We start from the raw sequence: 57,671 nt of genomic DNA on the forward strand, positions 1-57,671 counted from the left end.
CTCTCCAGCTCCAGAGTGCCCAGTGCACTTTCGACCGTTTGCGGGGTTACCACAGCGCCATCGGCACCTTGGGTGTCCGAGGTCAGAACGTTACCCTCGATCGTCAATAGTTCGGCATCCTCCGCGATGCTGGCACTGTCGGCCACGGCGGTCGGCACATCATCAACAATCTGGATGCTCAGATTGCTACTAGCGGTGTCGCCATCCCGATCGGTGACCAGAATGCTGGTGTTATCCAGCAACACATCGTTGCCAGCTTCGGGATGGGTTTCATTGCCCAGCAGGGTGTAGGTGTAGCTCACCACACCATCACTAAATCCAGTGATGGTCAGGCTATTGCCCAGCGCGCTACTCAGCGCCACCGGATTGGCCGCCGCATCCTGCAGTTGTGCCAGGGTGACCACGACGCCACCGATGGTAATGGATTGCAGACCATCCGGAGCCGAAACGCTGAAAGTGCCGTTCACGCTCAACGGCTCCTTGCTGGCATCCGAGCCGTTGGCCAAATCATCTTCGAATACCACTCCTTCACCGCCTTCGCCAGTTGGCGTCAGATCGGTGATGACAATGCCATCATCGCTGCCGGTGATAGTAATGGTCAGATTGGCGGTACTGGTGTCGCCATCGGCATCGGTCAGGGTATAGCTGTAGACCTGAGTTAGCGTCTCGCCCTCGGTCAACGCCTGTACGCTCGGGTTGCTGCTATTCAGGGTGAAAGAGTATTGACCATCAGTGCCCAAGACCAGAGTTCCCAGCTCATTGGTGACCGTTTGTGCCGTCACTACTGCTCCGTCCGCACCCACTTGGTCATTGACCAATACGTTCCCTGTAACGGTTGTCGTGTCATCTTCGCCAACACTCAGCGCATCGTCCTGCGCCAGAGGGGCATCATCGGCCACCGTCAGCACAATTTGTCCACTGGTGATGACACCGGCATCGTTTTGCGCCTGAATGCCGATCGCAATCGCCAGTGGGTCAGCACCATTGTCCAAAGCACCGTCCAGATCCACGGTATAGCTGCTGCCATCGGCGGCCAGGGTCACTGTCATAATCACAGTGCCATTCACGCTACCGGTCAGGGTGAGACCATCGTCGCTCACGGCCCAGACCAGAGGTTGGCCTCCAGAGGTCAACGCAGGCTGTGTCTCGACGGGAAGGAAACTGACCAAGCCGGTGGCGCCGCCAAAATCCACATTCAGATTACCCTGCACCGTCGTAGAGCCCTGACCGGCCTGGGTCCCATCGACCAGATCAGTATCCAGTTGATTGCTGGTACTCAAATTACTTTCTGAGACGCTACTGCCATCCGGAGTAATAACAGGAGCAGGAACATCGACTACCGTCGCAGCCACCGGATTGAGTACATCCGTGGTGGCTCCCGCCTGATAGGTGGTATCAAAGCCAGCTGTCGCCAGGGTGGAGTCTCCGGTCCGATCAATCGATACGAAGCCACCATTGCCGCTGCCTCCGGCCCCACCACCACCCGCTGCGGGAGCACCACCCGCGGCAGTAGCCTCAAGATTCAGCGTCGGGTCCACACCTTCGAGCAAGGCTTGTTGAATGGCCGCCACCTCAGCTCCCACGCCAGTGGGTGCAGGTGGTGGTACTGCATCTGCTGCTGGAGCTGCGTTGGCGGTGTCTGCCGGTGCGCTACCGTCGGGAGGCGCCAACTGCAAGGTGGCATCGTCTGCCAGCTGTAAAGTGGTACCGGCCGGTAGAACCTCACCGGGCAACAGAGGGCGCGTTGCGCCATTGGCCAGTACAACCAGCACATCGCCAGTCATCTGCACGACTTGCATCGGTGCTTGAAGAGTTTGAGTACGCATAGCAGCCTCCACCCGACATGGGTTCCTTGGTTCAAGCTTAGAGGGGGAAGCGAGGATGATCCGTATCAAACAATTCACAAACAACACACATAAGTCGAACAAATGAGTTCACAAATCGAACAAACGGCCCTTGACGTGAACCAAAAACTCGAAATGGATTCAGCTGCAACCTGAAATAAAAAATGCCAGCCGGTGCAAACCGGCTGGCATTCTCATGCATCCCAGGTGGCGTATTGGGTCTATCCCTCGTACACAGGTAAACCCATCTGTTTTTACATGATCCTCACCCGATCAGGGCTGTGCCGAACCCGTGGGGGTCGTAGTAGTTGCCGCTCCAGTGGGCGCAGAAACAGCAGTTGATGCAGCTTGCGGTTTAAACAGCGGATCGGCGGGAAACAGACGCATGCCCTCGGCACGCCAACGGGCGGCCTCTTCAGGTTGCTGCAAGGCATCCAGCGCCAACGCACCATTCCAGTATAGCTGGCTACGCGGCTGCACCGCATTGAACTCTTTGGCCCAGGCCACATAGGCTTGTAATTCCGCAGCATTGTGACTTGGCATAGCATTGATCAGACGAATCGACATGACGTCATACATAAAGCGACTGAACCAGGGCAGCGGATTTATCACCCGCTCCAGCAAGGTGAGATCCTTCATGCCGCCGCGCTCAAACTGAGTAACCAGATACGCCGTCTGGATCCCCATGGCCATAAAGGGCACCGTTACCAAGGGCACCAGCAAAGCCAGGGATTTGAGCAGAAAGCTGGCCTGACAGCTATATTCACGCTGCTGTTCAACCTCTTGGTCGATAAACCAAACCAACCATATTAACGCCAACCAATGAGCGACCGAATGATAGAAGGGATATTCCACCATGCTATGAAACAGCATGGGAAACGGCAGCGCTATCAGTGCCAAGCGTTGTATCCACGGCAATTGTCTGAGTAAACGAATACCTGCAAACAGCCATACCGCCAGCCCAGATAAGGCAATGGCTCCTCCTTCTACACCCCAGTACAAGATCTCGTTGTGTGGATGATCCAGATTCTGCTCGATGATAGGAACGCCACTGAGCGGTTGGGGTACTGCGTAATAATCATTCACAAAAGCCGCTTCAAAGTGACCGTAGCCAATCCCCAGCCAAGGATGCTTGCTGATCATCTCCAGACCATGTGCCCAGTAGATGGTGCGAACCTGGCGGCCCACCAAGGACTCCAACGAACGCTCAGAACCGCCGGCCCCCAGAGAATACAAGGCAACACAGACACCAGCGATGAGAGCCAGCAGAAGCAAATAGCGGTGCGGATTGGGCAATCGTAACGCTCGGGGAAGTAACAGCACGGTGGCCACAGCCGCGCCAGTCCAACCGGCACGGGATTGGATCACCACCACCAGCACGGTTGCCATCAATAACACGGCACAGATCAGCGCCAATCGCCAGCGTTGCCGCAACGCCTGAGGATCATAAACCGCTAGATATAGGCCTAAGCCAATACCGGTCGCCAAAAACGAAGCCAGTACATTCACTTGTTGGAAAATACCGTAGGGCCGATTGAGAAGGGTGTCGTAACCAATCCAGTTGCCGGGAATGAGCAAAAAATATTGCACCAAGCCGAAACCAGCCTCGATGGCGACTGCTCCCAGCAGCAGATAGAGCAGCAAAAGCCGCTGCTCTCGAACCAGCCTGAGTTGGCTCAAGGCAAATAACAGCAGCAGACCGGCAGCAATCCCCAGCATCTTGGGAATACCTGCCTCAATGGGAAGTTCGCTGTGGGCAAAGAGCGGGATCAACAGCAGCACGAAGCCGCCCCAAAGTCCGGCTTGCAAACTGGAGAAATAGAGACGCTGCGTGCTCCCGACCCGCCACAGCCCAATGCCAATCAACAGCGAGACAAAAGCCCAGCCCACCATATTGAACGGCAGATAGAAGCTGGATCCGCCGGGGTTATGCATAAAAAAATGCATACCCAGCAACCAATACAGTGCCGCCACGCCAAAAAACAGTGGCTGGCTTATGCTGCGTCCTTGCGTGTGAACATCCGTCATCAAGACTCCGAAGCTATCGTCAATGGGCGCTTACTCTGCAGGTAGGCGCAAAAAAGCCCCCCGTCGCCTGAGCATGCGGGGTCGATCATTCAATCACTACCAAACAGGTCGCGGGTATAGAGTTTGTCACCGACATCGGCCAGCTCCGGCGCCATACGGTTCGAGACAATCACATCGCTGATGCGCTTGAACTCGGCCAGATCCCGAATCACTCGCGAATTAAAGAAATGACTCTCCGTCAAAGTCGGCTCATAAACCACCACCTCGATGCCCTTGGCCTTGATGCGCTTCATCACGCCCTGGATTGAGGAGGCGCGGAAATTGTCCGAGCCACTCTTCATGATCAAGCGATACACACCCACCACCTTAGGCTGACGCCGGATAATGGAGTCGGCAATAAAATCTTTGCGCGTGGTGTTGGAATCCACAATCGCCCGGATCAGGGTATTGGGCACCTGATGGTAATTGGCCAGTAACTGCTTGGTATCCTTGGGCAGGCAGTAGCCGCCATAGCCAAACGAGGGGTTGTTATAGTGACTACCGATGCGAGGATCCAGCCCCACGCCCTCGATGATCTGCCGCGGATCCAGACCATGGGTTTCGGCATAGCTATCCAGTTCGTTGAAATAGGCCACTCGCATCGCCAGATAGGTATTGGCAAACAGTTTGATGGCTTCCGCCTCGGTGCTGCCGGTAAATAGCAGCGGAATATCCTGTTGGATTGCCCCTTCCGCCAGCAGATGGGCGAACTGCCGGGCGCGCTCCGAACGTTCGCCCACCACAATTCGCGAGGGGTGCAGATTGTCATATAAGGCGCGGCCTTCACGCAAAAATTCCGGCGAGAACATAATATTCGGGCAGGCAAACTGCTCCCGCATCCGGCGGGTGAAGCCCACAGGGACCGTGGATTTAATCACCATCACAGCGACTGGATTGATGGCCAAGACATCGGCGATCACCGCCTCCACCGAAGCGGTATTAAAGTAGTTGGTCAGCGGATCGTAATCGGTGGGGGTAGCGATGATGACAAAATCCGCTCCCGGATAAGCCAGGGTTTTATCCGTCGTGGCTTGCAGTTGCAGCGGCTGTTCTCGCAGGTAACGCTCAATCTCAGCATCAGCAATTGGCGACTGGCGGTTATTGATCAGTGCCACTTTCTCCGGAATCACATCCAGAGCCACCACCTGATGATGCTGGGCCAACAAGATGGCATTGGATAACCCCACGTAGCCGGTACCGGCGATGGCTATTTTCACCCCATGCTCCTTTCTTTTTTATTTAGAGGCTCTGACTCCGCACCTTGGAACTGGCATCTAACACAGGAGTCATTCGAACGGCCCACAGTGTAACGGCAACTCGCCCGTGAAAGAAGAAGAACACCATCCTCGACCATATCGATGGCAGCATGAAACCCCAAACTAGCGCAGATAACTATCTTGAAAAACGTCTACTACCGCTCATCGCAGGCGCAGCTGACGGCGATCTCAGCACCAAATTGTCGAAGCTGAGCCGCCAATGCCCGTTGAGCCTCGGGCTCGCCATGCACCAGCCGGATAGATCGGGGTAGCGATGCCATTCCTCGGACGAACGCCAGTAATTCCTGCTGATCGGCGTGGGCTGAATAGCCACTCAGGCTATGGATCTGTGCCTGCACCGCGACCTCGATGTCATCCAGCCATAACGATGAACAGCCCGATTGCAGCAAGCGCCCCGGAGTGCCGTGCGCCTGAAATCCAGCCAGCAACACATCGGTACGCGCATCGGGCAGCAGCGCCTTGAGATAGTTGACGATCCGCCCACCCTGACACATGCCGCCACCCGCCACTATGATGGCAGGCTCCCCGCTCTGCTGCAGCCGATGCACCAGGGTTTCATGAGCCCCGTGATCGGCGATGGTCACACATTGGGAAAAATCCAGCGGATGTCGGCCTGCCTGCACCCGCGCCTGAGCCTCTTTGCGCCACACGCGCCGAAAGCGACGATACAAGCGCGTCACATCTGCCCCCAGCGGCGAATCGATCACCACCGGCAGATCCCGCCAGCACCACTGCTCGTTGCGGCTGCACACCTCGCTCAGGATCTGCTCCAGATCGCACAGTAACTCCTGGGTTCGGCCAATGCTGAAGGCGGGTATCAAGATGGCACCACCGTCCCGCAGCGAGCGTTCGACAATGGCTTTGAGCTTCCGATGACGGAATTCTCCTTGCTGATTGCGGAGTTCTCCTTGGGCATGCAGACGGTCGCCATAGGTACTCTCCAGTACCAGCAGGTCGGCGCGCTCCGGTGATTGAGGGGCCGCTAACAGCGCCGAACGCCCAGATCCCAGATCGCCGGAAAATACTACTACTTTGCCATCCGGCAGGCGCAACTCCAGATACGCCGAACCCAGAATATGCCCGGCCGGTTGCAGACGCATATAGAGTGCCGAAGACTCGCGCAGTGGCAGTCGTTGCCATTGGGCGAAGGGCTGCGGGCGCAGCAGATGCGCTAGCCGCTGCAGCAGAGGATCGATAGCTGCGTTTTTCAAAATAGTAGAGCGCTGTCGGCCCGACGAATGCCGCTGCGCATCCGCCAGCATCACAGGAACCAACAAGGCGGTCGCCTCGGAGCAATAGATGGGTGCCGACAATCCGGCGCTGAGCAGCTCCGGCAGACGGCCGATATGATCGATATGGGCATGGGTCAGCACCACAGCACGCACCCGCGCCAGCGCAATCGCCAACGGCTTGGCAGCATCCTCGCCCTGAAACTGGCAGCAATCGATCAGCAAGCTATCGTGAAACTCATGCTCTTGCCCGCCACCGGCTGATCCAAGTCGTAGCTCATGACAGGAGCCGGTGACGCCCGAGGCAGCCCCATGGTGAATCAGTTGGAAAGTGTCGAGTGGATTAGTCAAAAGCGGAACGGGGATCAGCGGAGGCATATGGAGTTCCGGCAAACAGAGGAACCTTATGCTGCCGATATACGGCCACAACCACGACTGCCAGAGCCGACAGTGATGACATCACGCACACAGTGCAAACGCATTCGCCATAACATCAAAAGCTCTATAGCAAAAGCCAGCGATTACCTCTGCAATCCCTTATTTGACCAAACATTCTTGGCTTTTGATGATTGGTATCTTGCTGTTTTCATGATACTTTATTCACTCAGTAATTTATTGTAACCCGGTATATGCTCGTGCATAAAACCGAAAAATGATAGATTGTAAAACATATATAATCGTTCAATAACAAGTAGCACCGGTATCACCAAGTAATCCTTCTTGTTATCGATATCTGGATATTGGAACATAAAAATCATGCTAACTAGGAATGTCACAAGGCAGGAATCAGCCACAAGCCCAAAACAGTTTCGGCAAGACATTAATGGACTCCGCGCTTGGGCGGTAATATCCGTGGTACTCTATCACTTTGGTGTTCCAGGATTTTCTGGTGGATTTATTGGTGTTGATGTTTTTTTCGTGATCTCTGGATTTTTAATGACATCAATCATTATCAGTGGATTAGAGAAGGACAGTTTTTCGTTGTGGGGGTTCTATCTAGCGCGAGCACGACGAATTATTCCCGCCTTAATTGTTCTCTGCACCACCCTACTAGTATTAGGTTGGTTCTGGCTACCATCTGCCGATTACAAAACTCTCGGAAACCACGCCTCTGCCGCATTATCATTTTTTTCAAATTTTAAATTTTGGCGTGAAGCTGGATATTTTGACACAGCCTCTCACGAAAAATGGCTACTGCACACTTGGTCATTATCAGTGGAATGGCAGTTCTATATTATATTGCCAATCGGCTGCTTATTATTATGGCGTTGGCTTGGTCGAAATGGTGTCAAAATCGCACTATTTTTTATCGCAGCCATTTCATTAACGCTCTCAATTTATGTTAGTGCACATTGGCCGGGGGCTGCATTTTATCTATTACCAACCCGCGCTTGGGAAATGTTAGCCGGAGGCTTGATCTGGTGGATAACTAGCACAAAAACAATACCACTGCAGCTGGCTCGACTGTTCGAGGGTATTGGTTTTAGCTTAATCCTATTAGCGGTCATACTGTTTAATTCGAGTATGCAATGGCCAGGTTACTTTGCACTGGTTCCCGTAATTGGAGCAATGCTGGTGCTAACCGCAAAGCGCTCAAATTCATTTTTAACTGCAAACTCCCTAGCAAACCGCTTAGGTAAGAGCTCCTATTCGATCTACCTATGGCATTGGCCGCTAGTGGTACTCCTGACCTATATCGGTGAACAACGAAATCCTCTATGGATAGCTGCTGGAATTGGTTTTAGTATACTCATAGGTGAGCTTTCTTATCATTGTATCGAAAACACCACTCGCCCCAAGCTGGCCTCACTTAACAAAATAAAAGAGCTATTAGCTATTGCCATTCCAGCCAGCATTGTGATTTGTAGCGCATTGTTCATCAACCTATTAAATGGCTTGAATATCGATTCTCGCTATGGTGCATCTTTGCTTACATCTAAATACGTTGATAAATACTCAACCAGCAATTATTTGACGCCATACGTAAAAAATCAATACAAGGAAGACTGCAATTTTTTTGATGCAGAGACTTACACAGCCAAAGATAAACCCATACCAAGTTCATGTATAAAAAAAGAAACTGGAAAAGGCCATGGTGTGTTTTTATGGGGTGACTCACATGCACAGGCATTGTCGTTCGGCATTAGAAGTCTATTAAATAATGGTATAAATTTTTATCAGATTGCATCATCGGGTTGTCAGCCCCATATTGGCGGAGATACAGCAACCGAAGGTGAATTCAAAGTTTCTTGTGACAGGTCCAATAAAGCCGCGATTGATGCAATTGCAAAATTGAAGCCAGATGTGGTCATAATGGCGCAAAGATCTGAACACGACAAAAATAACTATGATCAGATATCTGCACATCTAATTGGGCTTGGAATAAAACATATTGTTCTTATTGGACCAGTACCTCAGTGGCAACCATCATTACCCAGAGCAATAGCACTTCGCCACTTTGACCAGAAAATTAAAAGCATCACTGATGACTCACTTGAGAGCCACCTATTTAATACTGACAAAATAATGAAGTCGCGTTATGAAAAAAAATCAATGATTTCGTATATTTCATTACTTGAACACTTGTGCAAAGGCGATGAATGCCTTGCAAAAATAGATAATGTTAATACCCCGCTGGTTTGGGACTACGGCCATTTATCATTAGAAGGCTCAAAATACATCGCTAAAAATATTTTAGCTAAAAATAAAATATTGGCGAATTACTTAAAATAATATTTGATTCATACAGGTAGCGATAGATAGCTACACATTAACTAAATTGAGACAGAATGAGGGTTACTTGCCACCCTCGCCCCTCCTCCTCAAATTGGCCGCAGCCGGTGGCAGACTATCTTGCCTGCTACCGGCTGGCACATTCGTAGTTGATTGTTGATACGGTGACGCCGAAAGCGGCCCATGACGGATCGGTTGCCAAGCATCTACAAATCCTGTCGGTATCCAGAATAACCATCGATTACTCCTTTTCGAACTCGGGGTGGGTAGCACACCAATCGCTCACAAATCGTTGCATCGCAGGCAACCATTCGGGAGCCTTCACGCCAAAGATCCGGAGTATCTTTCCATTATCTAAGCATGAGTTAAGCGGGCGTTTAGCTGCGGCTCCATAATCTTGTGAGCTAATCGGCAGCACAACAGGTGTCTTATACCCTCGCTCCTGCAACTCGGTAAAAATTGCCTGCGCAAACTGATACCAAGAAAGAGCGGGTTGTCCCGTGCAGTGGTATATCCCCCATTGATTGAAATCAGGAGACATCGCTTTTTCGAGCATCTGCAGCAAAATCCGGGCTAGAGCATCAACCGGAGTCGGACCGCCAACCTGATCGTCAACAACATGCAGATGAGTGCTGATTGATGCCAACTCAAGCATGCTGCGGACAAAATGACGGCCAGCGCCACCAAATAGCCAGGAGGAACGAACGATCAGATGACGAATACATTGTTCTGCCACTGCCTGCTCACCAGCAAGCTTGGCACGACCATACGCATTCAGTGGTACGGCAGTATCACTCTCTTTATAGGGGCGATCCATAGCCCCATCAAATATATAGTCCGTGGATAGATGCAGGAATAGAGCTCCAATACCTGCAGCGGCTTTAGCCAACCAACCCGGGGCATCCCCATTGATTCGCCAGTTGGCCTCACATTCTTGCTCGGCGAGATCCACCTGTGTATAGGCGGCGGCATTGATAATGGCATCGGGACAATACAGTTTGATCTGCTGCTCAAACACTGCAGGCTTGGTGATATCCAGCGCCTCTCGCTCAGGGGCCCAAACCTGCCAGCCTATTGACACTGCCAGATGATATAGGGTTTGGCCAAGCTGACCCGAGCGACCCAGCAGTAATAGACGTCGACTCATTGACCCACCCCTCACCGGAAAAATCAACCATAAAAAAGGCGACCGCCAATGGGTCGCCTCTTCTTGAACGCATACAACCATTACACGGTTACGAGTCTAACAGCCTCAGCAATAGATTGCGCACACCGTTCTATGGTCTCGGCACAACGCCCTTCGACCATCACGCGCAGCAAGGGCTCGGTGCCGGATTTGCGCAGCAACACCCGCCCCTGCCCTGCCAATTCACGCTCGACATCAGCAACTTTTGACAACACCAGGGACGAACTCAGAGGATCGGCCTGGCCACTGAAACGGATATTGACCAGAGTTTGTGGCAGCAACGTCATGCCCGCGCACAGTTCAGCCAAACTGAGCAGCTCACGTCTCATCACCGCCAACACCTGCAGCGCAGCAACAATCGCATCACCTGTGGTCACCTTGTCGCGACAGATGATATGGCCTGAGTTCTCACCACCCAACAGCCATTGCTGAGTCAGCAACTGCTCCATCACATAGCGATCGCCTACCTTGGCGCGCAAAAACGGAATACCCAGTGCTTCCAGCGCCAACTCCAAACCCAAGTTGCTCATCTGGGTACCCACCACGCCGCCTTGCAAAGTGCCTTCAGCCTGGGCTGCACGAGCCAGAATAAATAACAGCTCATCCCCATCCACAATGCGACCTGAGTGATCGACCATGATGATTCGATCCGCATCGCCATCCAGCGCAATCCCGGCATGGGCCTGCTCAACCATCACGCGGGCTGCCAAAGTCTGCGGAGCGGTGGCGCCACAACCTTCATTGATGTTCACCCCATCCGGGCTATTGCCGATGGCGATGACTTCAGCGCCCAGTTCACGAAATACCGCAGGAGCAATCTGATAGGCTGCACCATGGGCACAATCCACCACCAGTTTCAGCCCATCCAGACTCAGATAGCTGGGAAAGGTGCTCTTACAAAACTCGATATAACGGCCAGCGGCATCGGTCATCCGTGAAGCGCGTCCCAGCTTTTCGGAGACCACACAGGCGATATCATTTTCCAATTCGGTTTCAATCGCCAGCTCTACCTCATCAGGCAGCTTCTCACCGGTATGGGAGAAGAACTTGATGCCATTGTCCCAATAGGGATTATGAGAAGCACTGATGACCACACCAGCTTCAGCGCGAAAGGTCTTGGTCAGATAGGCAACTGCAGGCGTCGGCAAGGGGCCGGTCAAAACCGCATTCACCCCAGCAGCTGAAAATCCAGCCTCCAGAGCCGACTCCAGCATATAGCCAGAAACCCGAGTATCCTTGCCTATAATCACCTTACGAGTACCCAGCCGAGATAGAACCTTACCCGCGGCATAACCCAGCTTTAATGCAAAATCAGGAGTAATGGGGAATTCGCCCACCTTACCCCGCACCCCATCGGTGCCAAAATACTTTCTTTCCATACAACAAGCCCATAAATGTTATGCAAAATAGTGAGTCGAATACATCGATAATATATAACATCTGAAAAGACTAAACATTGAATCATCAGACAAATGCAATAACAGAACTATATATGTCGAAAAACAAAAAATTCATCACACATATATACTTTTATCCAAATCCAATCAAGGCACCATATAAAACAGCAAATGAGATGCCGCAGCATCAAAAACTACCGACACAAAGAAGTAAAGATATAATCAACTCTATTTCTGATTGATGTTGCTGTAACAACGAATATTACAAGAGAGACAAGTGCCAAATAAACACCAAATTCAAATGCCAAGCATGTAGCAGCACCTGCGATGGCCCAAGCAACACCATTTCTGCTCCATTGGATTCCTGTTTTTTTCCTTGCAAACCATTCTTGAAGCCAGAGAGCTGGCCATGCAAAAACTGCAGCTAGAGAACAAGCATTTATCCCCCCTAAATGGGATAAAATAAAAACTGCAAGTGTTAGCAAAGCAACTCCCACACAGCTAGATATTATTGAGGCCATAAAATACCCGCGAATATGGATCACGTTCAGCGACGTTGCGTGCGCTGAGGCAAGCAGAGCTCCGGCAGCGATACCCGGAAATAGATCCACTGTCGCCATCCATTGCGCACCCAAAAGATGTTTCACAGAGAAGGAATAAACCCCAACAGCTAATATGGTAATTGGAACACTGAATAATAGCTCTGTTTCTACCACAGACCGAACAGCATTACGCAGTGAATCGGGAATATGAGCAATTGGAACAAGAGCTGGAAGCCCCACGCGCCCAGCTGCCGCACGAAACGGAGCAATAAGACCTGCAGCCCTGAGTGTTAATCCAAAATAACCAACTGCCTCCGGTCCAAGTACTCGTCCAACAATCGACAGAAAAAACATATTTCGACTTTGACTAATACTAGATGCAGCAACATATCCCAGGCCAAATTTCACCATCCGAAAAGATTTACTCAAATCTAGTGAAACCTTGGGCCACAAACCGATAACAAACCAAGGAGCGAGGCCAGAGATTAACTCACGAATAACCCAGCCAGTAAGCGGGCCATTAATCCCATAGCCGTTTATTGCCATACTGATGCCCACAATCTGCCCAGAAACCTGAGCTGCAAGATCGATAATAATTAAAGGCTTGAACCGTAATCTACGCTCCAATCGTGTTATAGCAGGCAATGAGAGAACATGAAAAGGTAGAAGTAAAACAGTAATAGTCGCAGGCCAGAAAACATTCGATACCCGACTAAAATTTTCCAAATATGGCAATAGAACAATAACAACACATGCAACGACAACAGAAGATGTTAGCATAGTCGCCAGGGCGACATAATAATCATCATCTGAAGGCTCTTCGCGTTGAGTCAAAAGAGAGGCATTTACACCAAGACGGGCAATAATTCTTGTTACCGCACTGATTGATGAAGCAAGCGCATAGATTGCAAATACTTGTGGACCAAGAACACGAGACAATATCAAGGCTGAAGCGACAGTAATAAGAGCACTAACAACGTGGTTTGAAGCTACCAGACCAGCACCTTTAATCGCCCGTTTAGCCCGAGTCATAATATATCCTTATTTGTCGCAGCAGCGATTAAAGAAAAAAGACTAGCTGCACCTAGCTTGGCTTTTTCACGATACGTCCTGCAAGCCAATTTATATTCATCAAGAACACTAGCTTGTTTGGATAAAAAATCTAGATGAGCAACCGCCTCATCAAGTGCCTTCATGGGTTCAGGTCCAATATGCGTATCATTTAACAAAACCGCACAATCGCCTAATTTAGCATCTTTTAATAGCCCTTCAACCTTGTGAGTATTTGACGAAAGTGCAATAAATGGCCTTTCCGCCAGTATTGCCAAACACACGCCATGAAATCGCCCTGTAACAATAACACGAGCATCTTGAAGTAGTGATATGTCATCTAAAACAAATTGCCGACTAAATTTTCCAGCTCTAAATAGTGCAAACCATTTATATATGCCGCTTATGGATCTCAATGATGGACGAGAGGCCATTCTCAAAAATTTATAACCTCGAGAACGAGCATAGCGAGCCAAGAGCATAGCCGTATGCCAACAAACATCATCCATAACAACTATCGATTCAGGTGTGGAATTCTTATAGGGGAAAAGCACATCGGAATCACTACTCAACGTAAGATCGGGAATTACATCTGCAGTAAACCCTGCAGCATCAACGCACTCAGCACTAAGACTCTCTCGCATTACAATTTTATGCAGACATGGTAATAATTGATTGACTATATTATTACCCTCCCACACTGAGTTTATTAAAAACACGGGCTTACCACATTTATGAGCGAACAGACCCGCATCCTTTAGGATTAAGGCACCAGCACTATCATGATGCATTGTTCCTTCACCATTGATAATGATTACATCAACCTTTTTTATTTCACGTTTAAGTGCTGATTGAAAAAAACGACCCAATCGTAGAGTTTTAGTAACTTGAATTCCAGCAGCATCACACCCAGAAAGTAACTGGTGCATAACTAGCATACAACCAGGATGGTCGCCTTTTCTTGTGTCATTCAATACCAGAGCTCGCATTATTTACATTCCTTTAATTCATTTATTATCTTTTTGACTCTATTGGAAAGTGAATTACGATTAGAATGACACGATAGGGAAACAATGAAATCATTAATAATCCAAGATGTGAACTTACAAATCACAGAATGATCTGGAGTGTGACTTTTAGCATCAAGAATAATATCTCTAACATATTCATAGTCACTTAACGATACCGCGTGAGCCATCCCAGAACGGGCGTAGAATGCAGGGGCAAGCGTGAACACGGGCTTACCGGCAAGTAACGCCTCCATACCTACCGCAGAGTTCATAGTGATAACAGCGCGGCATTTATCGATTAGTGAAGCTAATTCAGGTCCAGAGCCGGGCCTCGAAATAGAAACATTTCTGTTCTGTAACATTTCATTTAAACATTCTGGCTCTTTCAGACTAGGTTCATTTGGGTGTGGTCGAATAACAATTGGGATATTTTCCGGAATGGCTTTCATAGAAAAATAAATCAACTCAAGCCAAGTAGGGATATCCCAAGAAGAAGGGATAGATGGTTGATTTAAAGCCACTAGGACAAAATCATTTTTATCTGAGCGCAGAGTGTCAATTTTTGGAAACCATTCTCTGTGATTAATCTTTGACTTTATGACATTTAGCAGGTAGGCCGAATCATCGAACGAAGGCCTTCTGAGTATAATCCGTAAAGCTCTTTCTAATATTCTCAACCACCAAGGCATCAAAAACCTAAACCGTTCAGAACTATTATCACGACGAGGGTTTTTTGCCGCCAACTTAATAGATGAAAGATAGCCATCTTCATTCACATCAGAAACATCTTGACACCTAAAGTGATCAATCCAATTATCGCCATGGGAATGAATAATCAAGTGATTGGCAATAAATGATGTTTGCATCCCAACACAAACAATATTTTCTTTTTTTGCTATTTTGCTTAAAACATAAGAGCCTGCATATTCCATTGCGCCACAAATAATAAGATCTGGTTTAAAATCAGCAACTTGAAATTCCACAAAATCGCTAAATGTATAGAATGATTTTCTTATCAAAGCTGGCATACGGTTTCGAGTAAATCCACGAACCGTGAACTCATGGAGCGCAGGTATATTCTGTACCTGACTAGAGCTAAAAGTAAACGGCATAAACGCGTATTCGAAGCCACATCCGCGTACATTATGGCCATCGCTCCAAGTATTACCCAAGAAACGGCTCGTTACATCAGGCATCGAAAGAGCTACGTCAATGAGAATTTTTTGAAAATAATCACTCCCAGGACAAAACAATACTTTCAACGCGCCTCCTCACCAAACACTGAAAAAAACAATAAATTTCTATTGTTAGTTTAAAGAATGCAATTACACTAACAACAATAGGATTATAATATTCTGCAACATATATTTAGAGCCATAAAAATCACAGCCACAACTCAAAATTTGCCCCGAAAATACGATCAGGGCCGAGTGAAATAAAATCATGCATGAGAATTGGCTGTTGATATCAGCAACAACTATTCACCACACGACTGTTGGATTGATTCCAGACTAGAAATTACACAAGATTGAGCAGCCGTAACCGAATTCCCTTCCGCATAACACCGTAATTCCGGCGCATTCCCCGAAGGGCGCAAGTGCACAATAGTGCCATCGCTGAGCGTCAGCCGTAGGCCATCCGTGGTGTCGACATGTGCCACCGTGACATCGGCAAAACCCAACTTGCGGATCAATTGCTGCGGATCGGCAATGCCTGCGGCGATAATCGCCTGACTGCGCGCAGTCGGGAAGTTCTGGATCCGGTCGGAATGGGTAAAACGCTGTGGCAAGGCAGCTACCAGTGGCGAAATAGCACCTTGGCCCGCAGCCGCCAGCAGCATCAGCGCCGGCAGTACCGCATCCCGGGTCGGCAGAGCAGCCAGCGGTTTGCCCGCCAATTCGATATCGCTGCCCAACAGGAAGCCACCATTGGCCTCGAAACCCGCAATCCGCTGATAGCTCTTGGCCAGCTCGGCGAACTCAGCAATAACATAGGGTGAGCCAATCCGGGTCAGCGCCACCTTGGCAAAACGCCCACAACTGGCCACCGCGGTATTGCAACTCACCGGTATTGCCACCGCCTCGATGCCTAGCGCATCGGCACACAGCAAACCCAAGATATCGCCACGCAGCCATTCACCCTGCTCATCGGCCACCAGTGGCCGATCGCCGTCGCCATCGGTGGAGAAGATGGCATCCAGCTGATACTCAGCGGACCAACGGCGCGCCTTGGCCTTGTCGGCTTCCCCCACGGCTTCGGTATCGATTGGCACGAACTCGTCACTGCGCTCCAGGGACACCACTTCAGCACCGAGTTGACGCAGCAAGGGCGCATAGAGATCGCGTCCAGCGCTGGAGTGCTCGTAGATACCAATACGCTTACCGGCCAGCAGATCGGCGCTGAACAGCGACAGGTAACGCGTGCAGTAGGCATCCGCCGCCCCAGGCAGCGTCTCCAGCTGTGGCAAGCTTGACAGAGGTGCAAAATCGACGTTCGCCGCCAGGATCGCCCCTTCATCCGCTTTGGTGATCTCGCCATCCGGGCGGTAGAACTTGAGGCCATTGCGGTCAAACGGAATATGGCTGCCGGTGATCATGATGCAGGGCATTTTATCCTGCATCGCCTTATAGGCCAGTGCCGGAGTCGGCACCACGCCGTAGTAGAGCGGCTCGATGCCAGCCTGCTGCAGTGCCGCCGCGCACGCTTGCGCCATTCCCAAGCTACTCGGCCGGTTATCAATGGCCAGAGCCATATGAGTGAACGCAAACTCCCGCTGCATCACAGCGACAAAGGCATGGGTGAAGGCGGCACACACCTCGGCGGTGAAATCCACCACCAGGCCTCGAGCCCCACTGGTGCCAAAGGCAATACCGCTGCCGGAGATTACCGCCGAGCTATTGAATCCAGAAGTCATCACACTCATCCTTCAAGGCGACCGTAACGGTCTTCAAAACGCACAATGTCATCCTCACCCAGATAGGAGCCCGATTGCACCTCGATCATCTCGAGCATGATCTTGCCCGGGTTCTCCAACGCATGGATCTGGCCGACCGGTATATAAACCGACTGGTTCTCGGTCACCAACTGCACGCTGTCACCATTGGTGACGCTCGCTGTGCCAGAAACCACGATCCAGTGTTCGGCCCTGTGATGATGCATCTGGATGGAGAGCTTCTCACCGGGCTTCACGGTAATGCGTTTGACCTGATAGCGCTCGCCGTTGTCGATAGAGTCGTACTTACCCCATGGCCGATACACTTCACGGTGGATATGGTGCTCGGTGCGACCGGCAGCCTTCAGGGATTCCACAATCTTTTTCACATCCTGCACCTGATGCTTATCCGCCACCAGAACCGCGTCCTTGGTCTGGACAATCACCAAGTCTTGCACCCCGACGGTGGTGACCAGACTGGTTTCGGCAAACACATAGTTGTTCTGGCTATTGTGCTGCAGCACATCGCCGTGGCTGACATTGCCGTTGATATCTTTTTCGGAGATCTCCCACAGCGATGACCAGGAGCCCACATCGGACCAACCGGCACTCATGGGTACCACCACGGCATCGGCTGTACGCTCCATCACCGCATAGTCGATCGAGTCGCTCGGGCAACTGAGGAAGGCGGCTTTGTTGACACGGACAAAATCCAGATCCGCATTCACGGTCCCCACCGCCTCGACACAGGCGGCATAAATGTCCGGTCGGAACTGCTCTAACTCTGCCAGATAGCGGCTGGCGCGGAACAGGAACATACCGCTGTTCCAGTAATAATCACCGCACTCCAGATAGTGCTCGGCCGTGCTTTGATCCGGTTTCTCGACAAACTGGGCGACAGTATAAGCGGCCTGAGTTGCACCCGTAGCGACGCCGCGTTTGATATAGCCATACCCGGTTTCCGCCTGGGTCGGCACAATGCCGAAGGTGACCAGCTTGCCGACTTCGGCATAGGCGCACGCAGATTGCACCGCCGCAGTAAACGCCGCTTCATCACGGATCACATGATCGGCCGCCAACACCAGCAGCAGCGGATCACTGCCCTCGGGAGCAGTTTGCAACGCCGTCAGCGCCGCCAGCGCAATCGCAGGTGCCGTATTACGGCCCGCAGGCTCGAGAATAATGTTGTTCGCCAGCTTATTGATGGCACGCAATTGCTCGGCCACCAAGAAACGGTGCTCATCGTTACAGATCACCACGGGGTTTTCAGCGGATAGCCCGCGCAAGCGACGGATCGTCGTTTGCAGCATGGTCAGCTCACCATCCAGGGTTAAAAATTGTTTCGGGAATAACTCGCGGGACAAGGGCCATAACCGGCTACCATTGCCACCGGCCATAATAATGGGGGAAATACGCATTTATTTACGATCCTCTTCTAGTAGCGCATCAATCCAAGTAGATATCGAGATCCCTTCACGATTGAAAACTGCAGGAACATGTCCTTTTAAATTGTCTGTGTATGCTCGACATTGTTCTGGGGTCCAACGCTGCCCAGTCTTACGATCAATCACAACAACAGAATCACTTGAGCAATGCAATAGAATGGAAGGGTTAGTCGTCACCAGATGGTGTCCCTGACTTAAAGTTTCCCAAGTTCGCATTGTCAGGCCAGTCTGAGCCGGATGATGAATGTCAATTATATACTCACTTTGTTGGCTGATATTTTCCAGCTCAGCACGAGAAACGGGCTCAAATGTGATCCACTCGCGAGGAATTTCCCTAAGCGCGCGGTCTTTTAAATAATAAAAAAGGTACTGTAACCGACTTTGAAAATACAATTGTACGTAGTTAGTTTCTGCAGACTCAGACGATAAAAACCTCGACAAAACAGAAGCCCTATCACCATGATAACTACCGACAAATGAGTACTTAAAAATTTGAGTGGAAGAGGGAAAACCACCTTCCAGCGTAACTTGCTTAGAATAAAAAAGAGGGAGGTAACGTAAGTGCCAACAAATACTATCTTGGATATCAAAAGTAAATGAAACATCCGACTTGGCAGCTAATAGCGGAAAGGTTTCGATATTTGAAATGGAATCCCAAGTATAACAGGTCACCCTCACATTACGATTTACACCTCGAATAGCATCAATAAACTCAGGGGTAATTGATGTCCCTTTAACGATAAGCACATCGGATATAGAAGCAAGCTTTGACGACAACTCTTTTAATAAAAGCTTAGAATACTTTTGGGAAAAATAAGAGCGAAGATAAAAGATATTATATTTTATAATAGCCTTTACTGTTGAGGAACAACGTGGTCGATCGGGAAAAGAAACGACATCATCAAATCTGCGTGACAACTCAGTAGAGATTAATCGCTGATAATCGAAAAAATCAGGACAGATCAATACAACAGAACCACGGTTAGCCATTAACAGATACCCACTCATTGATTTCAAAATTGAATTTTTTGATAACTTTTGCTGGATTACCAACAGCTATAGCATTTGCTGGGATATCATGACTCACAACAGAGTTCGCGCCGATGATCGAGCATCCGCCAATACTGACTCCAGGTAACACAACCACGCCCTCACCCAGCCATACATTATCTCCAATGTGGACATATGATGACTGTAAGACCCGCTCCCGGCATATGGTGGATGGATGTGAATGCACATTCCCTTTATAGCCACCATGATTAAGATCTGTAATAAAAACGCGGCTAGCAATCAACACATCATTTCCAATAACTACATCATTAGCCGCAGCAATATGAACCGAATCATTAATCTGGCAATTTTTCCCAACACGTAACACCACTCGGCCGACATCACTATGAGCCTCAATTCTGCAGTAGCGCCCCGTAGTAAAGCCAGAATCAATCTGAGTATGTTTACGCCCCCGCCACTCAAAAGGAGTTCTAATGATTTTTGCGCTAGGTAATCGAAGCCAAGTGATACACTTTTCAATCAACAGTCTTAAAAACCCGAAAAAACCATAATGAGCTATATAATCCATCAAAGAGCACCTCTATTTATTAAGCAAGTTCTTTATATACAGCCAAGGTACCTTGATAACACTTTTCCCATGAAAACTTGTTAGCTTGAATAAAGCCCTTCTGGATCATTTCCGACCGACAGTTGGCATCCTTAAGTGCATTTAACGCCTTATCAAACTGCACAACGTCAGCCTGTTCAACAAGAATTGCGGCATCACCAGCCACTTCAGGAATCGACGAAGAGCGAACAGCAATTACCGGACAACCAGCCTTCATCGCCTCAATAACAGGAATACCAAAGCCTTCATAACTAGATGGGTACAACAAACAATGGGCTCTGTTATAAATCAGATTTAGATCTTCATCAGAAACACGTCCTAACCACTGATATCGACCAGGTATATTTGTATCTAACGACTGTATCTCATCTGGAGTCAAAGCACCTCCACCGACAATACTAAGTTTTAGATCAGGATGGTATTTTAGAGCATCTACAGCCATTGCAAAATTTTTATACCAGCCACGTGCACCAACGAAAACAACTTCATTGGTTTTATCAGAAGTAGAAGATGGGGTGTAAACATCAGAAACCCCATTATGAACGACTCGAATTTTTTCTGGGGCTACTGGACAAAACCGCATCAAATCTTTCGCGGTATTATGAGACACACAGATAATTAAATCACTATTTCGGATGGCCCTGAATTTTTGCCAAGAATGCATCCACTGGGCTGGCCCCCGACGATAAAGCTCATAGGTAAAATCATGGACTGTTGTTACAGTCTTAACCTTCTGCTTTGGCAGACGATAGTGAGTTGAATGAAAAATGACTTCATCACCATATTTGGATACGTCAACATCTCTCCAACGTTCCATAAATCTACAATCGGCAAAATCAACAACTGTCTTTTCACCATCCAAGATGATATTGCCACTTGCCGTTGAATTTCTCACATAACTGATATAATTCAGGTGATGCTTCTCACATTGAAGATAATGAAGGACGTGATTAAAATAAACTGTGCAGCCACCATTAGCCTGCAACGACTCAATTATACCATCATAAACTATATGCATGAATCCACACCCAGAATTTTATTTTTAATAAAACCAACAACAGAAGACCAATATAGGAAATGTTTGAATTCTTTTAACCTCCATGCTTTCGAAGGAGACTTATTTGTCCGCTGAGATTGAAATAAGAGAATTTCGCTCACCCTTGCACAGGAATATAAATCAAGTATTAGATTTGCTTTTTCTTTTACATCAGCCAATTGATTAGGAAGCCAAGAAAAATTAGCATTAGCCAGAGTTACACTTGGAGGCAAGTCTATCCTATAGAAGCAGTCGACTGTAGACTGATCAAATCCATAAACATAATCAGGAAGCAGATGGGTCCAAATAGGCTCAAAACGCATCAACAAATCAATATCCGTAATAGCCGGAATTAACAGTGCAGGGACACCATACGTCAACAACTCAAATTGACTAGTACCCATCCCAATTGACAGATTAACTCGTTCTCTTTCCCTCGACACAATCTCATCCATTGAGAATCCGTCAAAAATTGTCAACTCACAACCTAGATCTAGAACGCTTGAATCATTCGGCATCAACTCAATGAACCTATCACGATCGTCTGTATATATATGACACGAGATCGGAAAATTAGAATACTTGGCTATTACTTTTAATAAACAGTAATGAAAAGGAATGACTTTCCAATCGACGGCTCGAGCTATATAGACGATATGTATGCCGTTAGATGGTGGCGGTAATGTAAAATGAATATTATCAGTCAAATGAGAGATAGGAATCCCAGTAACAGTTACGTTATCTGAGCCTGATTTTTCTTCAATATAATTCTTTGATATTAGATCAATCGTCAAAACCCGAGATTCCTCTGTCAATACAGACAGGAACCGTCTTGAATTTTGTGATTTCAAACATCGACCAAACAAACATAAATTTAGAATATTATCTAACGATATTGAGTGTACATCCCAATATATGAAACTTGATTTAAAATGCCTTTCGAAAAACTCAGCCAAATCAATCTGCCAATTAAATGCCACGAATGTGTAATCAGACATGAAATAACATTCACGAAGTGTGTCAACAATAACCACATGCTTCATAAATGCATCATCACTGAACTCTTTTATTTGAGAGGATACATATCCGCCATCATAATCCAAAACAACGAATGGTAAATGATTTGTATACGCATGCTTTATCAACCGGATAATTATAGACTGTACCCCACCCGGCCCCGACGAGGGGAAAAAAAATGCTAACTTTGACAAAGCATCACCTCCCTGTAACTTTATGTATCAGTTCTAAAATTGAGTTTACATCATCTATGACAGGTGATTTATAACTAACTGGATACTCAATTTTCTTATGAGAAAAATCATAATTATTAATAATCGAAACCAATTCGACAAAATTTTGATTTTCAGCTAAAAAGTCAGAAGGCAAGTAATCATTGACGGCATCAAACTCAAAGGAAAACACAGGCAAAGAGCAATTAACAGCCTCCAACAACACAAGTGGCACTCCCTCAAAGGATGAGCAGATACAGACACCATCGACAAGGGCATACAATTGATCAACATCATCAACATTTCCTGCGTAATACACATTCTCCAGTTGATGAGTGGAGATTATATTAATAAGTCTTTGTGAATCACTACCACTACCAGCAAATACAAGCGAGATATTTCTATTTAATTCACCATTGCATACGAAATCTAAAAACTTGTCTTGTTGCTTGTGTTGGAACTCTATTCGCCCGATTATTAATATAACTCTCTGGCCAATCCGCTTTTGCTCTTTAACCCAGTTGTCGATGTCTTGCCTTTTAATTAGAACAGTGGAACCATCACTTGGTTGATGCTCTACCCAATTATGAAGTATAGAAACATCCATAGATGTCAATCGTTGCAATGCTGTCTTGTGGTAGGCAGATATGGTTATAAAACCATTAGGCAACTTATATAATTGATCATTCAAATAGTTTCTTATCCGAGGGAAAAATTTGCTACCTGTCGAAACAAGATCAATAACCAATGGTATATAGCTTATTACTTGCACGCCTAGCAATTTAGCAACAATAACCGCTTTAACTCCTAGTTCAATCGTACCTTGACAGACAATTAGCAGATCTGGTTGGAATGACCTTATATCACGCATCAGCTTTATGTAGTCATAAAGATACAACAACCCAAGACTACCATTTAAAGGTTTAGGCTTGATTGTGTTTTCAATCTTAAGTACATCTTTATTTAATTTATCAAAAAACGAATTAGGGCATAAAAATGCAATTTCACTCTCAGTCGACTCAGCTAATAGGTTAGCCAATCTGATGCTCATCAATTCATGCCCGCCTATTGGGACGACATCACTATAAAATAGTATCTTCATAAATTAACTAATTATTCCCTTGTCCTTGCGACTTTATTTTCTACATTCATAGCAGCAAATGCTAGAGAAAGGCTAAGACACATGACGACTGACACCGCATTAAAGAAAAACAAGTAAAAACCATATAAGGATATATAGAAACTAGCTGAAGAGTGCTTTTCAAGAAATAACTTCTTGATAATAAACACGCATGGGATAAAAAATCCAAAATTGAGAAATGCTCGTTCAAATGGGAAAAACCATAATTTTATCTTATATAGTTCACCAGCATCCAGGCCAAAGGCAAAAGGATGATCAAATAACGAGTTCAACCCCCAAAGTGGATACTTTGTGAATGGGCCAATGCCTAGCAAATAGAATTTCCAGTCTGAATTAAATAACTGCTCAAGAGAATCTAAAGTAGGGTCAAGTATTCCCATGGATTCATAAAAGGCCAGGTTCAATGGGAGATAATCGAGAGCTTTTATCACCAATAACCCAAGCGTGATGTACAAATGTTCAGATAGAATTATTGCCTTTTGCGGAAGAGCGAGTGTGTCAGACTTACTATGACTAAAAAACACCATCAATAACACAAAAAAGAAATATGGAACGCTAGCTTTTCGGCCAGCAAAAATAGCCAGCACAAAACAAGCAAGAATAACGAAATAACAAAACTTCTTATCTCTTATATCGAGCAGAAGAATTGCTGCCAGTAAAACCCCAATACTACCATATTCATCACCAGCAAAGGCGACAATCACATTGAAGCCGAATAACTCACGTCGCATCGGGGTTTCCGCATGAATTACATGCGCAAAAAACATTAAACTGATACAGGTAAATATTGCCAACCGCAATATGAATTTCAGTTGAACTTTATCTAGAGTGCCAAGCAAAACATAGATGGCAAAAAACAAGAGCAGACCTCGTAGCACAAAAAACATATATTTCACATCATATACGAGGCTACTTTGACCGATGGATGCAAAGCAAAAACCAAGAACAAGAAAAATCAACAAAACAACAAAACTTATATTTACTGGTACAACAACTGCTCTACTGATTACCTTTAGGAAGATAACAACCCCGAGAATAACCATCATTAGATCAATAGTCTTAAAGCCGCCAAACATGGACAATGTATGTAAAGATGGATAATCACTATCAAATCGCAAGGTGTTATCCATTGGGGCAACAAAATTACCAAAGAATGTAATTAGCAAAATCGATAGCGCCACAAAAATAATGCTTTTTGAATTTGAAAAAAGAGACAATGAGCATAATATAACAATAATAGACTCAATATAGATCAGCCCGGAGTTTCTCAAAACAGAGAAAAATGTTACGATGACTATATAGGCAAATAACAGGGCCTTCTGAGTATTTGTAATCAATGCATCCCACTCTAGTTATTAACAGTAAACATAATCCAATGAACAATAATCACTGATTTAATCAGCAATAAAACAGCCGGCTCCCAAGTAACTTCTCTCACCTGGCTGACTGACTGGCAAGCATTCACACACAATGCCACTGCCGAGTTATTCATCACCTTTTTATTCCAAAAAATATTTACTTAGGCTCTGTAATTTTCGATCGCACTTTTATTTCATTAACTAATAAATAACATCTAGACACTATACAGAGATAAAGACCGATTTTAGATATCATCCTTACATTCTCTGATTATCGTGACATTGAGACAATTGGCGATCTCTTTCTCATATTTTATTGATAATCACAAATCCGCCTTCAACTATTATTACTTTGGCAATCTCATTGGCAGGCACATCGCTTGCTATGATCACTCCCGCACCGATGGATGTCTCAACAATATTTCCTTGTAAAATTGCGGCATTGCATCGATAAACACAGTGTGACTAATAATTACAGATTTACTCTTATAGCGGCTCGAGCAATGCTTATAGATATCAGTCCCTTATAGTTTCCGTTGGGAAATAAGCCATAATCATGTGTTAGTCTGTCCGGAAGCGAACGAGCTTTGATAATGCCTAACGAGCAAATCTTTTTACATTCACATACACAACCAGTAGATAGATCATATAATTGGCAAGGTAAGCCACGTTAGCTCCTTGCACGCCAAGTAAATGAACAAAATAATAGCTTGAACAAACAAACGTAACGGAAAAAATTATTTCCAAAGTAACAAACCACGTAGTAGCACCACGAGATAACATAGGGTAGGCATATAACCAACTTGCAATCTTGACGACATCCCCGCATAACTGAATAAGAAAAAGATCTCGCGCTGAATTAAATTCCTTTGTGAATAATAGCCATATGGCCACATCGCGTAACAGATAGATAGCCAATGCCAATAGGGCCACGATGGGAATAATCAGCTTTGCGGTTTTATGGATCTCGGAAACAATCTCATCAACCCCCACTAACGATGACAATTTAGGAAGGTAATAGGTTCCCAGCGCCATGGTAATCACGGCAAGATAGACTTCCGATATTTTCCATACAGCCTGCCATTGTCCGGCAACATCCCATCCAACCTGCTCAATCAATATATTCCTGACCAGAATCAGCGAGATAGGAGCTGTCAGGGCACTGGTAATCGCCATCAGCATATAACCGCTAATGGCTTTACGTGCTAAGCGATCCGTAGAACCCCACCAAAATCGCAAATTGAACCAAGGTTGGCGCAGATTAGCCAACAACATGACAATGCCAATCAGACCACTTTGTACCGTTGCGGCCAGTAGTGCTCCCTGGATATTCGCCTGCACGATCATAATCAACATAAAGCCACTAGAGACTATCGTGGATATCATCCCAAGCACTACATAGCGGCGATAGTTTTGCAGGCCATTGATCACCGAAGTAAATAATGTGCCGATGGCGGTAAATGGCAAAATGCAAACTGCCGCGATGACTACCCAGGCCAGCTTTTGATCATGAAGCAACCAGAGGGCTATATGCTCGGCTTGCAGCAATGCTAACGGGATGGCGATTAATGAGATGAGAAAAACCCATTCCAAGGAAGCACGCCACCAAGGGCTACAGGCATCAAATCCATTGGCATGCTGCTCTGCGGTAAAGCGAACAATACCGCTACCTACTGGCGCATTCACCACTCCGTTGAGACTACCGACCATGCTCTGTACTTGCCCGAGCATTGCCATTCCTGTGGGTCCGGTATACACCGCAACCACCTTGGCAATAACGAAGCCTACGGCCATACGAAGTAGGGTCAACAGACCCGTCATGGCCGTAACTTTTAGCAAGCGCTTCATGCTTGAAAGCCGTTGATTGCATCAATTACGGTTTGTATATCCTGCTGGCTCATAGTTGGATCCAGCGGCAGCGACAAGACTTGCTGATGTAACTGCTCGGTTATTGGCAACGATAAATCAGCCCAAGAGCTATAAGCCCGTTGCTGATGTGGCGGAATAGGATAATGAATTAGAGTCTGGATCCCCTGTTCGTTCAACCAAGCCTGCAATTGCTCTCTATGTTCCGTGCGAATGACAAACAGATGCCAGACATGCTGCAATTCATCGTTCACCGCGGGCAGTACTATCCGTGGATTCTGAATACCTTGGCGGTATGCCAAGGCGATCTCTTGACGCTTGGCCGTTTCTACAGGCAGATGAGGAAGCTTAACCCGTAGCAAGGCAGCCTGGAGTTCATCAAGCCGACTATTTACTCCCTGATACAGATTCTCATATTTCTTATGAGAACCATAATTACGCAACGCCTTTAAGCTCTGCGCCAATTCGTCATCGTTAGTGGTAATAGCACCGGCATCCCCCAAAGCGCCTAAATTCTTCCCTGGATAAAAGCTAAACCCGGCAGCATCGCCCCAATTACCCGCTCGTCGCCCATCGATCTCGGCACCATGGGCCTGAGCGCAGTCCTCAAGGACTAATAACTGATGCTGTTGTGCAATCGCCAAAAGCTCCGGCATTGGGGAGAGTTGACCATACAGATGAACTGGAAGTATGGCTTTGGTTCTCGGCGTAATAGCGACAAGCACTCGTGCGGGATCTAGATTAAACGTTACCGGATCGGGCTCAACCAGCACAGGAACCAAATCATTTTCGGTAATAGCCAAAATAGAGGCAATATAAGTATTGGCCTGGACAATAACCTCATCTCCAGCCTGCAATTTACCTAGTTCCTTCCACGCTCGTAACACCAGAACCAAAGCATCAAGGCCATTGGCTACACCAATAGCATGCTTAGTTCCGCAATAAGATGCGAACTCTGTTTCAAAGGCATTCAGTTCATTGCCCATGATATACCAACCCGAATCTAGGACCCGAGTAAAAGCTGTTTTCAATTCTTCAGCATACTGTGCGTTGATAGACTTCAAATCTAAAAAAGGAATCATGTTACTTCTCTAAATATCCAAGAATCCGAGCCGGATTGCCAATAACGACAGCACAGGGAGGGACATCCTTTGTGACGACACTACCTGCGCCAACCATGCACCTCTCACCCAATGTAACACCAGGAAGAATAGTCGCATTGGCTCCTATTGATGCACCATTTTTGATGGTCGTACGAAGAAACTGCTCAGGGTAAACCTTCGAGCGTGGGTTTTTATCATTGGTAAAAGTAACGCATGGCCCGATGAATACATCATCTTCAATAGTTATACCATCCCAAATATATACGCCTGATTTCACTGTTACTCGGTTACCAATGCGAACATCACCCTCAATAAGGGTATGAGCACAAATATTACATTCTTCGCCAACTTTAGCACCGGGCAATATAACGGAAAACTGCCACACCCTTGTGTTGTCACCGATATTATCTGATTGAACATCGCTCAGCGGATGAATAAACATTATGACATCACCTTAATCAAAGATAAAAAATCACCATAATCTCTGATGTAATCGGATTCATCATATACATCACTTGCTAACACCAACAATATACAGTCCGAGCTAAAGTCATACATCTCATGCCATTGCATGGTATCGATTAATAGGCCCTGCGCAGGAGAGTTAAGCACAACACTCTGCTTATTAAAGCCATCATCCATTAAAAAACGACATGAACCAGCTAAACATATAGCAACTTGCCTTACCTCTTTATGAGCATGGAAGCCACGAGCAACATCTAACTTGGTGCCAAAAAGATAGTACACACGTTTAATTTCAAATGGGACATGGTGCCCCCCCTCAATCGCAATCAGATGCCCTCTATTATCGCCTAGGGTCTCAAAATTAATAATATCGACTAGCATTTGCACCTCTAGAAAAGATCAGCATCCATTAACTTACTTGCTAGCCTGTCTTTGTTAGATAAAAGAAACTCACTACCAGGCCAACAAATATCAAGCTCTTCATCGTTATATATGATAGCTCTCTCACAGCTTGGATTGTAATAATCAGTTGTCTTGTAAGTTATTTCAGCCACTTCACTTATAGTGCAAAAACCATGAGCAAATCCCTCAGGAATCCATAGTTGTCTTTTATTCTCCGCCGACAATACAACCCCAACCCAGCGACCAAATGTTGGTGATTGTTTACGAATATCGACGGCCACATCGAATATTTCACCAACAACACAACGCACTAGTTTGCCTTGTGCGTGGGGTGGTAACTGATAATGTAATCCCCGCAAAACTCCCTTTGATGATTTTGAGTGATTGTCTTGAACAAAACGCGTTATTTTACCAGCAACAAGTTCTTCAAATTTATTACTGTTCCAACTCTCCATAAAAAAACCGCGTTCATCAGAAAACACTTGCGACTCAATTATCTTGACATCAGAAATTTCTGTATCTATAACGATCATAGTATGCCATCCAACTATTGAAGAGCTGCCACATTTTGTCTAAATAATGAAACCATACCCTCTATATCATCCAAAATGTATGAAGGTTGAAAAGCAACTTCACCACGCAACCGGTCAATGCTGATTTGTGGATAATTTTCATTAACTCCACTAGACAACCAGTCAACATCAAATTTTATGTACTTAGACAACTCATCCAAAATATGCCCAGCAGAGACATTCCTAGCGGATGCAATATTATATACCTTGTGGCGTAATGCAGTTATCTTTGAAAGTTCATATATGGCATTACAAACATCATTCACATTAATATAATCTTTGGCGTAGTCCTTTCCAGCGTACATTTTAATTTTACCATGCAGAATTGCATCACGAATAATAGCTGGCAAGAATAATGGACTTTTAAATGCATTACCGTAAACATTACTCAACCTGAGCGATACAAACCGTGGATCAGCACTAAGAATATGTTCTGCCATCAACTTCGTTAAATTAAATACACTGCGTTTATCTGCATCTGATATCACTAGTTCAGCATTTTCTGTACCATCAACACTATCTAAATATAGGCGTGTTGATGATATATAAAATATACGCTCAAACTTGCAATTGTTAACAATTTTCAACAGATAGATTAGACTAGCATCTAGAACCTTTTGAGGCTCACGGCAATCACCAAACCCCGCGCAATAAACCACCGTCCCAAGATTAATATCATTGGGTGGTAATGTCCTGTTTATTTGATTGACAGTTTCAGATTTACCATGCAAAAAATTAACTAAATTCTCACCAATAAAACCAGAGCTGCCAATTATTGTATAAAGTGACACACTAAGCTCCTCGCTCGGTAACCAAACTCAATAAATATCTACCATATCCTGTTTTAGACAAACTAGAGCCAATCTGAATGACCTGCTCTCGAGCCAACCACCCTTGACCCCAAGCTATTTCTTCAAGGCATGCTATTTTGAAGCCTTGACGTCTTTCGACTGTCTGCACAAACTGAGATGCTTCTAATAGAGAATCATGAGTCCCGGTATCTAACCATGCAAAGCCTCGCCCAAGTTGTTCAACTTTCAGCTGACCTCGCTCCAGGTAAACCTGATTTACGCTTGTAATCTCTAATTCACCACGGTCGGACGGCTTAATATTTTTAGCAATATCGACTACGGCGTTATCATAAAAATAAAGTCCAGTAACCGCCCAGTTCGATTTAGGAAACTTTGGCTTTTCTTCTATCGACTTGGCGCAAAAATTCTCATCAAACTCGACTACACCAAATCGTTCTGGGTCCATAACTTTATAACCAAAGACAGTCGCCCCTTCTTGATTCTCGATAGCCTTCTTCAGTTGTTTTCCAAATGCTTGACCGAAAAATATATTATCACCAAGAACTAAACATACGCTGTCTTTACCGATGAACTCTTCACCAATGATGAATGCCTGTGCTAGTCCATCAGGGGATGGCTGTTTGGCATACTGTAAGCTAATACCAAATTGCTCACCATTACCAAGCAGTCGTTGGAAGCTATCGGCATCTTCAGGTGTCGTGATAATCAGAATATCGCGGATACCTGCCAACATGAGAACTGACAGTGGATAATAGATCATTGGCTTATCATAAATAGGCAATAGCTGTTTAGATACGCCAAGCGTAATAGGGTGCAGGCGGGAGCCAGAACCGCCCGCCAAAATAATCCCCTTCATCTTATTTTTCTCCGTACTGTTGCTGCATCCAGTTTTGATAAGCACCGCTTTTTACATTGCTTACCCATGCCTGATTTTCCAAATACCACAGCACGGTTTTACGAATTCCAGACTCAAAAGTTTCCTGTGGCTTCCAGCCCAGTTCATTGCCAATTTTGGTGGCATCAATCGCATAACGGCGATCATGGCCCGGGCGATCGGTGACATAGGTGATCTGCTCACGATAAGAACCAGCTTTGGGCACCAGTTCATCCAGCAAATCACAGATTGTATGCACAACCTCGAGGTTTTGCTTTTCGTTGTGACCGCCGATGTTATAGGTCTCGCCTATTTCACCTTCAGTCACCACCTTATAGAGCGCCCGTGCATGGTCTTCTACATAGAGCCAGTCTCGAATTTGGTCGCCTTTACCATATACAGGCAGCGGCTTGCCTTCCAGCGCATTCAGAATAACCAGCGGAATCAGTTTTTCAGGAAAGTGGTATGGCCCATAGTTGTTAGAGCAGTTGGTAACTATGGTCGGGAGCCCATAGGTACGACGCCAGGCGCGAACCAAGTGGTCACTCGAGGCCTTGGAGGCAGAATAGGGACTGCTGGGTGCATAGGCAGTCGTCTCAGTAAACAACGGCAGGTCGCCAGCTTGTTCATCTGGATGCGGCAGGTCACCGTAAACTTCGTCGGTGGATATATGGTGAAAGCGGAATGCGGCTTTACGGACATCATCCAGGCCACCCCAGTAACTACGAGCAGCTTCCAAGAGAACATAGGTGCCAACAATATTGGTCTCAATAAATGCGGCCGGCCCAGTGATTGAACGATCGACATGGCTTTCTGCAGCCAAGTGCATGACTACATCGGGTTGATGTTCGGCAAAGACGCGATCCAATGCCTCACGATCACAGATATCAACCTGTGCGAATGCATAGCGAGGTGAATCAGATACATCTGCCAATGATTCAAGATTGCCAGCGTATGTCAGCTTGTCGACATTAACTACGGAATCCGACGTGGCATTGATTATTTGTCGAACTACCGCTGAACCAATAAAACCAGCTCCACCTGTAACCAATAACTTCATTTCATCGCCCCATGCCAAATAAAACAACTTTAATCGTCAACAATAATATTTTAAAATCCAATAAAAACGACTGATGCTTTATATAAAAAATATCATATTTGTGCTTCCAGATGGCATCTTCAACGGACGCGCCATAAGGATATTTTACTTGCGCGAGCCCAGTGATACCTGGCTTTACGGCATGTCTGAATCTGTAATATGGGATTTCCTTTTCCAATTCAGCAATAAACACTTCACGTTCGGGTCTTGGCCCAACAATCGACATTTCACCTTTAAATACATTAATTAGTTGAGGCAATTCATCAATTCGAGTCTTGCGAATGAAGTTACCCACTTTAGTGACTCGAGCATCATTTTGGCTTGCCCATTGCGCACCATTCTTTTCTGCGTCATTGCGCATGGAACGGAATTTAATCACCTCAAATTCTTTATTGTATAGTCCAGTCCTGAGTTGCCTATAAAACACAGGTCCTGGAGATTCCATTTTTATTGCAATAGCGGCCAATATGCCAATTGGGATTGCAAACACGCCCAGAAACAAGGTGGCAATTAGATCCAAACTTCTCTTAATAACCCGATTCGAACGATGAGTTAAAATAGAGAATGCTTTCTGGTGTAAAAAGTATCCTTGATGCAATAGTGCTATTTCGGTATAGCCAAGAGTTCGATCTAAATAACTAACCAATGGTTCAACCCATGCACCACTTTCGGTGGCTCTAATCAAAAACTCACACGCATCGTGATCCAAGGATGCTTGTTTATAATGCAGAATTGTTTTGTTCGTAAAATCAGTAACGTGGTATTGATTAATAACAGCATCCATACCTGCTTTAGAGATGGAGTCACTTACAATAGCAATATCATCGTCCGGGCAATAGACGTATATCTGATTAATTGATGTAGACGAATACTGATAGCGTTGTACCACAGCATCATCATCCACGTCTGTCGCTGACGTACTATAATCCAATGGTTTCATCATCCGTTGCTCCACTTTTTATTTGTTTTCTGGTTTGCTAATCGTGTACAAACCATATTTTCTTGACAGCATTTGACCACCATCCCGGGTCAGCGGGATCCAGCTGATGGTGCCTTGACGCACGGTAGGCCGTACCTGCAGAAAATCGAAGGGGATAGTGAAATAAACCCCCTTGTTAAAACTGCCTTCTCCATATTCCTCAGCCGATACATCAGTAAATACCGCAAAAACTCCAGCAACAACTCCACTATCAAATTTGCGGGAAAGATTAATGGTGGTGCCGATATCTTTGGCGAGATAACGGCCGACACTGATTTGTGCCAACGTATCATCGATATAAGGTAATTCCCAATACGCAGTCAGATGACCAGTGGCAACCTTATAATCCGCCAGTTTTAGCGTATTGTTCCAATCCCGTTGCTGTACATAGTTGCCGTCCAATCCCAGCGCCCACGATTGACCATAAGGACGATAGAGCACTTCACTACCCACGCCGGCATACATCATCTCCAGATAACCACCATAGGCCTGGGCATACCACTCTGGTACCAGTTTATCCATCGTGGTGAGCTGCAGGTTGTTCATCAATACATTGGAGGAGCTGACATATTCGCGGATATAAGTCCGCACTCGCGGCAGCGCATCGCTTCCTGAAGGAGTGGTGTAATTAAACTTATCGTAGTTGTCGGTCAGGTTCAGATAGAGGGTGCCGGATGCCCACAGCTTGTCGGTTAATGCCAAGTCTGCATTGCCATTGATACCGATTTGGAACATGTAAAACGATTCCGGCCCACCGAAAGATTGCGCCAGATGGGGCGACCAGGAGTAATCCAATCGCTGCCGCCCACCGTCACGAACTGACACACCTTGCGGCAAGGTGGGTGTTGTCACTTTAGGTGGTTCAGCTGCCGGCTCCCCCAGCACAGCAGCGGTCTGCTGATGGCGGAACTGGGTCAAATCGACGGTGGTCTCTTCAATTGGCAACTGCTGACGGCGCGCAGTAATTTTCAGCTCAGTGGCATCGGGCACCGCATTGGCCACGATCGCCGAGGCTCGTACATTGGCCTCTTGCGCGTTGCGGTATTTTTTCTGCTCAGCCACCACGGTTACAGTGTTCTGATCATGATAAATAGCCGGATTACTCCAGCCAGCATTGCGTTCCAGGTCTTTGGCAACTTGTTGCCAATCCGGCTCGATGCCAGCAGTGGTGGCTTGCTGCGCTTTGACGGTGTGGCGGGGATCATCCAGATGGTGATTCCCCATCTCATTGAAGTTAGTGCGCAGGGTAAATCCCCACATCAGGGTATTACCGCGCTGATAGCTCAGATGGGAGTCCAGCATTTCGGTCACACGATACACGGCACCGACATTAATCGGTGAATCTTGCTCGATAACACCTGCCGCTTCCTGACTGTAGTCGTTGCCATCATATTCCAGCTTCAAACGTAAAGGCTGCCAGGGTGTCTGATATTCGATACCACCAAACAGGGCGGCCGGACCATGGAACAGACTATCGAATTCAAATTTCCCACCACTTCCAGAATAACTCTCATCTCGAGTACACCACTCTTCAGATGTGCTGCAGAACGGGTTTTTAATATTGCCGCTTTCGGCCATATTGCCCCAGCCCATACCGAGAGTGAAATCCAGATTTCCCCAGCGCTTGCTGGCCACCAGATACTCACTATCGAACAAACCCGTACCTGTAAAATCACGGATCCCGATCGATGTCTGTGGCAACCAATAACTTTCGCCCCAGAGGCGCAGCTTGACATCCATACCTTTATCTTTATAAGTCTGATCACCACTGAAATTAGGATCATCACTATAAAGGCGAGTGCGGATATCGCTATAGCGTAACGTGGTTTCCAGCCATTCATAGGGCTGCACCGAAATAGACCAACGGCGATACTGCTCGTTATCCATATAGTTGGAGCTAAATTCACCCACCCGCGCCATGCGTGCTGTTGGCATCTGCAGCAAGCCCACACCACCGAAGTCATGTTGCGATGGTCCTACTCCATCGGTTTGCGGACGATACAAGGCTTGCGGCTCTTCAACTGCGGCATAACAGGGTGCCAACGCCAGGGCGAGTAAACTCAAGGTAAAGGGCAGTTTCATCAATCGGCAATCCGGTTAGTCAGCAGGTGAGCGATGCGAGAATTCAAGTTGCGATAATTTTCGGGTAGTTGGTCGTTATCAAAACCTACGAACAGCACAGCCCCCGGATCGGCTTCGCGATGGTGACGATTCCAGTACTCAAGACCCACCTTTTCAATCGTACCGTCATTCTGGATGAGATATCCCCACTCGCATCCCCCCGCAGGTAGGCATTCCCCATCGATGTAATCGGCAATCACTTGCCCGGGTTGTATCAGCGGCCGCAGATGACCATTCACCAATCCCAGCACCATCAAGCTTGTCGGACGAGCAGGAAGAATCAGTCGGTATTCACCCTGCAGTAGTGGATTATCTTCAGGGCGGAGCCGAACCCAATCCGGATCCAGGGTAGCCGGCAGCCGACCGATCAGCTTCACCGCCGCAAGTTCCACTCTGAGCTCTCGAACCGCATAGGCATTCCGCGTCTCACCTTCGTTGTGCCACTGGTATTCGAGCATCTCCAGCTCATGAAGGAGAGCCTGGCGTTCTGCCTCCACCTGAGCCTGGCTCATGGTCGTGGCTATTCGCGCCGTAGGCCAGTAGGTATCCGCAGAAATGCTCGAATGAGTCAGTAAATCCCCTAGACGAGCATCATCAGGGAGCGTGATCGACTCACTCTTGCCATTCGCTTCCACCACTACATGGGAAGCTGCCGCAACGGAGCCGGAAAGCAGTAACGTGAATGCAAAAATGGAGGTCAATTTCATGGCTGGTACTGCTTTAAAATGGTCATTTCCAGAACGGGTAAATCGACACCCAGCTGTTGTGTGCTGTGTCGCACCAAGCCGGTTGCGGGTTCACGCCAGTAATGATTTTGATAGCTGCGGCCAAGGAATTGATCCTCAACGGTCTCGACCACATGCAGCAAGGCGATGGTTTGGCCATTAATCTCGATGCTTTCCAATCCCTGATTTTCAAACTGCGAGTGCATGGTGTGAATGCTGCGGTAATCTTTATCCCACTCGGCTTGCCACTGCCAGCTGAAACTCGATTGCGCTATAGACGCAGGGGATGACAGCGGATCCGGCGTTGCCGCATTGATGCTTCGTAGATTCGCAGGTAAACCCAGAGTTTTTATCAGCCGTCCATCTCGGGTGACAAACACATTTTTATCGGCCGAGGCCCATTTCAGCTCGCCCTGCTCGGCAAAGGCCAGCACCACGAAAGCTCGTGGCGCCTCGCCTACTCGCAAATAAGCATTGGCATAAGGAATGGCATCCAGGGCTTGTGGACTTAGCTCCACATCGGGCTGACCCATTACTGCGATTTTGGCTGTTTCATACAGATCATGAGGTGCACCTGCACACCCAGCCAAGAACAGAGCAAAATTGCAGTAAAAGCTCAGAATTATTTTCGGTTTCGACATCTGGCACCTGGTCATAAGCCGGAAAAAAGACCGCTTTCGGTGACCCGAAAGCGGTAGATTCACAACACAGCTGCGCTTAGTTAGTCGCAGTGGTGGTGCTAGTGCTAGTACTAGTGCTAGTGCTAGTGCTGGTAGTGTCATTGGTAGAGCTATCAGACACAGCAACGGCGACAGCGACAGCAGCAGCGGCAACACCGGCTGCTGCGGTAGCACCAGTGGCCAAACCAGGTGCAGCGCCGCCAGCGGCATCTGCCGCCATAGCATTACCACCAGCCAGCAACAGTACAGTTGCCAAAGCGATGATCTTCTTCATCCTATGTTCCTCTTTTACTTTACTAGGGTTCAGGCTCGGCTCCCTGTCCTTAGTCGATGTAACTCAACCGCCAACAAAAAACCTGACCTCAGGTTAAAACCACTGCCCGCGCTTTATATGTGCTTTGTGCAGTAGTTCATATTTTTCTCGACTGAGACCCATTATGCAATCATTCATTTTGCAACCAATTGGCCTCAATCATCACCAGCAAACAGCGATCGATTAGTTCGGTTCTTCCCGTCGGCGTAGCGCGTAGCGGATCAGCACCAACATCACGCCTGCCATGCCACCGAGCACAGTCCCCAATACAGCAATCAAGGCCCGTTGCGGCTTGGCTTTTTCTTCGGCCACTACAGCAGGATCCAGAGTCTTGAACACATACTCCTGATTCACTTCGGCCAGCATCAGGGTTTTTGTCTGCTCTTCGATTAATTTATAGAAGACTGTCTGCATATCAGCGACGGAAGTTTTGGCCAGTTGGGTCTTGAGGTAACCAATATTGCGCTCGGCGTCCGCCACATCTCGCTGTTTCATGGCCTGATTTAGATCAGCCACCAACCAATCGATCCACTGCTTGGCCATTTGTGGTGAGTAATAGTCGATCGCCACCGTTGCCAGGCCGCTCTTCTTATCCATCGCCACACTGGTAATGGCGTTAAAGGCTTTCACCAACTCCCAATCCGTCGGCTCGATGGACTTGCCCGCAGGAACCTCACGCACCCATTTTTTCGCGACGCTATCGTATTGTTCCGGGTCAATAATCAGCTCGCCACTACGCTTATCCGCCTTGATAGCAGCAATAAGTGGCACCTCCAGTTGATGTTTGCGCACAAATGCCGTGATAAATTGCCGGGATTTGGCGACCTCGACAGCGATGCTTGTTTTATCGGTTTTACCTTGCCCTAAACTAATCCCAGCCAAACTTGCCAGGCCCCCATATTGTCCCGCCAAAGCCCCGAGGCCCCCCCCCTGTTGCTCAGCGGACGGGGCGAGCAGAGCCTCAGCACGATAAATATTGGGTAACCCGATGGCCACGACCACAGCAATACCGGCACCGATAATAGTGGTCAGAAAAATCCACCACTTACCCCGCCAGAGCGCCTTAAATAGCTCCAACAGATCGATTTCATCAGCTACGGGTGCAAGCGCTGAATTAAAGGATGGCGGCAAGTTCACGCCAATCGGTTGTTGTTGATGGGTCATCATCTCATTCTTTCAGTGCACCAGGCTGCTCATTGCTAATTCAGTAGCAGGCCTGTGGTAAGTAGAGGTACTGACGGCCGACCTGTATTGGCTCGGCAGACCGTCAGTGTATAGACTCGCGGATACGCCAGTTATTACTTAATTGCGCTCCAGGCGACACCCAACTGGTACATCATCTGCGTTGCCGTTGACCAGGTACTCAAGCTATCCAGATAATCCGAATCAATCGGCGCAATAATGGTATCCCCAGGCTCGATGGCACTTTCACGGCGAGAAAACCAGTAGCTACTTCCTGGCAGCATGACAGAGCCATCCGCCTTGATCACATAGATGCGATCGGTATCTGCCTGTTTCTTGGTACCACCGGCCTTATCCAGATAATCCTGCATTGAAAGAGCCGGATCATAGACATGCGATGACGGCATCTGTACCTGACCGGTGACAGACACCACATTCTGGAACGTCGGGATATAGAGCTTATCACCATCGCTCAGCATGACATCGGAGAGTTTCTGACCGCTTAAAATAGCCGGCAGATTGATACTCATCCGGCCGATAGCCTGGGTGCTTTGCAATTTATTCACCAGCTCCGCCGCTTCGGTCGGTGAAGAGGTTCGCGTCGCCACACTGCCCGCTTGTCGCCGTAAGGACAAGGTGGAGATCTCCTGTTGTAACTGCTCCTTCATGTAGACCAAGCGTTCGGCTTCTTGCTTACGCAACGACTCCCGGGCAAAGACGGCCCCCTTGGCATTAGCAAACTCGGTCAAGCCACCAGCACGCTGGATCAGACTGGCAATGGTCTCGCCACGCTGCACCCGGTAAGTTCCGGGGAACTTGGCCTCACCAAATAGTTGCACCGTCACTTCGTCGCGCCAATCCGGATTTGCCAGAATGCTCAGATTATCTTTGGACTGGGCACGAGGCGCAGTGCTCTTGACAGCCAAGCTATGCAGATCAATCTGTTGGTGACTGATGCTCAGACTTGCATCGGCCGCTTCGTCAATCCGCGAGAGCTCAGCCGCATAAGCGCTCTCCTTAAACCCCCCCGCCGCAGCGACCAGATCTGCCAAGGTGGCATAACGAGCCAAAGGATAGACACCCGGGAATTTCACCTCGCCGCGGATCTCGGCCAGTTGCACCGGGTTTTGGTTGTCTGCCTGTGCTTTTAACCTTTCAACCACAGGTGCCAACAGGGCATCACGACTGTCTTGGGCCAATGAATCGCTACTATTTTGCTTGTTACCCTGCTTCAGGTTCAGTTTGCCTTTATCCGCTAACTGATTGCTTGAAACCACAGCACCAGTCTGGGCATCCACAACTTCATCGGTTAGCCCCCCCGCCAAGGCCTGGCGTTGAGCTTGAGCCACTTGGGCGTAACGTGCATCTTCGCTGTCAGCTTGTGACCGCGGGAACTGCTTGTCCTGTGACTTGGCTTGAGTCTCTTTGGTGGTTTGAGTAAAGCTGTCGGTGGCATCTTTACTGAACACCAGCAGTTGATCCCTCGGTTGCAACAGCAAGTCGTCTGTATCGCCCGGCATACTGATGGCTCGCCCCAGATTGAACTGGATCACTTCGATATCGTGGCGAGGATTGATTTCGCGTACCACCAGGGCGTAATCCAGATCGGCGGTAGCCTTCAGGTCACGGCGCGGATCCTTGAGCAGTTGACTGATGCGGATGCCCGGCTGGTAGTTATAGGTCCCTTCTCGGACCACAGCGCCCTTGATGGCTATCGCCTTGGAGTATTCGGTGGTGGTCGGCTTGGCTTCGATCTTGTCGCCATCGCGGATGATGAAGTTGCGATCCGAGCCACTGCCCAGATCCAGGTTGAACACCTGGGTGCCGTTTTCGCCGCGACGAGTGACCATCACTTCCCGCAAGGCATCGGCCTTGAGGCCACCGGCCACCTCCAGCACGCTACCGATGGCCACCGGACCGGAGAGTTCATAGATTGCCGGACGTTTGACCAGGCCCTCGACGGTAACTTCGGTTCCCTTGGCCGGAATAAAGATGGTATCTCCGGCACGCAGGCGAATGTCCTGTGCAGTATTGCCCCAGATCAGCATCTTATACAGATCAACATTCTGCACGGTTTGGCCGGCACGCTTGACCTGGATCTTGCGCAAGGAACCCACGGTATCGATACCGCCTGCGATCTGCAATGCCTGGCTCACCGTGGTCAGGGCATTCACGTTATAAGCGCCGGGACGAAAGGCATCGCCCATCACGAAGATCTGCATGGTGCGCAGGGCACCAAAGCTGATCGCGGACTCGACACCGATAAACTGCTCGGCAATCCGCGATTGCAGGGTGTCGCTCACCTGCTGGAACGTCAGACCGGCAACGCTGATTGGTCCCAGTTTCGGGAACTCAATACTGCCATCCCTATTCACCTTGAGTTTGTAGCTGGCGTTTTCCTTGCCATACATCTGCACCCGCAGCTCATCGCCAGGGCCGACCACATAATCATCGGGTACCGGAATATCACTCAACGGGGTCTGGGAGGTCGGTTGCGCCGCAAACACGTTATAACCAAACGGCTCAAGTCCAGAAGACGCTGAGGCTGTCGCCTGACGTTGGCTCGCCTGTGAGTTATCGACAACTCTCGGAGCTAATGTGGTCGGCATTGGAGCGGCTTGTGGTGTCGCACCTGGCTGCGATTTTAGCTGGCTCAGATCCATCCCGTATTGGGCGGCAACCGCCTCCTGCTGGGCAGGAGAGAGCTGACTAAACTGCGCCATGACATTGGCGGGAATTTCAGCGGAAGCCTGACCGACGGCCAGACCCAGACTCAAGCCCAGCAGGGCCATACGCATTGTTGCTGCTCTCATTGTCACTGCAATCCTATGCTGTTGCTTTTACATCAAAAAAGCAGAGTTGCTGCCAACTCTGGAAAAGAAAAATCGTGATTGAATTAGTTGAACCGATACTCGTAGACCACACCACCAGAGAGGCGATCTGCCGTCGGCGCACTATCTTCACTACCGGTCAGATTACCGGTGACCCGTCCGGCAAACACTGGCAACCGGTACTGGGCGACCAGGGTCTGATAGCGATCGGCCATCCCGGGGCTGTTCTGATGCACGAATGCCGATAGGGTGTGATCATTATGCAACTGCAAGTAGCCGCCCAAGGACACGCGTTTGCCATCGACCGCATCGACAATAACATTCCCCTTATGCTGCCAGAGCGGCTGAACACCCATATCGGCATTCGGGGTCGATTCCGGATCCGACTCCTGAGCTTCGGCGACCAGACGCAAGGACTCACGGCCCAGCAACCAGCGCGCATCCAGCCCCATCAACTGATAATCCACGCCAGTTTGTCGATCATGGCCGTATTCACCATACAGGCCACCGGCACCTGCCCAGGGTAAGGGTGCGGACAGACGCATATCCAGAGTCCACATGCCATTCCCCTGCTCGGAGACTGCGGGTTGACCGGGCCACGTATCTTCGCCACCCAGCCATTGTTTATAGCTACTGCCCAATTGCAGCCAGGATTTGGGCCGCAGCGCCACACGACTGGCCCACAGATAGTCGGCATCGACCTGGTTATCCTGCTTACCCACCAGCGTCTCGGCCCACAGACTCCCCAACCAGCCTGCAGAGGGGTGTTGATAGCTCAGCGACAGACCGGGAACCGACACCGCTTGTTGGCCAAAGCCAAAAGCCTGTTGCCACCCCGGGCCCCACCACCGCGACAGCCAACCCAGGCTCAGGGTAAAGTCACGGGTCCCGAAGGCCAGATAGCTATCTTCGAAATGCCAGTGATCATTGCTATCCGCCGCCTGGCGATAGCCACTGCTCACCCGCATGGCAAACTGGTTTTCCATGATCTCGTGGCTGGCACGGATACCGTACTCGGTATGCTCGCTGCCGCCAAAGCCATTCTGGCCCACGTCCGCATCATTTGCCCAAGAGAGGGTGAGATGAGAGCGTCCGCGCCCCAGGCGTTCGCTATCCAGTCGGTACTGCACATGCCGGTAAGCGCTCTGTTCAGCTGAGTTCAGGCTTGCCGGATCCAATCGGGAAAATTGATCGGCCAATAAGGACCAACGCACCGGAAAGGTATTCAGCGGCAGACGGATTAAACCCCGATCCGCCAGATATTGCAGATCGCTGCGCAGGAATGGATCATCCGCTTCCACCCAGGGCGAAGCACTGGCGGCCAGACTGCACAATCCACAACTCAAAACTAGGAACGAAACCACTAAACGCGACATAGAAGGGATGCCTGTTTTTTTTTAAGTGAAAGCAGAGGTGTATGAGGTATTAATCTGTGTGGACAAATCAGGCACTACAGGGTGTTTCACACGGGTGTTTAACAACCCGTCAAAGAGTGCATTCATATCATTAACAAACGTCAATTTTTGTAAATTTAGATATGGCTACCGCCAGTGGCTTACAGCTACCACACTGCATAAGTAAATTTAGTTTTTATAGTAACTAACTGATTTTAAATGTGAAATATCGAATTTAATCAGCTAGCACCCGAATCTTGGAGCCAATGTTACCATGATTGAATAACGGTACAAGCCCAGCGTGAAACAGGCTCCGATAACCGGATTCAATGCTGACTCTTACCACCCGCGACATGGTGTTTTTATATACAAAAATTGTCTGACATCAGAGAGTAAGACGTTACGCTAATTTCGGTAGCACAGACAGGCAGACATCTGGGCATCAATGAGAGAATTGAAGCAGCCAGACGCCGTGAATACCGCCCTGCCCCCCCGCGCACGTTCGCGATTGCAACCCGTATCTCTTCTCATAAGGAACGGCAGTTCAGAGCCAAGGGGGTTTTTGCGGCCGAAACCGCGGTAATGCTCGTTTTTCAAACTAATAGCGCAATCGGTTTTCTGCATAAAAAAACTTGACCCGAACCACGGCTCACATAGAGTTGTCACTGGTTCGCTAAAGGCGCACCAAAGTTGCGGAATCATACAAAAAATAAGGACACCCACGTGAATAAGAGACTCAAGATTACCACCCTTGCAGCCCTGACCCTGTCAGCCATGTATGCCAACGCGGCCAGTGAGCCGGCTGTGGTCTACGACTCCGCTGGCAAATTTGATAAATCCTTCAACGAAGCGGTCTTCCGTAACGGTGTCGAAGTCTACAAAAAAGACAAGGGCATCACGGTCAAGGAATTTGAACCGCAGAATGAAGCACAGCGTGAGCAGGGTCTGCGCCGTCTGGCCAGCCGTGGTTACGGTCCTATCGTGGCTGTTGGCTTTAACTTCGCCTCTTCTGTCGAAAAGGTTGCCGCTGAATTCCCGAAGACCCAGTTCACCATCATCGATATGGTCGTCGACAAGCCGAACGTCCAGTCCATCGTCTTCAAGGAGCATGAAGGCTCCTTCCTGGTCGGCGCCTTGGCAGCCATGGCCTCCAAAACCGGCAAGGTCGGCTTCGTCGGCGGTATGGATATTCCATTGATCCGCAAATTCGCCTGTGGTTATGAGCAAGGTGCCAAATACGCCAATCCGAAGATGGAAATCTTCCAGAACATGACCGGCTCTACTCCGGCCGCTTTTGCGGATCCGGCCAAGGGCGCCGAGCTGGCCAAGTCCCAATTCGCCAAGGGCGCGGATGTGGTGTACGCCGCAGCCGGTGGCACCGGCATCGGTGTCTATCAGGCCGCCAAGGATGAAGGCAAATTGGCCATCGGTGTGGACTCCAACCAGAACCATCTGCAACCGGGCACCATGCTGACCTCCATGGTCAAAGGTGTGGGTCTGGCAGCCTATACCACCTGGGACGATGCCGCCAAGGGCACCTGGAAACCAGGCGTCAAGGCACTGGGTCTGGCCGAGGGCGGTGTGGATTGGGCTCTGGATGACAACAACAAGGCACTGATCACTCCCGAGATGAAAGCCAAGGTTGACGCCATCAAGGCCGATATCATCGCTGGCAAGATCCAGGTTCACGATTACATGGCTGACAATACCTGTAAGTACTAAGTCACCTGGCATTGTTTGAAAACCGGTCCCTCGGGGCCGGTTTTTATTGCCTATTCTCTCGTCATGACTCGCATATTCAGGAATTGAATCGTGGAACAGACTGATCGCTATGCCATCGAATTACGCGGCATCGATAAGCGCTTTGGTGAGGTACACGCCAACAGGCATATCGACCTCCAGGTTCGTAAAGGCAGTATTCACGGTATTGTCGGCGAAAACGGCGCCGGTAAATCCACGCTGATGAGCATCATCTACGGCTTTTATCACGCCGATAGTGGTGACATGCACATCGATGGCACCCCTTTTCGTCCTCACGGCTCCCAGGATGCCATTGCGGCCGGTATCGGCATGGTGCACCAGCACTTCATGCTGGTGAACAACTTTACCGTTCTGGAAAACGTCGTCCTCGGCGCCGAAGGGGGCTGGAATTTGAATACCAGCCTGCGCAAGGCCGAGGTGCATCTCAAGCAGTTGGCAACCAGCTATGGGCTGGATGTTCCCTTGCATGAAAAAATCGAAGATTTACCCGTCGGCTTGCAACAACGGGTCGAAATTCTCAAGGCCCTCTACCGCGGCGCACGGATCCTGATCTTGGATGAACCGACCGGCGTGCTGACGCCCCAGGAAGCCGACCATCTGTTTACCATATTGCGCAAATTGCGGGATCAGGGCACCACCGTGATCCTGATTACCCATAAGCTGCGGGAAATACTGGCGATCACCGATCAGGTTTCCATCATGCGGCGCGGTGAGATGGTGGCTCATGTCGCCACCCGGGATACCAACAAGGAAGAGTTGGCCGAATTGATGGTCGGCCGCAAAGTGCGCCTGACCGTCGACAAGGGCGATGCGGCTCCCGGTCAGCCACAACTGAGTGTGAAAAACCTCAGTTATGTCGACGCCGCTGGCGTCACCCGCGTCAAGTCGGTGAGCTTCGATGTCCGTCGCGGTGAAGTGGTAGGCATCGCCGGTGTCTCCGGCAATGGGCAATCCGAATTGCTCAGCCTGCTGGGCGGCATCCTCCAGCCGAGCGAGGGCGAATTCTGGATTGGCGCCCATCAAGTTAGCCATGCCCATCCGGTCGATCCGCGCGGTGTGCGGGCCTTCGGCCTGGGTCATGTTCCTGAAGATCGCCACAAGATGGGCCTGATCAACCGGTTCGAGGCCCAGGAGGCTTTCATCCTCGGTTATCACCAGGAAACCATGTACAACCAGGGCCTGTTGCAAAACAAGGCGGCGATCCAGGCCGATTGCCAGGAGAAAATGACCAAGTGGGATGTCCGCCCGCCCCTGCCGACCCTGAAAACTGCCAACTTCTCCGGCGGCAATCAGCAAAAGCTGGTGATTGCCCGTGAAGTGGAGCAAGACCCGGATGTGTTGCTGATTGGCCAACCGACCCGGGGCGTCGATATCGGAGCTATCGAGTTTATCCACCAGCAAGTGATAGCCATGCGCGACAAGGGCAAGGCGGTATTGCTGGTATCGGTAGAGCTTGACGAGATACTGGCGCTCTCTGATCGCATTCTGGTCATTGCCGACGGTGCCATCGTCGGTGAGCTGGATGCCAAAACGGCAGATGAGCGCACCATAGGCCTGATGATGGCCAATATTGTTCCGGAACACCTGCAAGAGCAGGCTACCGAGGAGGTTACCCCATGAGCCAGGCACGCGTTCCTGCTTGGATCACCGTCGTCCTATTACCCGCTATCAATATCCTGATGGCGTTTTTGGTCTCGGCAATCCTGTTTTACTACCTGGATATCAACCCGCTGGAAGCCGCCACTATCATGTGGCAGGGTGCTTTCAGCTCCGGCGAAGGTATCGGTTTTACCCTCTACTATGCCACCGGGTTTATCTTTACTGGTCTGGCGGTGGCTGTGGCGTTTCACGCCGGTTTATTCAATATCGGCGGCGAAGGTCAAGCCTATATTGGCGGGCTGGGCGTGGGACTGGTCTGCCTGTTCCTCGGTGATACCCTGCCCTTCGTGGTGTTACTGCCGCTGGCCATTCTGGTCGGTGGCTTGTTTGGTGCAGCCTGGGCCTTTATCCCGGCCTGGTTGCAAGCCAAACGAGGCAGCCACATCGTCATCACCACCATCATGTTCAACTTCATCGCCTCCTCGCTGATGGCCTATCTGCTGGTCGATATCTTCAAACCGGCAGGTACCATGGCTCCCGAAAGCCGGGTCTTTGCCGAGATGTCTTGGCTGCCGAAGCTCAGCGATCTGTTAGCGGCGATTGGTATCGAGATGACACCGACACCGCTCAACATCAGCTTTTTCTGGGCTCTCTTCTGTGCCTTGCTGGTGTGGTTGTTTATCTGGCGCAGTCGCTGGGGCTACGAGTTGCGTGCCGTCGGTGCCAACCAAAGCGCCGCCGCTTACGCCGGGATCCACTACTCCAAGGTAGTGATCCTGGCCATGGTGATATCCGGCATGCTGGCGGGTTTCTTCGCCTTGAACGTGCTGCAAGGCGAACTGCACCAGATCAAACTCAACTTCGTGGAAGGCTTTGGCTTTACCGGTATCGCGGTGGCTCTGATGGGGCGTAATCATCCTATCGGTGTCATTTTGGCCAGTTTGCTGTTCGGCTTTTTATATCAGGGTGGCGCCGAGCTGAGTTTCGAGTTCGGGGTCGACCGTAATATCGTGGTGGTATTGCAAGGCTTAGTCATCCTCTTCTCCGGCGCACTGGAGCACATGTTCCGTCCACGCCTGGAAGCCGCCTACCTGAAGTTGACCCATAAGGCCGAGGTGTAATCATGTTCGAAACCTTGATTCTGATGCTCGACTCCACCATCCGGGTCGCGCCACCGCTCATCTTCGCCGCCATGGCCGGGATGTTCTGCGAACGCTCCGGGGTGGTCAACATCGCCCTGGAAGGCAAGCTGCTGGCTGCCGCCTTCGCCAGTGGTGCCACCGCCGCGGTTACCGGCTCCGCCTGGGGGGGCCTGCTCGCCGGTGTGGGTGTCTCTATCGCGTTTGCCCTGTTGCACGGCTTTGCCACCATCACCCATCGCGGTGATCAGGTGGTCAGTGGTATGGCCATCAATATTCTGGCCGTCGGTCTGACCGTCACCCTGGGCCGCTACTGGTTTGATCAGGGCGGGCAAACGCCAGCCCTGTCCGGCGATGCGCGCTTTGCGCCAATCCAGTTCCCCTTCGAAAAGGAACTCGCGGATGTGCCGGTGATCGGTCAGCTCTATTCCGAGCTGGCCAGTGGCCACTCCATGCTCGAGTACCTGGCGCTGGCAATCGTGCCCCTGGCCTGGTGGGTGCTGTTCCGTACCCGTTTCGGCCTGCGCTTGCGCGCCGTGGGTGAGGCTCCGGCCGCGGTCGATACCGCGGGCATCTCGGTCGTCCGCCTGCGCTATACAGCTCTGCTTATCGGCGGTCTGCTCGCCGGCATCGGTGGGACTTACCTTGCTGTAGCGCAAACCGCTCAATTCATCCCCAACATGAGTGCTGGTAAAGGCTTTATGGCGCTGGCGGCCCTGGTATTCGGCAAGTGGCGTCCTTGGCCTGCGATGGGCGCTTGCCTGTTGTTTGGCTTTCTGGATGCGGTCGCAATTCGCCTGCAGGGGGTCGAGGTGCTGGGCTTTGTCATTCCAGTCCAGTTTATCGAAGCGGTTCCTTACATGTTGACTGTGTTCCTGCTGGCCGGATTTATCGGCAAGGCAGTCGCACCCAAGGCATTGGGGACACCTTATGTCAAAGAGCGGGAATAGCCCTGCACCCTGATGTTTCAGGCCCACCCTGGTGTGGGCCTTTTTATTATCCCGCAAAACAGTTGTGACCAAAGCGGGGCTGACATCTGGAATTAGCCCTATTTTATGGCATAGTGTTCGGCCACCAGGATTTGTGAAGGATACGCAACGAGATGGAACGCAAGATTCTTCTCACCGACTGCCCCGATGCCAAGGGGTTGATCGCCAAGATCACTAATATTTGCTACAAGCATCAGCTCAATATCATCAAGAACGATGAATTTGTTGATCATGAACAGGGCCGTTTCTTCATGCGCACCGAGCTCGAAGGCCGGTTCAATGACGAAACTCTCCTCGAAGATCTGGATGACGCGCTGCCGGAAGGCAGTGATCGTCGTCTGGTTCCCGCTGGCCGCAAGCGGCTGGTGATTCTGGTTACCAAGGAAGCACACTGCATCGGTGACATTCTGATGAAGAGCTACTCCGGCGCGCTGGATGTGGATATCGCTGCCGTGGTCGGCAACTACGACACCTTGGGCGATCTGACCGAGAAATTCGGCATTCCGTTCCATACCGTCAGCCATGAAGGCCTTTCCCGGGAAGAGCACGAGCAGCAAGTCCGCGCCATCGTCGATCAGTACCAGCCCGATTACGTGGTATTGGCCAAGTATATGCGCGTGCTGACCGCCAGCTTTGTTGCCGCTTATCGTCGCAAGATCATCAACATCCACCACTCGTTCCTGCCGGCGTTTATCGGCGCTCGCCCCTATCAGCAAGCGTTTGATCGTGGCGTGAAGATCATCGGCGCTACCGCCCACTTCGTCACCGATGATCTGGATGAAGGTCCAATCATCGAGCAGGATGTCATCCATGTCAGCCACGCCTTCAGCGCCGAAGACATGGCCAAGGCCGGGCGAGATGTCGAACGCTCAGTGTTGTCGCGGGCTCTAGCCCATGTGCTGGATGAAAAAGTCTTTGTCTACGGCAATAAAACCGTAGTGTTCAAGTAATGCATAGGGCTCCTTCGGGAGCCCTTCTTCTTGCTGCCATGGGTAAATCGCCAGTCCGGCATCCGGTTTTTGCTGTCCTCTGATGGAACCGTCGATTAGACTCATAACAGCGCGGCTTGCCGCTATCTCATGAGGTGAGGTTATGAACGAACGCAACATCATCAGTGCCGTTCTCCTGGGAGCGCTACTCTGCGTCGGTATGGCGACCATGGGCTTGCTACTCTCGGAGGGACTGATCAAGTTCCGGGATATGGAGCGCAGTGTCTCGGTGAAGGGATTATCGGAGCGGGACGTCAGTTCTGATGTTGCCATCTGGCCCATCCGCTTTACCGAAGTCAGTAACGATCTCAGCGAGCTGTACGGCTCTCTCGACAGCAAAAATGAAAAAGTGACCGCCTTCTTGCGGCAACAGGGCTTTAAACCGGATGAGATTTCAGTTTCTGTACCCGGGATCCAGGATCGTCAGGCCCAGGGTTTCTCGGAGGAGCAGGTACGCAATGGCCGCTACGCCGGGGTCTCGACCCTGACGGTGTACAGTACCGATATCGAGATGGTGCGCAAGGCCATGAGCAGTCTGATGCAGTTGGGACAAAATGGCATCGCCATCAGTGGTCAGGACTATGACGCCAAAACCCAGTTCCTGTTCACCGGTCTCAATGCCCTCAAACCGCAGATGATTGAAGAAGCCACCCGCAATGCCCGGGAAGTAGCGGAAAAGTTTGCCCGTGATTCCGGCAGCAAGCTCGGCAAAATCAAACGTGCTAATCAGGGACAATTCAGCATCGAAGATCGCGACAGCAACACCCCCTACATCAAAAAGGTACGGATTGTGGCCACCGTCGAGTATTACCTGACCGATTAGCTGTGCGGCGCGCCGCTTAAATGACTAAGGGCGAACTCTACAGTTCGCCCTTCGCATTTATGTCGCACCATTCAGCAGAACCAGGAATATTACAAGGGCAGCGCTACGCCGTTGGCGGTGGCTTTTCCGCCGGTCAACTTCAGCTGGCTACTGAGTTTGCCATCGTTGCCCTGTTTGATATAGCCCTGGCTGAGCATGGGTTTGAGCATCGCCTCACCGTTGGGGAGCTGGGCCACCAACTCCGGCATGGCCACCAGATCCAGCTGCGCCTGCAGGCGCGCCAGCAACTGTGGCAAACCGAGCACCGGACGCTGATCGGCGCTCAAGGCGACATTACCCTGGGCATGGAAATTGGCCTTGTTGTAATCCAGGGTCAGGGTATCCAGTGTCACCGCCAATCCCTTGCTGGCAATTTGTTGCATCGCCGCCAGCGTCTGCATTTGCCCCAGCGTGGAGGCTTGCTGGCTTTGCAATAGCGCCAGGTAGCCCTGTTTATCGATATTCTGCAGATTCAGCCCCAGCGCCATCTTGTCGATGGTGAAGTTCTGCTGCTGCCCCTTCATCTCGACCAATTCCACCTTGCTGTTGAACTGGATATTCAAGCGCCGATCCGCCTCACTACCCTGCTCTGCAATGGCCCCTTGCCCATCCCATTGCTGCAGGGTGAAGTTCTGCTCCGGTGACACATAGCGCACCCCGGCGAGTTGGACGTGATAAGCGGGAGATAGCCAGATGCCAGCATTGTTTTCCAAGCGGATATCGCTGCGTACTGGCGCCAGATGCACCAGTTGGGTCGCCTCGTTGCCCGCACTCATGCCATCCCATTCCAGCTGGATATCCGCCTGCTGATCCAGCGTGCCACTGGCCTGCAATTTCAGCAGCGCAAACTCCACCCGCCCCTCGTCAGTGACCACCTTCCAGGGATCCAGCCGCACGTCGCCTTGCAGATGTTGGTTGATGGCATTGAATTGCCAGTTCACCTGATGAGGCAAACTTTGCAGCTTGGCTTGCTTCAGCCAGCTGGCCAGTGAGCCGCGGGAGCTATCAACCTGAGCCTGTCCTTGAATCGTCAAGGCCCCGACCCCCTGCTGCACCTGGATAAACAGCTCCAGCGGCTGTAGCTCACCCTGCAGATCGGCCAGGAACGGCGCATAGTGTTGTACACGCTCGGCGGAGAGTGTCACATGCAAGACGCCATCCCGATGCCAGAGTCCTGCATCACCGGGCTGCCATTCAACCAGGGTACCCGGCTGCTGGTTCCACAGTTGCGTGCGCTGTTGCAACTGCTGGTCATAGATATTTCCTGTCAACCAACAGGCGCCCAAATAGCCCGCGCCCAGTACGAAAACGCCTACTGCCGCGGCAATCCCTGTCTTGTTCATCCGGTGATCCCTGTGCTCTATGTTGTCAGCGCCGAGGCATGCGTATTTGCATAAACTCCGGCTGTCGATTATTTCCGCAATACTGTTACTGCCGAGCTGAAATTTGTCTAGCTTTCATACTGTTAAATGCAACGGCCCGCACAGTGTCACAGCAAGGGACTAAACAGATAGAGCAGGTTCTCCAACAGCCGCTTGCGCCAGGGACGTTTGCTCCAATGACTCAGATAGAGTCGGGAGGCTTGCGCCATATAGTGCTGCTGCAGAGCCAGCAGTTCGGCAGCAAATTGCGGATCGTCCAGTAGCAAGGTGGTTTCAAAATTGAGCCAGAAACTGCGCCGATCCAGATTGACCGATCCCACCAGCGCCAGTTGTTCATCGATCAGCACGCTCTTGGTATGTAACAACCCCCGTCGAAAGCGGTAGATTTCGACTCCGGAGCTGAGCAGCTCGGTCAAAAACGCATCGCTGGCATGGCGCGCCATAAACGAATCGCCCCGGGCTGGCAGTATGAGTTGCACTTGCACCCCCCGATCCGCCGCCGAGCGTAGCGCCGCCACCAAGGGATCATCGGGTACAAAATAGGGGGTGGTCAGTACCACCCGGCGCCTGGCCTGGTAGATGGCCAACAACAGGATCTGCTGAATGCAATCGCCCCCGGTAAAGGGGCCGGAGGGGATCAACTGCAGATGCTGATCCCGTTCATCATCAAACGCCGGGTTATGCTGCTGTGAGTCCAGCAATCGTTCACCCGTCTCCATCTCCCAATCACGCACAAACAGTGACCAGATCAGCGGGACGATCGGGCCGTGCAAGCGCAACATGACATCGATCCACTGGCCGACCCCAGCACTACGTTTGAAAAAACGTGGATCCACCAAATTCATCGAGCCGGTGTAGGCCACTCGATCGTCGATCACCACCAACTTGCGGTGCATGCGCAGATCCTGGCGTTGCAACGGTATACGCCAGGCACCGGCTGGCAACACCTCCACCAGCTTGACCCCAGCCGTTTGCAGGCGCTCCGGCCAAGGCCCCTTGAAAAATCCGGCGCTGCCCACTGAATCCAGCAACAGACGACAATCCACGCCGCGAGCAGCGGCATCAATCAGCGCCTCGGCCACCTGATCCGCCCAGCCTCCTGTTTGCCAGATGTAGAACTCCAGATAACAGGAAGCTGTGGCCTCTCGGATATCCTGTGCCAGCGCAAACAGGATGGCATAAGGCTCGGTCAGCAGTTCGACCCGGTTACCACTGAGCATGGGGGAGCCCAAGCGGCTATCCACCAGCTCGGATAACGGCCTGGCTCCCTCAGTTGCCATAGCCGGTTGGTGCGGGAACTGGGAAACCAGCTCACTGATCCAGCGCGCGTAAGGCTCATACATGGCACGGGCCCGCTCCACGCGCTTGCGACCCAAGCGGATTTCGCCAAATAGCAGATAGAGTGAAATCCCCAGGATCGGAATGGTAAAGATCAGGGTCAGCCAGGCCAGTGAGACACCGATGGCACGTCGTGTCATCACCACCCGCAGCACTATGATCACCACCAGCACCGCATAGCTGATAAAGGCCAGCATACCGAGCAGGTCATACAGCATAGCCAGTAGATCGGTTCGCGGTCGCATGATCATTCTCCGATGAGGGTTCCGTTCGCTGCAGGCTGTTGTCCAGACTCAGGAGTGATATTATGCCGCCAGCCCCGAATCCGAAGCAGGTCCACTCCCATGATGATAACTCTCGTACTGGCGCTCGCCTTGACGGCGGACGCACAAGGCAATGTCGATATTAGCGAACAGCAGCTGACCCAGTATGTGAATGGCAAAGTGAAATATGAACAGGACTATGCGTTACCGGGCCTGTTTGATGCTCATGTCAAACTGACACGGATGCAAGTGGAATTAGCCCGTTCGGCACCGAAACAGGCCGATGTACAAGGCTTTGGCCAGTTCACCCTGACCTTACCCGATAAACCAGCAATGGATGGCACCATCACCGCCAACTTTACCGCACTCCCGCGTTATGCCCCGGCTGAAGGGGCCGTCTACTTTGATCAGTTCACCTTGAAAAACTATGTGCTAGAGCCCGCAGCCCTAAATCAGCAATTTGGTCCCATGATGGGCTACCTGCTCAAGGGCATAGAGCAACGGCTGGCCAAGCAACCAGCCTATCGTCTCGATGCTAAAAATGCCGATCAGGCCTGGCTCAAGAACCATGTGACCAGCGTCGAATTACAACCGGGTGTGCTACGCCTCAAGACCCGCTCCTGAGCGCCCGCATGAGCGAATATAGTCAACCCAGAGGTTAGTTGGTACTAACCCCAGACGGCCAGGAGGGACCCTGTGACTCTATGTAACGCCAACGGACGGTTATGGCTCTTGCTGCTGCCGCTAGCCCTGCTGCTGCTCAGCGGTTGTCAGACACCAGCAAACCGGGATCCAGAACCCAGCTCGCGGCTCGGCGAACCCAGCGAAGTGCGTTCGGCGCTGATTGAACAGTATCAGGAATGGCGAGGCGTTCCTTATCGCCATGGCGGTCAGACGCGTCGGGGGGTGGATTGCTCCGGCTTCGTACAACTGACCTTCCGCGAGCGCTTCGGTCTGGAATTACCCCGCGATACTCAACAACAAGCCCACATCGGTGCACCGATTTCCGGTCAGCGTCTGCAACCGGGAGACCTGCTGTTTTTCAACACTGGTCGCTGGAGTAAACACGTCGGGATATTTATCCGCGATGGCCAGTTTCTCCATGCCTCGACCAGCAAGGGGGTCATTATCTCGGATCTGAATAACCCCTACTGGCGTAAAACCTATTGGCAATCCCGCCGTCTGACCGATTAATCGGGTGCAGCAACAGGGCGTGTCCCAGCCACAATTCCGCGACTCAATCGCAAGACCACCCTCGGTTTCCAGCGCTTCAAATCCAAAAAATGTTGCTAATGGCTGATAAAAAAATACCCCCTCGACTGAGGGGGTATGACATAAACAGGGTAGTTGTAACTCGGATTTAACCCAGCCAGACCCGGGCATTGCGGAACATCCGCAACCAAGGGCTGCTTTCGCCCCACTCATCCGGATGCCAGGAGTTAGCCACGGTGCGCATCACCCGCTCAGGGTGCGGCATCATGATGGTTACCCGACCATCGCGAGTGGTCAGGCCCGTGATACCGGACGGCGAACCGTTCGGGTTGAAAGGATAGCGCTCAGTCTGCACCCCGTAGTTGTCGACGAAACGTACCGCAACCGTACCGCTGCCTTGAATGGCACCCAAGTGATGCAGATCCCGGACTTCAACCCGGCCTTCACCGTGAGAAACGGCGATCGGCATACGCGAGCCCGCCATACCGGTGAAGAACAACGACGGTGACTGCTGGATCTCGACCTGGCTGAAACGTGCCTCGAAACGCTCGGATTCATTGCGCACGAAACGCGGCCACAGGTCAGCACCCGGGATCAGATCCTTGAGGTTCGACATCATCTGGCAACCGTTACACACGCCCAGCGCAAAGGTGTCGTTGCGATGGAAGAAGCGCTCGAACTCATCGCGCGCCCGGCTGTTAAACAGTGCTGACTTGGCCCAACCCTCACCAGCCCCCAGTACGTCGCCGTAGGAGAAACCACCACAAGCAGCCAGCCCCTGGAAGTCACTCAGCACGATGCGGCCGCTGAGAATATCGCTCATGTGCACATCGACACTGGTGAAACCGGCACGATCAAACGCCGCCGCCATCTCGTTCTGGGAATTAACCCCCTGCTCGCGCAGGATCGCCACCTTGGGATGTATGCCCTTGGCAATATAGGGCGCAGCCACATCCTGATTCAGATCGAAGCTCAGCGCGGCATGCAGCCCCGGATCTGCGGCATCAAACTTGGCCTGGAACTCGGAATCAGCACAGGCAGGGTTATCACGCAAGGCTTGCATCTTGTGGGTGGTCTCCGCCCACAGGGTACGGAAATGGACACGAGAACCATGGACGACATCCAGCCCGTTGCGAGTAAAGCGCAGGCTGTCCTCATCATTGAGACGACCAATCACGTAGGTGCAGTTCACTAAACCGTGACCAGCCAGCAGATTCAGCACTGCTTCCTTATCTTCACGGCGGACCTGCAACACGGCACCCAACTCTTCGGAGAAGAGTACCGCCAGATCGTCGCTACCCAACTGATCCAGCGCAACCGTTACCCCGGTCTTGCCGGCGAAGGCCATCTCGGCCAGGGTCACAAACAGGCCGCCATCGGAACGGTCGTGGTACGCCAGCAGCTTGCGATCGGCAACCAGAGCCTGGATGGCATTGAAGAAACTCTTGATGAGGGCCGGATTGTCGACATCCGGAGTGGTTTGCCCCAGCTGCTTGTATACCTGAGCCAGGCAGGAGCCGCCGAGACGATTCTGGCCGTTACCGAGATCGATCAGGATCAGATCGGTTTCCCCCAGATCGGTGCGCAATTGCGGTGTCACTGTATTACGAACATCTTCAACCCGGGCAAAGGCGCTGATGATGAGCGACAGCGGGGCAATCACCTCGCGATTCTCGCCATCCTGCTCCCAGCGGGTCTTCATGGACATGGAGTCCTTGCCCACTGGCACGGTCAGCTCCAGCGCCGGGCAGATCTCTTCACCAACCGCCTTGACTGCTTCATACAGACCGGCATCCTCCCCCGGGTGACCGGCGGCGGCCATCCAGTTGGCGGAGAGTTTCACCCGTTTGAGATCGCCAATCTGGGCTGGCGCCAGGTTGGTGATGGCTTCCGCAACGGCCAGACGAGCAGAAGCACCGTAGTTCAGCAATGCGACCGGGGTGCGCTCCCCCATGGACATGGCTTCACCGGCATAGGTGTCATAGCTAGCGGCAGTCACGGCACAGTCCGCAACCGGCACCTGCCAGGGACCAACCATCTGATCCCGGGTCACCAAGCCCGTGACCGTACGGTCACCGATGGTGATGAGGAAGGTCTTCTCGGCCACGGTCGGCAGACGCAGGATCCGCTCGGCGGCATCCTTCGGCGTCACCGAATCCAGCACCAGGGGTTCGCCGGATGCCTTCAGGCTGGTGACATCACGATGCATCTTCGGCGCCTTGCCCAGCAAGACCTCCAGCGGCAGATCGATGGGCTGATTGCCGAAGTGGCTATCGGCCAGCACCAGTTGTTGCTCGGCAGTGGCCTCACCAATGACCGCATACTGAGCGCGCTCACGACGGCACAACTCTTCAAATTTGGCTAACTGCTCCGGAGCCACCGCCAGAACATAACGTTCCTGGGACTCGTTACACCAGATTTCCAGCGGGCTCATACCCGGCTCATCATTCGGTACCTTGCGCAGATCGAAACGGCCACCACGGCCACCGTCATTGACCAGCTCTGGCATGGCATTGGACAGGCCACCGGCGCCGACGTCGTGAATGAACAGGATCGGGTTGTCTTCACCCATCTGCCAGCAGCGATCGATCACTTCCTGACAACGGCGCTCCATCTCCGGGTTTTCCCGCTGTACCGAGGCAAAATCCAGATCCTCGGCGGATTGACCCGAGGTCATGGAGGATGCAGCACCGCCGCCCAGGCCGATATTCATCGCCGGGCCACCCAGCACAATCAGCTTGGCTCCGACCGTGATCTCGCCCTTCTGTACATGCTCGGTGCGGATGTTCCCCAGACCACCGGCCAGCATGATCGGCTTGTGATAACCACGGATCTCGCTGCCGTTATGGCTGCTGACTTTCTCTTCGTAAGTCCGGAAGTAACCCAGGATGTTGGGACGGCCGAATTCGTTGTTAAACGCTGCGGCACCCAATGGGCCTTCGAGCATGATGTCCATGGCACTGACGATCCGGCTAGGCTTGCCGAAGTCAGTTTCCCAGGGTTGGACATAGCCAGGAATACGCAGGTTAGAGACCGAGAAGCCGCACATCCCCGCCTTCGGTTTGGAACCCCGGCCGGTCGCTCCCTCATCACGGATCTCGCCACCGGAGCCGGTTGCGGCGCCCGGGAATGGGGAAATCGCCGTCGGGTGATTGTGAGTCTCGACCTTCATCAGAATGTCGATGGACTCCTGATGATATTCATATTCGCCGGTTTCCGGGCTGGGGAAGAAACGGCCGGCTTCGGAGCCCACCATGACGGCGGCGTTATCCTTATAAGCCGAGAGCACATAATCGCTATGCAGCTCATGGGTATTCTTGATCATCTTGAACAGCGACTTGGGCTGTTGGATGCCGTCGATGGTCCAGTCGGCATTGAAGATCTTGTGACGGCAATGTTCGGAGTTGGCCTGGGCGAACATATAGAGTTCGATGTCGTTCGGATTCCGTCCCAGCTTGATGAAGCTGGCAACCAGATAATCGATTTCATCTTCCGCCAGTGCTAGGCCGAGGCGCACATTCGCCTCTTCCAACGCCGCTCGACCACCACTCAGTACATCGATCACGGTATGGGGGGTCGGTTCATGGTGAGAGAACAGGGCTTCGGCGGCGGCCAGATCGGCAAA

The 57,671-nt window shown here is 50.3% G+C and carries 45 protein-coding genes (1 of these 45 running past the window's edge); 9 read left to right on the forward strand and 36 right to left on the reverse strand.

The window, feature by feature from the left end; translation table 11 throughout:
* The 4 genes from ACZYUB_RS00005 to ACZYUB_RS00020 all read right to left on the reverse strand — a co-directional run.
* The coding region (locus ACZYUB_RS00005; protein WP_463944544.1) for a retention module-containing protein at positions 1–1,826 on the reverse strand (1,826 nt) is incomplete at its 3' end.
* Positions 1,827–2,117: 291 nt separating this feature from the next.
* The gene (locus tag ACZYUB_RS00010) at positions 2,118–3,872 is read right to left on the reverse strand and encodes a PglL family O-oligosaccharyltransferase (protein ID WP_463944546.1); all 1,755 of its coding nucleotides are present in this window, start codon (positions 3,870–3,872) and stop codon (positions 2,118–2,120) included.
* A gap of 89 nt (positions 3,873–3,961) precedes the next feature.
* Entirely contained in the window at positions 3,962–5,128 is a 1,167-nt protein-coding gene (locus ACZYUB_RS00015) for a nucleotide sugar dehydrogenase (RefSeq protein WP_463944547.1), read from the reverse strand.
* 194 nt (positions 5,129–5,322) lie between these two features.
* The gene (locus ACZYUB_RS00020; protein ID WP_463944549.1) at positions 5,323–6,795 is read right to left on the reverse strand and encodes an MBL fold metallo-hydrolase RNA specificity domain-containing protein; all 1,473 of its coding nucleotides are present in this window, start codon (positions 6,793–6,795) and stop codon (positions 5,323–5,325) included.
* A 378-nt stretch (positions 6,796–7,173) separates the two neighbouring features.
* On the opposite strand from ACZYUB_RS00020, the gene ACZYUB_RS00025 reads away from it, so the two are divergent.
* Positions 7,174–9,150: an acyltransferase family protein gene (locus ACZYUB_RS00025; RefSeq protein WP_463944550.1), complete on the forward strand. Its 1,977-nt coding sequence runs from the start codon at positions 7,174–7,176 to the stop codon at positions 9,148–9,150.
* A 241-nt stretch (positions 9,151–9,391) separates the two neighbouring features.
* On the opposite strand, the gene rfbD is transcribed toward ACZYUB_RS00025, so the two are convergent.
* From rfbD to ACZYUB_RS00170, 29 genes are all read right to left on the reverse strand, one after another.
* A complete protein-coding gene (gene rfbD / locus ACZYUB_RS00030) occupies positions 9,392–10,297 on the reverse strand; it encodes a dTDP-4-dehydrorhamnose reductase (protein ID WP_463944551.1) in 906 nt (301 codons plus the stop codon).
* Between the two features lie 80 nt (positions 10,298–10,377).
* Positions 10,378–11,715 (reverse strand): phosphoglucosamine mutase, encoded by a 1,338-nt coding sequence (gene glmM, locus ACZYUB_RS00035; RefSeq protein ID WP_463944553.1) that lies wholly within the window; start codon positions 11,713–11,715, stop codon positions 10,378–10,380.
* A 212-nt stretch (positions 11,716–11,927) separates the two neighbouring features.
* Entirely contained in the window at positions 11,928–13,307 is a 1,380-nt protein-coding gene (locus ACZYUB_RS00040; RefSeq protein WP_463944555.1) for an oligosaccharide flippase family protein, read from the reverse strand.
* Positions 13,304–14,314, reverse strand: a complete 1,011-nt coding sequence (locus ACZYUB_RS00045; protein WP_463944556.1) for a polysaccharide pyruvyl transferase family protein — start codon at positions 14,312–14,314, stop codon at positions 13,304–13,306. The genes ACZYUB_RS00040 and ACZYUB_RS00045 overlap by 4 nt, the downstream gene beginning before the upstream one ends.
* Entirely contained in the window at positions 14,314–15,597 is a 1,284-nt protein-coding gene (locus ACZYUB_RS00050; protein ID WP_463944557.1) for a capsular polysaccharide export protein, LipB/KpsS family, read from the reverse strand. The genes ACZYUB_RS00045 and ACZYUB_RS00050 overlap by 1 nt, the downstream gene beginning before the upstream one ends.
* Positions 15,598–15,812: 215 nt before the next feature.
* Positions 15,813–17,249 (reverse strand): phosphomannomutase, encoded by a 1,437-nt coding sequence (locus ACZYUB_RS00055; protein WP_463944558.1) that lies wholly within the window; start codon positions 17,247–17,249, stop codon positions 15,813–15,815.
* 5 nt (positions 17,250–17,254) lie between these two features.
* Positions 17,255–18,685 (reverse strand): mannose-1-phosphate guanylyltransferase/mannose-6-phosphate isomerase, encoded by a 1,431-nt coding sequence (locus ACZYUB_RS00060; protein WP_463944559.1) that lies wholly within the window; start codon positions 18,683–18,685, stop codon positions 17,255–17,257.
* Entirely contained in the window at positions 18,686–19,702 is a 1,017-nt protein-coding gene (locus ACZYUB_RS00065) for a WaaS/CpsH family glycosyltransferase (protein WP_463944560.1), read from the reverse strand.
* Positions 19,695–20,291, reverse strand: a complete 597-nt coding sequence (locus ACZYUB_RS00070; protein ID WP_463944562.1) for an LbetaH domain-containing protein — start codon at positions 20,289–20,291, stop codon at positions 19,695–19,697. The genes ACZYUB_RS00065 and ACZYUB_RS00070 overlap by 8 nt, the downstream gene beginning before the upstream one ends.
* Positions 20,292–20,310: 19 nt before the next feature.
* Positions 20,311–21,348 (reverse strand): glycosyltransferase family 4 protein, encoded by a 1,038-nt coding sequence (locus ACZYUB_RS00075; protein WP_463944564.1) that lies wholly within the window; start codon positions 21,346–21,348, stop codon positions 20,311–20,313.
* A complete protein-coding gene (locus ACZYUB_RS00080) occupies positions 21,339–22,577 on the reverse strand; it encodes a hypothetical protein (RefSeq protein ID WP_463944566.1) in 1,239 nt (412 codons plus the stop codon). Before ACZYUB_RS00080 ends, ACZYUB_RS00075 begins: the two co-directional genes overlap by 10 nt.
* A gap of 4 nt (positions 22,578–22,581) precedes the next feature.
* Positions 22,582–23,697 carry a glycosyltransferase gene (locus ACZYUB_RS00085; RefSeq protein WP_463944567.1) on the reverse strand — a complete coding sequence of 372 codons (1,116 nt, stop codon included), beginning with the start codon at positions 23,695–23,697 and terminating at the stop codon, positions 22,582–22,584.
* A gap of 11 nt (positions 23,698–23,708) precedes the next feature.
* On the reverse strand, positions 23,709–24,917 hold the full coding sequence (locus ACZYUB_RS00090; RefSeq protein WP_463944568.1) for a hypothetical protein: 1,209 nt from the start codon (positions 24,915–24,917) through the stop codon (positions 23,709–23,711).
* A gap of 774 nt (positions 24,918–25,691) precedes the next feature.
* On the reverse strand, positions 25,692–26,942 hold the full coding sequence (locus tag ACZYUB_RS00095; protein WP_463944570.1) for an O-antigen translocase: 1,251 nt from the start codon (positions 26,940–26,942) through the stop codon (positions 25,692–25,694).
* A complete protein-coding gene (locus ACZYUB_RS00100; protein WP_463944572.1) occupies positions 26,939–28,042 on the reverse strand; it encodes a DegT/DnrJ/EryC1/StrS family aminotransferase in 1,104 nt (367 codons plus the stop codon). Before ACZYUB_RS00100 ends, ACZYUB_RS00095 begins: the two co-directional genes overlap by 4 nt.
* A gap of 1 nt (position 28,043) precedes the next feature.
* A complete protein-coding gene (locus tag ACZYUB_RS00105; protein ID WP_463944573.1) occupies positions 28,044–28,505 on the reverse strand; it encodes an acyltransferase in 462 nt (153 codons plus the stop codon).
* Positions 28,505–28,909, reverse strand: a complete 405-nt coding sequence (locus ACZYUB_RS00110; RefSeq protein WP_463944574.1) for a sugar 3,4-ketoisomerase — start codon at positions 28,907–28,909, stop codon at positions 28,505–28,507. The genes ACZYUB_RS00105 and ACZYUB_RS00110 overlap by 1 nt, the downstream gene beginning before the upstream one ends.
* An 8-nt stretch (positions 28,910–28,917) precedes the next feature.
* Positions 28,918–29,463 carry a dTDP-4-dehydrorhamnose 3,5-epimerase gene (gene rfbC / locus ACZYUB_RS00115; protein ID WP_463944575.1) on the reverse strand — a complete coding sequence of 182 codons (546 nt, stop codon included), beginning with the start codon at positions 29,461–29,463 and terminating at the stop codon, positions 28,918–28,920.
* Positions 29,464–29,477: 14 nt separating this feature from the next.
* On the reverse strand, positions 29,478–30,293 hold the full coding sequence (locus ACZYUB_RS00120; RefSeq protein WP_463944576.1) for an NAD-dependent epimerase/dehydratase family protein: 816 nt from the start codon (positions 30,291–30,293) through the stop codon (positions 29,478–29,480).
* 1 nt (position 30,294) lies between these two features.
* Positions 30,295–31,170, reverse strand: a complete 876-nt coding sequence (gene rfbA, locus ACZYUB_RS00125) for a glucose-1-phosphate thymidylyltransferase RfbA (RefSeq protein ID WP_463944578.1) — start codon at positions 31,168–31,170, stop codon at positions 30,295–30,297.
* A gap of 1 nt (position 31,171) precedes the next feature.
* Positions 31,172–32,248 carry a dTDP-glucose 4,6-dehydratase gene (gene rfbB, locus ACZYUB_RS00130; RefSeq protein WP_463944580.1) on the reverse strand — a complete coding sequence of 359 codons (1,077 nt, stop codon included), beginning with the start codon at positions 32,246–32,248 and terminating at the stop codon, positions 31,172–31,174.
* Position 32,249: 1 nt separating this feature from the next.
* Entirely contained in the window at positions 32,250–33,230 is a 981-nt protein-coding gene (locus tag ACZYUB_RS00135; RefSeq protein WP_463944582.1) for an exopolysaccharide biosynthesis polyprenyl glycosylphosphotransferase, read from the reverse strand.
* Positions 33,231–33,245: 15 nt separating this feature from the next.
* Positions 33,246–35,348, reverse strand: a complete 2,103-nt coding sequence (locus ACZYUB_RS00140; RefSeq protein WP_463944584.1) for a YjbH domain-containing protein — start codon at positions 35,346–35,348, stop codon at positions 33,246–33,248.
* Positions 35,348–36,094, reverse strand: coding sequence for a capsule biosynthesis GfcC D2 domain-containing protein (locus tag ACZYUB_RS00145; RefSeq protein WP_463944586.1), 747 nt, complete (start codon positions 36,092–36,094; stop codon positions 35,348–35,350). Before ACZYUB_RS00145 ends, ACZYUB_RS00140 begins: the two co-directional genes overlap by 1 nt.
* The gene (locus ACZYUB_RS00150; protein ID WP_463945050.1) at positions 36,091–36,894 is read right to left on the reverse strand and encodes a YjbF family lipoprotein; all 804 of its coding nucleotides are present in this window, start codon (positions 36,892–36,894) and stop codon (positions 36,091–36,093) included. Before ACZYUB_RS00150 ends, ACZYUB_RS00145 begins: the two co-directional genes overlap by 4 nt.
* Positions 36,830–37,066: a hypothetical protein gene (locus ACZYUB_RS00155; protein WP_463945072.1), complete on the reverse strand. Its 237-nt coding sequence runs from the start codon at positions 37,064–37,066 to the stop codon at positions 36,830–36,832. Before ACZYUB_RS00155 ends, ACZYUB_RS00150 begins: the two co-directional genes overlap by 65 nt.
* Positions 37,067–37,288: 222 nt before the next feature.
* Positions 37,289–38,269 (reverse strand): Wzz/FepE/Etk N-terminal domain-containing protein, encoded by a 981-nt coding sequence (locus ACZYUB_RS00160; protein WP_463944588.1) that lies wholly within the window; start codon positions 38,267–38,269, stop codon positions 37,289–37,291.
* 134 nt (positions 38,270–38,403) lie between these two features.
* Entirely contained in the window at positions 38,404–41,100 is a 2,697-nt protein-coding gene (locus ACZYUB_RS00165; RefSeq protein ID WP_463944590.1) for an SLBB domain-containing protein, read from the reverse strand.
* A gap of 83 nt (positions 41,101–41,183) precedes the next feature.
* Complete coding sequence (locus tag ACZYUB_RS00170; RefSeq protein ID WP_463944591.1) at positions 41,184–42,494, reverse strand: capsule assembly Wzi family protein; 1,311 nt, start codon at positions 42,492–42,494, stop codon at positions 41,184–41,186.
* Between the two features lie 741 nt (positions 42,495–43,235).
* Here ACZYUB_RS00170 and ACZYUB_RS00175 point away from each other — a divergent pair.
* The 6 genes from ACZYUB_RS00175 (at position 43,236) to ACZYUB_RS00200 (ending at position 49,812) form a co-directional block, all read left to right on the forward strand.
* Positions 43,236–44,234, forward strand: a complete 999-nt coding sequence (locus tag ACZYUB_RS00175; RefSeq protein WP_460881846.1) for a BMP family lipoprotein — start codon at positions 43,236–43,238, stop codon at positions 44,232–44,234.
* A gap of 90 nt (positions 44,235–44,324) precedes the next feature.
* Entirely contained in the window at positions 44,325–45,893 is a 1,569-nt protein-coding gene (locus ACZYUB_RS00180) for an ABC transporter ATP-binding protein (RefSeq protein WP_463944593.1), read from the forward strand.
* Complete coding sequence (locus ACZYUB_RS00185) at positions 45,890–46,993, forward strand: ABC transporter permease (RefSeq protein WP_463944595.1); 1,104 nt, start codon at positions 45,890–45,892, stop codon at positions 46,991–46,993. Before ACZYUB_RS00180 ends, ACZYUB_RS00185 begins: the two co-directional genes overlap by 4 nt.
* A gap of 2 nt (positions 46,994–46,995) precedes the next feature.
* A complete protein-coding gene (locus ACZYUB_RS00190) occupies positions 46,996–47,961 on the forward strand; it encodes an ABC transporter permease (RefSeq protein WP_463944596.1) in 966 nt (321 codons plus the stop codon).
* Between the two features lie 152 nt (positions 47,962–48,113).
* The gene (gene purU, locus ACZYUB_RS00195) at positions 48,114–48,950 is read left to right on the forward strand and encodes a formyltetrahydrofolate deformylase (RefSeq protein ID WP_463944598.1); all 837 of its coding nucleotides are present in this window, start codon (positions 48,114–48,116) and stop codon (positions 48,948–48,950) included.
* Between the two features lie 142 nt (positions 48,951–49,092).
* Positions 49,093–49,812, forward strand: a complete 720-nt coding sequence (locus tag ACZYUB_RS00200) for an SIMPL domain-containing protein (RefSeq protein ID WP_463944600.1) — start codon at positions 49,093–49,095, stop codon at positions 49,810–49,812.
* An 89-nt stretch (positions 49,813–49,901) separates the two neighbouring features.
* Here ACZYUB_RS00200 and ACZYUB_RS00205 read toward each other — a convergent pair whose 3' ends face one another.
* On the reverse strand, positions 49,902–51,194 hold the full coding sequence (locus ACZYUB_RS00205) for a DUF945 family protein (RefSeq protein WP_463944602.1): 1,293 nt from the start codon (positions 51,192–51,194) through the stop codon (positions 49,902–49,904).
* Between the two features lie 146 nt (positions 51,195–51,340).
* A complete protein-coding gene (gene cls / locus ACZYUB_RS00210; protein ID WP_463944604.1) occupies positions 51,341–52,816 on the reverse strand; it encodes a cardiolipin synthase in 1,476 nt (491 codons plus the stop codon).
* Positions 52,817–52,915: 99 nt separating this feature from the next.
* Between cls and ACZYUB_RS00215 the strand changes: the two genes are divergently transcribed.
* On the forward strand, positions 52,916–53,458 hold the full coding sequence (locus ACZYUB_RS00215; protein ID WP_463944606.1) for a YceB family lipoprotein: 543 nt from the start codon (positions 52,916–52,918) through the stop codon (positions 53,456–53,458).
* Between the two features lie 72 nt (positions 53,459–53,530).
* On the forward strand, positions 53,531–54,028 hold the full coding sequence (locus tag ACZYUB_RS00220; RefSeq protein ID WP_463944607.1) for an NlpC/P60 family protein: 498 nt from the start codon (positions 53,531–53,533) through the stop codon (positions 54,026–54,028).
* 166 nt (positions 54,029–54,194) lie between these two features.
* On the opposite strand, the gene purL is transcribed toward ACZYUB_RS00220, so the two are convergent.
* A protein-coding gene (gene purL, locus ACZYUB_RS00225; protein WP_463944608.1) for a phosphoribosylformylglycinamidine synthase crosses the window boundary here: on the reverse strand, positions 54,195–57,671 show its 3' portion. The gene runs 414 nt beyond the window's last position; the window shows 3,477 of its 3,891 coding nt (coding positions 415–3,891); the start codon falls outside the window, past its right edge; it ends in the stop codon at positions 54,195–54,197.

Source organism: Pseudaeromonas sp. HNCC25DJ182, assembly GCF_055413365.1.

Bases quoted from the DNA above. Each gene is read 5' to 3' on its own strand.
- ACZYUB_RS00070 (WP_463944562.1), bottom strand. From the start codon at position 20,291: ATGGATTATATAGCTCATTATGGTTTTTTCGGGTTTTTAAGACTGTTG.
- ACZYUB_RS00060 (WP_463944559.1), bottom strand. From the start codon at position 18,685: ATGCGTATTTCCCCCATTATTATGGCCGGTGGCAATGGTAGCCGGTTA.
- ACZYUB_RS00160 (WP_463944588.1), bottom strand. From the start codon at position 38,269: ATGACCCATCAACAACAACCGATTGGCGTGAACTTGCCGCCATCCTTT.
- ACZYUB_RS00105 (WP_463944573.1), bottom strand. From the start codon at position 28,505: ATGTTTATTCATCCGCTGAGCGATGTTCAATCAGATAATATCGGTGAC.
- ACZYUB_RS00095 (WP_463944570.1), bottom strand. From the start codon at position 26,942: ATGAAGCGCTTGCTAAAAGTTACGGCCATGACGGGTCTGTTGACCCTA.
- ACZYUB_RS00075 (WP_463944564.1), bottom strand. From the start codon at position 21,348: ATGCATATAGTTTATGATGGTATAATTGAGTCGTTGCAGGCTAATGGT.
- rfbC (WP_463944575.1), bottom strand. From the start codon at position 29,463: ATGATCGTTATAGATACAGAAATTTCTGATGTCAAGATAATTGAGTCG.
- ACZYUB_RS00020 (WP_463944549.1), bottom strand. From the start codon at position 6,795: ATGCCTCCGCTGATCCCCGTTCCGCTTTTGACTAATCCACTCGACACT.
- ACZYUB_RS00045 (WP_463944556.1), bottom strand. From the start codon at position 14,314: ATGCGAGCTCTGGTATTGAATGACACAAGAAAAGGCGACCATCCTGGT.
- ACZYUB_RS00165 (WP_463944590.1), bottom strand. From the start codon at position 41,100: ATGAGAGCAGCAACAATGCGTATGGCCCTGCTGGGCTTGAGTCTGGGT.
- ACZYUB_RS00200 (WP_463944600.1), top strand. From the start codon at position 49,093: ATGAACGAACGCAACATCATCAGTGCCGTTCTCCTGGGAGCGCTACTC.
- ACZYUB_RS00110 (WP_463944574.1), bottom strand. From the start codon at position 28,909: ATGCTAGTCGATATTATTAATTTTGAGACCCTAGGCGATAATAGAGGG.
- ACZYUB_RS00155 (WP_463945072.1), bottom strand. From the start codon at position 37,066: ATGAAGAAGATCATCGCTTTGGCAACTGTACTGTTGCTGGCTGGTGGT.
- ACZYUB_RS00205 (WP_463944602.1), bottom strand. From the start codon at position 51,194: ATGAACAAGACAGGGATTGCCGCGGCAGTAGGCGTTTTCGTACTGGGC.
- glmM (WP_463944553.1), bottom strand. From the start codon at position 11,715: ATGGAAAGAAAGTATTTTGGCACCGATGGGGTGCGGGGTAAGGTGGGC.
- ACZYUB_RS00100 (WP_463944572.1), bottom strand. From the start codon at position 28,042: ATGATTCCTTTTTTAGATTTGAAGTCTATCAACGCACAGTATGCTGAA.
- rfbD (WP_463944551.1), bottom strand. From the start codon at position 10,297: ATGAGTCGACGTCTATTACTGCTGGGTCGCTCGGGTCAGCTTGGCCAA.
- ACZYUB_RS00215 (WP_463944606.1), top strand. From the start codon at position 52,916: ATGATGATAACTCTCGTACTGGCGCTCGCCTTGACGGCGGACGCACAA.
- rfbA (WP_463944578.1), bottom strand. From the start codon at position 31,170: ATGAAGGGGATTATTTTGGCGGGCGGTTCTGGCTCCCGCCTGCACCCT.
- ACZYUB_RS00040 (WP_463944555.1), bottom strand. From the start codon at position 13,307: ATGACTCGGGCTAAACGGGCGATTAAAGGTGCTGGTCTGGTAGCTTCA.
- purU (WP_463944598.1), top strand. From the start codon at position 48,114: ATGGAACGCAAGATTCTTCTCACCGACTGCCCCGATGCCAAGGGGTTG.
- rfbB (WP_463944580.1), bottom strand. From the start codon at position 32,248: ATGAAGTTATTGGTTACAGGTGGAGCTGGTTTTATTGGTTCAGCGGTA.
- ACZYUB_RS00140 (WP_463944584.1), bottom strand. From the start codon at position 35,348: ATGAAACTGCCCTTTACCTTGAGTTTACTCGCCCTGGCGTTGGCACCC.
- ACZYUB_RS00190 (WP_463944596.1), top strand. From the start codon at position 46,996: ATGTTCGAAACCTTGATTCTGATGCTCGACTCCACCATCCGGGTCGCG.
- ACZYUB_RS00085 (WP_463944567.1), bottom strand. From the start codon at position 23,697: ATGAAGATACTATTTTATAGTGATGTCGTCCCAATAGGCGGGCATGAA.
- ACZYUB_RS00055 (WP_463944558.1), bottom strand. From the start codon at position 17,249: ATGACTTCTGGATTCAATAGCTCGGCGGTAATCTCCGGCAGCGGTATT.
- ACZYUB_RS00145 (WP_463944586.1), bottom strand. From the start codon at position 36,094: ATGAAATTGACCTCCATTTTTGCATTCACGTTACTGCTTTCCGGCTCC.
- ACZYUB_RS00010 (WP_463944546.1), bottom strand. From the start codon at position 3,872: ATGACGGATGTTCACACGCAAGGACGCAGCATAAGCCAGCCACTGTTT.
- ACZYUB_RS00135 (WP_463944582.1), bottom strand. From the start codon at position 33,230: ATGATGAAACCATTGGATTATAGTACGTCAGCGACAGACGTGGATGAT.
- ACZYUB_RS00065 (WP_463944560.1), bottom strand. From the start codon at position 19,702: ATGGCTAACCGTGGTTCTGTTGTATTGATCTGTCCTGATTTTTTCGAT.
- ACZYUB_RS00025 (WP_463944550.1), top strand. From the start codon at position 7,174: ATGCTAACTAGGAATGTCACAAGGCAGGAATCAGCCACAAGCCCAAAA.
- ACZYUB_RS00170 (WP_463944591.1), bottom strand. From the start codon at position 42,494: ATGTCGCGTTTAGTGGTTTCGTTCCTAGTTTTGAGTTGTGGATTGTGC.
- ACZYUB_RS00185 (WP_463944595.1), top strand. From the start codon at position 45,890: ATGAGCCAGGCACGCGTTCCTGCTTGGATCACCGTCGTCCTATTACCC.
- cls (WP_463944604.1), bottom strand. From the start codon at position 52,816: ATGCGACCGCGAACCGATCTACTGGCTATGCTGTATGACCTGCTCGGT.
- ACZYUB_RS00150 (WP_463945050.1), bottom strand. From the start codon at position 36,894: ATGACACTACCAGCACTAGCACTAGCACTAGTACTAGCACTAGCACCA.